The 57,671-nt window shown below is 70.5% G+C and carries 44 protein-coding genes (1 of these 44 running past the window's edge); 30 read left to right on the top strand and 14 right to left on the bottom strand.

Going from position 1 to position 57,671, the window contains the following annotated elements; translation table 11 throughout:
- A protein-coding gene (locus ACIRQ7_RS00220; RefSeq protein ID WP_401463581.1) for a GNAT family N-acetyltransferase crosses the window boundary here: on the top strand, positions 1-235 show its 3' portion. The gene continues 302 nt to the left of window position 1, outside the view; the window shows 235 of its 537 coding nt (coding positions 303-537); its start codon lies off the left edge, out of view; it ends in the stop codon at positions 233-235.
- 100 nt (positions 236-335) lie between these two features.
- Positions 336-2,045: a proline--tRNA ligase gene (locus ACIRQ7_RS00215; protein ID WP_404258776.1), complete on the top strand. Its 1,710-nt coding sequence runs from the start codon at positions 336-338 to the stop codon at positions 2,043-2,045.
- 71 nt (positions 2,046-2,116) lie between these two features.
- Here ACIRQ7_RS00215 and ACIRQ7_RS00210 read toward each other — a convergent pair whose 3' ends face one another.
- From ACIRQ7_RS00210 to ACIRQ7_RS00200, 3 genes are all read right to left on the bottom strand, one after another.
- Positions 2,117-3,028: an aminoglycoside phosphotransferase family protein gene (locus ACIRQ7_RS00210; protein ID WP_404258775.1), complete on the bottom strand. Its 912-nt coding sequence runs from the start codon at positions 3,026-3,028 to the stop codon at positions 2,117-2,119.
- Between the two features lie 49 nt (positions 3,029-3,077).
- Complete coding sequence (locus ACIRQ7_RS00205; RefSeq protein ID WP_404258773.1) at positions 3,078-3,557, bottom strand: DUF4439 domain-containing protein; 480 nt, start codon at positions 3,555-3,557, stop codon at positions 3,078-3,080.
- 655 nt (positions 3,558-4,212) lie between these two features.
- On the bottom strand, positions 4,213-4,755 hold the full coding sequence (locus ACIRQ7_RS00200) for a hypothetical protein (protein WP_404258771.1): 543 nt from the start codon (positions 4,753-4,755) through the stop codon (positions 4,213-4,215).
- Positions 4,756-4,874: 119 nt separating this feature from the next.
- On the opposite strand from ACIRQ7_RS00200, the gene rimP reads away from it, so the two are divergent.
- From rimP to ACIRQ7_RS00155, 9 genes are all read left to right on the top strand, one after another.
- Entirely contained in the window at positions 4,875-5,408 is a 534-nt protein-coding gene (gene rimP / locus ACIRQ7_RS00195; RefSeq protein WP_404258769.1) for a ribosome maturation factor RimP, read from the top strand.
- Between the two features lie 2 nt (positions 5,409-5,410).
- Positions 5,411-6,403, top strand: a complete 993-nt coding sequence (gene nusA / locus ACIRQ7_RS00190) for a transcription termination factor NusA (RefSeq protein WP_404258767.1) — start codon at positions 5,411-5,413, stop codon at positions 6,401-6,403.
- 124 nt (positions 6,404-6,527) lie between these two features.
- Positions 6,528-6,815, top strand: a complete 288-nt coding sequence (locus ACIRQ7_RS00185) for a YlxR family protein (protein ID WP_401463595.1) — start codon at positions 6,528-6,530, stop codon at positions 6,813-6,815.
- A 161-nt stretch (positions 6,816-6,976) separates the two neighbouring features.
- Positions 6,977-10,105, top strand: coding sequence for a translation initiation factor IF-2 (infB, locus tag ACIRQ7_RS00180; protein ID WP_404258766.1), 3,129 nt, complete (start codon positions 6,977-6,979; stop codon positions 10,103-10,105).
- Between the two features lie 150 nt (positions 10,106-10,255).
- Positions 10,256-10,549 (top strand): DUF503 domain-containing protein, encoded by a 294-nt coding sequence (locus ACIRQ7_RS00175; RefSeq protein ID WP_401463599.1) that lies wholly within the window; start codon positions 10,256-10,258, stop codon positions 10,547-10,549.
- Between the two features lie 72 nt (positions 10,550-10,621).
- A complete protein-coding gene (gene rbfA / locus ACIRQ7_RS00170; RefSeq protein ID WP_401463601.1) occupies positions 10,622-11,080 on the top strand; it encodes a 30S ribosome-binding factor RbfA in 459 nt (152 codons plus the stop codon).
- Positions 11,077-12,003: a tRNA pseudouridine(55) synthase TruB gene (truB, locus tag ACIRQ7_RS00165; protein WP_404258764.1), complete on the top strand. Its 927-nt coding sequence runs from the start codon at positions 11,077-11,079 to the stop codon at positions 12,001-12,003. The genes rbfA and truB overlap by 4 nt, the downstream gene beginning before the upstream one ends.
- Positions 12,004-12,356: 353 nt before the next feature.
- Positions 12,357-16,973, top strand: coding sequence for a hypothetical protein (locus ACIRQ7_RS00160; RefSeq protein ID WP_404258762.1), 4,617 nt, complete (start codon positions 12,357-12,359; stop codon positions 16,971-16,973).
- 195 nt (positions 16,974-17,168) lie between these two features.
- Positions 17,169-18,116: a bifunctional riboflavin kinase/FAD synthetase gene (locus ACIRQ7_RS00155; protein ID WP_404258760.1), complete on the top strand. Its 948-nt coding sequence runs from the start codon at positions 17,169-17,171 to the stop codon at positions 18,114-18,116.
- Positions 18,117-18,207: 91 nt separating this feature from the next.
- Here the strand turns inward: ACIRQ7_RS00155 and ACIRQ7_RS00150 are convergent, their stop codons facing one another.
- The 3 genes from ACIRQ7_RS00150 to eccE form a co-directional block, all read right to left on the bottom strand.
- On the bottom strand, positions 18,208-20,889 hold the full coding sequence (locus ACIRQ7_RS00150) for an SCO5717 family growth-regulating ATPase (RefSeq protein ID WP_404258758.1): 2,682 nt from the start codon (positions 20,887-20,889) through the stop codon (positions 18,208-18,210).
- 304 nt (positions 20,890-21,193) lie between these two features.
- The gene (locus ACIRQ7_RS00145; RefSeq protein WP_401463611.1) at positions 21,194-22,042 is read right to left on the bottom strand and encodes a hypothetical protein; all 849 of its coding nucleotides are present in this window, start codon (positions 22,040-22,042) and stop codon (positions 21,194-21,196) included.
- Positions 22,042-23,265 (bottom strand): type VII secretion protein EccE, encoded by a 1,224-nt coding sequence (gene eccE / locus ACIRQ7_RS00140; RefSeq protein WP_404258756.1) that lies wholly within the window; start codon positions 23,263-23,265, stop codon positions 22,042-22,044. The genes ACIRQ7_RS00145 and eccE overlap by 1 nt, the downstream gene beginning before the upstream one ends.
- 336 nt (positions 23,266-23,601) lie before the next feature.
- Between eccE and ACIRQ7_RS00135 the strand changes: the two genes are divergently transcribed.
- From ACIRQ7_RS00135 to ACIRQ7_RS00105, 7 genes are all read left to right on the top strand, one after another.
- Positions 23,602-25,248 (top strand): type VII secretion protein EccB, encoded by a 1,647-nt coding sequence (locus ACIRQ7_RS00135; RefSeq protein WP_404258754.1) that lies wholly within the window; start codon positions 23,602-23,604, stop codon positions 25,246-25,248.
- A 419-nt stretch (positions 25,249-25,667) separates the two neighbouring features.
- Positions 25,668-25,991, top strand: coding sequence for a WXG100 family type VII secretion target (locus tag ACIRQ7_RS00130; RefSeq protein WP_401463617.1), 324 nt, complete (start codon positions 25,668-25,670; stop codon positions 25,989-25,991).
- A 122-nt stretch (positions 25,992-26,113) separates the two neighbouring features.
- A complete protein-coding gene (locus tag ACIRQ7_RS00125) occupies positions 26,114-26,407 on the top strand; it encodes a WXG100 family type VII secretion target (protein ID WP_393895579.1) in 294 nt (97 codons plus the stop codon).
- Between the two features lie 311 nt (positions 26,408-26,718).
- On the top strand, positions 26,719-27,888 hold the full coding sequence (gene mycP, locus ACIRQ7_RS00120; protein WP_404258752.1) for a type VII secretion-associated serine protease mycosin: 1,170 nt from the start codon (positions 26,719-26,721) through the stop codon (positions 27,886-27,888).
- A gap of 2 nt (positions 27,889-27,890) precedes the next feature.
- Positions 27,891-28,205 (top strand): hypothetical protein, encoded by a 315-nt coding sequence (locus ACIRQ7_RS00115; RefSeq protein WP_401463622.1) that lies wholly within the window; start codon positions 27,891-27,893, stop codon positions 28,203-28,205.
- Between the two features lie 63 nt (positions 28,206-28,268).
- Positions 28,269-29,852 (top strand): hypothetical protein, encoded by a 1,584-nt coding sequence (locus ACIRQ7_RS00110; RefSeq protein ID WP_404258750.1) that lies wholly within the window; start codon positions 28,269-28,271, stop codon positions 29,850-29,852.
- 89 nt (positions 29,853-29,941) lie between these two features.
- Positions 29,942-31,285 (top strand): S8 family serine peptidase, encoded by a 1,344-nt coding sequence (locus ACIRQ7_RS00105; protein ID WP_404258748.1) that lies wholly within the window; start codon positions 29,942-29,944, stop codon positions 31,283-31,285.
- Between the two features lie 991 nt (positions 31,286-32,276).
- On the opposite strand, the gene ACIRQ7_RS00100 is transcribed toward ACIRQ7_RS00105, so the two are convergent.
- Positions 32,277-33,380 carry a PE-PGRS family protein gene (locus tag ACIRQ7_RS00100; protein ID WP_404258746.1) on the bottom strand — a complete coding sequence of 368 codons (1,104 nt, stop codon included), beginning with the start codon at positions 33,378-33,380 and terminating at the stop codon, positions 32,277-32,279.
- A 223-nt stretch (positions 33,381-33,603) separates the two neighbouring features.
- Positions 33,604-33,906 carry a hypothetical protein gene (locus ACIRQ7_RS00095; protein ID WP_401463630.1) on the bottom strand — a complete coding sequence of 101 codons (303 nt, stop codon included), beginning with the start codon at positions 33,904-33,906 and terminating at the stop codon, positions 33,604-33,606.
- A 571-nt stretch (positions 33,907-34,477) separates the two neighbouring features.
- Here ACIRQ7_RS00095 and ACIRQ7_RS00090 point away from each other — a divergent pair.
- Positions 34,478-34,831, top strand: a complete 354-nt coding sequence (locus tag ACIRQ7_RS00090) for a hypothetical protein (RefSeq protein ID WP_403666294.1) — start codon at positions 34,478-34,480, stop codon at positions 34,829-34,831.
- Between the two features lie 274 nt (positions 34,832-35,105).
- Here ACIRQ7_RS00090 and ACIRQ7_RS00085 read toward each other — a convergent pair whose 3' ends face one another.
- The 3 genes from ACIRQ7_RS00085 to ACIRQ7_RS00075 all read right to left on the bottom strand — a co-directional run bounded on the left by ACIRQ7_RS00085 (position 35,106) and on the right by ACIRQ7_RS00075 (position 39,552).
- The gene (locus tag ACIRQ7_RS00085; RefSeq protein WP_404258744.1) at positions 35,106-36,434 is read right to left on the bottom strand and encodes an SUKH-4 family immunity protein; all 1,329 of its coding nucleotides are present in this window, start codon (positions 36,432-36,434) and stop codon (positions 35,106-35,108) included.
- Entirely contained in the window at positions 36,431-38,632 is a 2,202-nt protein-coding gene (locus tag ACIRQ7_RS00080; RefSeq protein ID WP_404258743.1) for an ATP-binding protein, read from the bottom strand. The genes ACIRQ7_RS00085 and ACIRQ7_RS00080 overlap by 4 nt, the downstream gene beginning before the upstream one ends.
- Before the next feature lie 512 nt (positions 38,633-39,144).
- Positions 39,145-39,552: a hypothetical protein gene (locus ACIRQ7_RS00075; RefSeq protein WP_404258742.1), complete on the bottom strand. Its 408-nt coding sequence runs from the start codon at positions 39,550-39,552 to the stop codon at positions 39,145-39,147.
- A 237-nt stretch (positions 39,553-39,789) separates the two neighbouring features.
- Between ACIRQ7_RS00075 and ACIRQ7_RS00070 the strand changes: the two genes are divergently transcribed.
- Together ACIRQ7_RS00070 and ACIRQ7_RS00065 are read left to right on the top strand one after the other, a co-directional pair.
- Entirely contained in the window at positions 39,790-40,098 is a 309-nt protein-coding gene (locus ACIRQ7_RS00070; RefSeq protein ID WP_401463640.1) for a hypothetical protein, read from the top strand.
- A complete protein-coding gene (locus ACIRQ7_RS00065) occupies positions 40,095-40,835 on the top strand; it encodes a WXG100 family type VII secretion target (RefSeq protein ID WP_404258740.1) in 741 nt (246 codons plus the stop codon). Before ACIRQ7_RS00070 ends, ACIRQ7_RS00065 begins: the two co-directional genes overlap by 4 nt.
- Before the next feature lie 91 nt (positions 40,836-40,926).
- On the opposite strand, the gene eccCa is transcribed toward ACIRQ7_RS00065, so the two are convergent.
- Positions 40,927-44,886 (bottom strand): type VII secretion protein EccCa, encoded by a 3,960-nt coding sequence (eccCa, locus tag ACIRQ7_RS00060; protein ID WP_404258738.1) that lies wholly within the window; start codon positions 44,884-44,886, stop codon positions 40,927-40,929.
- 253 nt (positions 44,887-45,139) lie between these two features.
- Here eccCa and eccD point away from each other — a divergent pair, with 253 nt between their 5' ends.
- The 6 genes from eccD (at position 45,140) to ACIRQ7_RS00030 (ending at position 52,301) form a co-directional block, all read left to right on the top strand.
- Complete coding sequence (gene eccD / locus ACIRQ7_RS00055; protein WP_401463646.1) at positions 45,140-46,606, top strand: type VII secretion integral membrane protein EccD; 1,467 nt, start codon at positions 45,140-45,142, stop codon at positions 46,604-46,606.
- A 169-nt stretch (positions 46,607-46,775) separates the two neighbouring features.
- Positions 46,776-47,063 carry a 30S ribosomal protein S15 gene (gene rpsO / locus ACIRQ7_RS00050; RefSeq protein WP_030991941.1) on the top strand — a complete coding sequence of 96 codons (288 nt, stop codon included), beginning with the start codon at positions 46,776-46,778 and terminating at the stop codon, positions 47,061-47,063.
- A gap of 305 nt (positions 47,064-47,368) precedes the next feature.
- On the top strand, positions 47,369-49,591 hold the full coding sequence (locus ACIRQ7_RS00045; protein WP_401463649.1) for a polyribonucleotide nucleotidyltransferase: 2,223 nt from the start codon (positions 47,369-47,371) through the stop codon (positions 49,589-49,591).
- Complete coding sequence (locus tag ACIRQ7_RS00040) at positions 49,588-50,967, top strand: M16 family metallopeptidase (RefSeq protein WP_404258736.1); 1,380 nt, start codon at positions 49,588-49,590, stop codon at positions 50,965-50,967. The genes ACIRQ7_RS00045 and ACIRQ7_RS00040 overlap by 4 nt, the downstream gene beginning before the upstream one ends.
- Positions 50,968-51,081: 114 nt before the next feature.
- The gene (dapB, locus tag ACIRQ7_RS00035; RefSeq protein WP_401463653.1) at positions 51,082-51,834 is read left to right on the top strand and encodes a 4-hydroxy-tetrahydrodipicolinate reductase; all 753 of its coding nucleotides are present in this window, start codon (positions 51,082-51,084) and stop codon (positions 51,832-51,834) included.
- Positions 51,835-51,848: 14 nt separating this feature from the next.
- Entirely contained in the window at positions 51,849-52,301 is a 453-nt protein-coding gene (locus ACIRQ7_RS00030; RefSeq protein WP_403666276.1) for a hypothetical protein, read from the top strand.
- 42 nt (positions 52,302-52,343) lie between these two features.
- Here ACIRQ7_RS00030 and ACIRQ7_RS00025 read toward each other — a convergent pair whose 3' ends face one another.
- Together ACIRQ7_RS00025 and ACIRQ7_RS00020 are read right to left on the bottom strand one after the other, a co-directional pair.
- Positions 52,344-52,904: a PH domain-containing protein gene (locus ACIRQ7_RS00025; protein ID WP_404258735.1), complete on the bottom strand. Its 561-nt coding sequence runs from the start codon at positions 52,902-52,904 to the stop codon at positions 52,344-52,346.
- A gap of 102 nt (positions 52,905-53,006) precedes the next feature.
- Positions 53,007-53,246 (bottom strand): hypothetical protein, encoded by a 240-nt coding sequence (locus ACIRQ7_RS00020; RefSeq protein ID WP_401463659.1) that lies wholly within the window; start codon positions 53,244-53,246, stop codon positions 53,007-53,009.
- Positions 53,247-53,480: 234 nt separating this feature from the next.
- Here ACIRQ7_RS00020 and thyX point away from each other — a divergent pair, with 234 nt between their 5' ends.
- From thyX to ACIRQ7_RS00005, 3 genes are all read left to right on the top strand, one after another.
- Positions 53,481-54,257 carry an FAD-dependent thymidylate synthase gene (gene thyX / locus ACIRQ7_RS00015; RefSeq protein WP_401463661.1) on the top strand — a complete coding sequence of 259 codons (777 nt, stop codon included), beginning with the start codon at positions 53,481-53,483 and terminating at the stop codon, positions 54,255-54,257.
- Positions 54,258-54,453: 196 nt separating this feature from the next.
- Complete coding sequence (dapA, locus tag ACIRQ7_RS00010; protein ID WP_401463663.1) at positions 54,454-55,353, top strand: 4-hydroxy-tetrahydrodipicolinate synthase; 900 nt, start codon at positions 54,454-54,456, stop codon at positions 55,351-55,353.
- Positions 55,354-55,466: 113 nt separating this feature from the next.
- Complete coding sequence (locus ACIRQ7_RS00005) at positions 55,467-57,152, top strand: ribonuclease J (RefSeq protein WP_401463665.1); 1,686 nt, start codon at positions 55,467-55,469, stop codon at positions 57,150-57,152.
- Positions 57,153-57,671 lie beyond the last annotated feature (519 nt).

Below are 57,671 nucleotides of genomic sequence, written 5' to 3'. Positions count from 1 at the left end.
GCTGCACGTCCACCCCTCCTACCAGGGCCGCGGCATCGGCCGGAGCCTCATCACCCGCCTCACCGACAGCGCCGCCGAACCCCGCAGCATCCTCTCCGCCATCGACATCGAGAGCCCGGCCCGCGGCCTCTACCGCTCGCTGGGCTACCGCGACCTCGCCCGCCGCGTCCTGTTCCCCAGCGCCCCGACGCCGTACGCCGTGATGGGCGCACCGCTGCCGCTGCTGCGCTCCTGAGGCCACGGGGCCGTCCGCCGCGCAAGGAACGCATTTCCTTGTGCCACATCCCTGCGGCTAACCTCCTGGGAGTCATCGTTCTTACGCAGGAGAAACTCCCATGGCCAACGCCGCACAGGTCCAGCGCATGTCCCGCTTGATGATCAAGACGCTGCGCGACGACCCGGCCGACGCCGAGACCGCCAGCCACAAGCTGCTCGTGCGCGCCGGGTACGTCCGCCGTACCTCCGCCGGCATCTGGACCTGGCTGCCGCTGGGCAAGAAGGTCCTGGAGAACGTCTCCCGCATCGTCCGGGAAGAAATGGACGCCATCGGCGGCCAGGAAGTCCTCCTCCCGGCCCTGCTGCCCAAGGAGCCCTACGAGGCGAGCGGCCGCTGGGAGGAGTACGGCGACCTGCTCTTCCGCCTCAAGGACCGCAAGGGCACCGACTACCTCCTCGGCCCCACCCACGAGGAGATCTTCACCCTGACGGTCAAGGACCAGTGCACGTCCTACAAGGACCTGCCCGTGATCCTCTACCAGATCCAGACCAAGTACCGCGACGAGGCCCGCCCCCGCTCCGGCGTGCTGCGCGGCCGCGAGTTCCAGATGAAGGACTCGTACAGCTTCGACACCACCGACGAGGGCCTGGTCGAGTCCTACGCCCTGCACCGCGAGGCCTACACCAAGATCTTCGAGCGGCTCGGCCTGGACTACCGCATCGTCTCCGCCGTCTCCGGCGCGATGGGCGGCTCCGCCTCCGAGGAGTTCCTGGCGCCCGCCACGGCCGGCGAGGACACCTTCGTCGACTGCCCCGCCTGCGACTACGCCGCCAACACCGAGGCCGTCACCGCCAAGATCGCCCCGGCCGACGGCTCCGCGCACGGCCCCGTCGAGGAGCTGGACACCCCCGACACCCCGACCATCGAGACGCTCGCCGAGCACCTCGGCGTCCCGGCCTCGGCGACCCTGAAGAACCTCCTGGTCAAGGTCGACGGCGAGATCGTCGCCGTCGGTGTCCCCGGCGACCGCGAGGTCGACCTCGGCAAGCTCGGCGAGCACCTCGCCCCCGCCGCCGTCGAACTCGTCACCGCCGAGGACTTCACCGACCGCCCCGACCTGGTCCGGGGCTACGTCGGCCCGCAGGGCATGGCCGGCAAGTCCTTCCGCTTCATCGCCGACCCGCGCATCGCCCCCGGCACCGCCTGGATCACCGGCGCCAACAAGCCCGGCACCCACGCCAAGAACGTCGTCGCCGGACGGGACTTCGACGTCGACGACTACCTCGACGTGGTCGTCGTCGAGCCCGGTGACCCCTGCCCCAACTGCGGCACCGGACTGCGCATCGACCGCGCCATCGAGATCGGCCACATCTTCCAGCTCGGCCGCAAGTACGCGGACGCCTTCGAGCTGGACGTACTCGGCCAGAACGGCAAGCCCGCACGCGTCACCATGGGCTCCTACGGCATCGGCGTCTCCCGCGCGGTCGCCGCCCTCGCCGAGCAGACCCACGACGCCTCCGGCCTGTGCTGGCCCCGCGAGGTCGCCCCGGCCGATGTGCACGTCGTCGCTGCCGGCAAGGCCAAGCAGACCGAACTCGCCCTGGAGGTCGGCGACAAGCTCGGCGCCGCGGGCCTGCGGGTCCTCGTCGACGACCGTCCCGGCGTCTCGCCCGGCGTGAAGTTCACCGACGCCGAACTGCTCGGCGTCCCGACCATCGTCGTCGCCGGCCGCCGTGCCGCCGAGGGCGTCGTCGAGGTCAAGGACCGCCGCACCGGCGAGCGCGAGGAGCTGACGGTCGAGGAGGCCGTCGCCCGCCTCAGCGCGTAACACCCGCACGACGAAGGGCCGGCCGGGGTGCGACACCCCGCCGGCCCTTCGCGCGTATCTCCGGCCCCGCCCTACAGCCAGGCCGCGAACTCCAGCAGCAGCTCACCCCGCTGCCGGTCACCCACCGCCGACTCCCGCACACCCGCGTCCACCGCGCGGTACAGCGTCCAGTCGCGCAGCCGGTCCCGGTCCACCTCCAGCGAGTCCGCCAGCTTCGCCACCCGGCGGCGGGTCGCGGCCGCCGCCCCCGAACCGGCCACCAGATCCTCGAAACGGTCCAGCACCAGACCCGCCAGGTCGTACGCACGCTCGCCGACCACCGGCGCCGGCCCGATCGCCAGCCACGGGGACCGCTCGGCGGCCAGTACCTTTCCCTGCCGGAACGCCCCGTGCAGCAAGACCGCCTCCGTGCTCCCGGCCGGCAACGCCCGCCGCAGCTCCAGCGCCTCGTCCACCAACGGCCCGGCCGCCGCCACCAGCGCACCCGCCGTCCGCAGCGACTCCGCCGCCTCCTCGGTACGGCCCGACAACGTCTCGAAGGGATGCCCCTCACCGGGCTCGACCCACAGCCGCCGCGCCGTACCCGCCGCCTCCAGCAACGCCTTCGCCTCCGGCAGCGACCGCAGCGACACCGAGCCCTGCAACCGCTCCAACAGCAGCGCCCCACTCGCTTCGTCGGACCGCAGCAGCCGCACCGCACCCCAGCCGTCCCATACCCGCAGCGCCGCACCCTCGTGCGCGGAAACCCGCCCCGGCACCGGGAACTTCAGCGCCGCCGGCGACCCGTCCCGCTGCCGTACGAGCGCCAGCAGACTGCTGCGGCCACCCGGCGCGTGCACCCGCTCCAGCGTCAGCTCCCAGGCGTCCAGCCGCTGCTGAACCACTGCCGGCAGCGCGGCCAGCCAGACCCGTACGGGACTGTCCTGATCGCCGCTCAGCGAGCTCACCAACCGTTGCGGCAGTTCGATGGGTGCCGTTGCCATGCTTGAGCTGTCCCTTTCGTGGGGCGGTGGCCGTGGGGCGGCCGGTCGTTCAGAGCGCGTTCGCCGACGCGCTCGGGGAGCCGGACGGAGCGCCGGCCGTGGCCCGTTCCACGAGCCCAGGGAAGGCTACGCCGCTGCCCCGCCAGCGCACCGCCCGCACCGCCGCCGCCCGCAGCGCGGCCGCGGCCTCCTTGCGGCGGGCCGCACCGCCGGCCCGCACCAGGTCCGCGTAGACGGCGGCCAGCCGGTCCTCCAGCTCTGCCGCGAGCCGGGCCGCGGCGGCCGCGTCCGGTACCGGGAACGGCAGTTCATAGGCGGCGGCCGCGGCGTGCGGCTTTCCGCCGAGGTCGCGCACCGTGCGCCGCAGTGCGTCGCGCTGCGCCCGGTGGCCGTCGTACGCGGCCTGCGCCTCCTTGCGGTGGTCGCCCGCGACCCGCCCGCCGACCACGCCGTAGCCGTACACCGCCGCATGCTCGGCGGCCAGCGCCGCCTGCACCGCCGCCAGCTCGTCGCTCGTCTCAGCCGTCATTCGTCGTACGCCCTGTCCGTGGGTCGGGTGGGTTCGGTTGGTGGGTGGTGGGGCCGGGGGGGGGGGGGGGGGGGGGGGGGGGGGGGGGGGGGGGGGCGGGGGGGGGCCCGCCCCGGGGTGTCTCCTCGACGCATGTGCCCTCGGGTACGTGGAATGGGTGGGGCCGCGTCTGGCACCTGTCGCTGCGGGGACACCCCGGGGCGGCCCCCCTCCGGCCGTCCGCCGTCGCCGACTCTCCCGCCGTGCCCATGACCGTCCAGGGACACGAGAGACGTGCGCCGGGGCCGCTGCTCGCAGGTGCGGGCCCGGGGGGTGGGTCTGCGCGCGCCCCTGGGGCTGGGTGCCTGTGCGGCCCCAGGCGCTGCGTGTGTCTTGGTGTTGTGGTGACGGTCGTGGAGCGGTGAGGCGGTCGGGAGTGTACGTAGGGCCGGAGGGGCCGTACCGGGGAGTCCCCGCAGCGACAGGTGCCGGACGGGGGCCCACTTCTGCACGTAGCCGAGGGCACATGCGTCGAGGAGACGCCCCGGTGCGGACCCTCCGGCCCCCACCCACGCACCCCGGCCGAACCCCCGGCACAGGCCGCCCCAGGCACGCGGCCCGCACCCCGAGGGCCCGCCCCCGGGCAGCCCGCCCCGCGGCGGCCCGTACGCCACCGTCACGCCCCGCCCTCAGCCAGCAGATACGCGTGCGCCGCACCGGACGCCGCCACCGAGGCGAGCAGCCGGGCCACCTCCGGCGGGGCGTCAACCAGCGCCTTGGTCCGGGCGTCCGCGAGCTTGCGCTCCGCCTCGGCGAGCGACGCACGCGCCGCCTTCTCGTCCTTCGGCACCTCCGCCCCACCCGCCGCACGGTGCGCCGGACCGCCGGATCCCGCGCCACCTCCAGGAGCGGGGGCATCCGCGTCGTCGGCGAACGCCCGCACGTGCCGGGCGACTTCGGAGCGCAGCGGCCGCAGCCGGCCGGCGAGCGCCGGGTGCGCGCTCAGCGTCGCGTCGTAGCGGGCCAGCAGGGCCGTGCTGTCGTCCGCCGCCCCGGCGCGCAGCCGCTCGGTACCAAAGTCGCGGTCGGTCCGGCCGGGGCCGGAATCCTCGGAGCAGCCGACGAGCAGGGCCGCACCCCCGAGGGCGGCACCGGCCAGCAGGGTCCTTCTGCGTGTGAGGGCCACGTTCCACTTCCCGGGGTCTTCCGTAGTGATCACCGCAGGCGAGCGTATCCGTGACGGACCACGGAATCGTCAGTACCCCGCCGGAACCGATAGGCTTTGACCCGACACGCGACCAATCCCACAACAGCACACGCGGCCGAGGAGTCACCCGGATGAGCACGACCCAGAGCGAGAGGCTGCGCGGACTGCTTGAACCGCTCGTCGCCGCGCGAGACCTGGATCTGGAAGAGATCGAGGTGACACCCGCAGGCAAGCGGCGAGTGCTGAGGATCGTGGTCGATTCCGACGAGGGCGTCCAGCTGGACGAGTGCGCCGAGCTGAGCCGCGAGGCCTCCCAGGTCCTGGACGATGCCGATGTGATGGGCGGCCTCCCGTACACCCTTGAGGTCACCTCGCCCGGCGCCGACCGGCCGCTGACCGAGCTGCGGCACTACCGCCGCGCCGTCGGCCGCCTCATCAAGGCCCAACTCCACGAGGGGGGCGAGCTGGTGGCGCGCATCATCACCGTGGACGACGAGGGCCTGGACCTCGAAGTGCCGGGCGTCAAGGGCCGTAAGCCGACCGCCCGCCGGGTCGCGTTCGACGAGATCGCCAAGGCGCGGGTCGAGCTGGAATTCAACCGCAAGTCGGACAAGCCCGACGCGGAGCATGACGAGAAGATCGACGAGAACAAGGAGGAGGCGTAGCCGTGGATATCGACATGAGTGCCCTGCGGGGTTTGGTGCGGGAGAAGGAGATCTCGTTCGACCTGTTGGTCGAGGCGATCGAGTCGGCCCTCCTCATCGCCTACCACCGCACCGACGGCAGCCGCCGTCAGGCGCGGGTGGAGCTGGACCGCAGCACCGGTCATGTGACGGTGTGGGCCAAGGAGGACCCGGCGGACCTGGAGGAGGGCGCCGAGCCCCGCGCCTTCGACGACACCCCCTCCGGTTTCGGGCGGATCGCGGCGACCACTGCCAAGCAGGTCATCCTGCAGCGGCTGCGGGACGCCGAGGAGGAGATCACCTTCGGCGAGTTCGCCGGGCGTGAGGGCGATGTCATCACCGGCGTCGTCCAGCAGGGCAAGGACCCGAAGAACGTCCTGGTGGACATCGGCCCGATGGAGGCCATGCTGCCGGTGCAGGAGCAGGTCCCCGGTGAGGACTACACGCACGGCACCCGCCTGCGCTCGTACGTCGTCCGGGTGGCCAAGGGCGTGCGCGGCCCGTCGGTGACGCTGTCGCGTACGCACCCCAACCTGGTGAAGAAGCTGTTCGCGATGGAGGTCCCGGAGATCGCGGACGGGTCGGTGGAGATCTCGGCCATCGCCCGCGAGGCCGGTCACCGCACCAAGATCGCCGTACGTTCCACCCGCTCGGGGCTGAACGCCAAGGGCGCCTGCATCGGCCCGATGGGCGGCCGCGTGCGTGCCGTCATGGCCGAGCTGCACGGCGAGAAGATCGACATCGTGGACTGGTCGGACGACCCGGCCGACCTGGTGGCGAACGCCCTGTCGCCGGCCCGGGTCAGCAAGGTCGAGGTCGTGGACCTGGCGGCACGCTCCGCCCGGGTCACGGTGCCCGACTACCAGCTGTCGCTGGCCATCGGCAAGGAAGGGCAGAATGCCCGGCTCGCCGCCCGTCTCACGGGCTGGCGGATCGACATCCGTCCGGACACCGAGCAGCAGGCACCGCAGGACTGAACATCACGGCGGCTCCGCGGCCCACGGAAAAGAAGTGGTGCCGCGGCGGCCGGCCGGGAATTCTGAGAGCCGTTCGGGCCTTACCCCATCGGGGTGAGGTCGGCGCGGGGAGGTAGACTTAAGCGTGTCTGGCCGGACGCATGCCCGCGCATGCCCTGAGCGAACCTGTCTGGGATGCCGGGAGCGAGCGGCCAAGGGCGATTTGCTGCGCATCGTGGTGATCGAAGGTGAGTGCACCCCCGATCCTCGCGGTACGCTGCCCGGCCGGGGTGCTTATGTGCACCCCACACTGGTCTGCCTCGACCTGGCGGTTCGCCGCCGGTCATTCAACCGGGCCTACCGGGCCCGGGGACCGTTCGACGCGACGGCCTTGCGCCAGTTCGTCGAGCACACAGAGCAGCCCCTGCAATAACGCACAGCACGAAATGCACAGCGCACGGAAAACCGTGCGGCCAGGTACCTCGCGAGTCGGAAGTAGGTCGAGATTGCGATGAGCACTCGATGAGTACGCGATGAGTACGCCCATGAAGTAGCGACGGTCCGGTGGACAAACCCGGACCTAGAAGGAGCGAAGTGGCTAAGGTCCGGGTATACGAACTCGCCAAGGAGTTCGGCGTTGAGAGCAAGGTCGTCATGGCCAAGCTCCAAGAACTTGGTGAATTCGTCCGTTCGGCGTCCTCGACGATCGAGGCGCCGGTTGTTCGCAAGTTGACCGACGCTTTCCAGGCAGGCAGTGGCAACGGCCGCGCCTCTGGCAAGCCCGCGGCGCCGCGCAAGTCGGCCCCCGCAAAGCCGTCCCCGTCGCCGGCGCAGGCGGCACGTCCCGCTGCCCCGAAGCCGGGCGCGCCCAAGCCGGGCCCCGCGGCTCCGGCCCCGGCCGCCCCCGAGGCGCCGCAGGCGCCCGAGGCTCCGGAAGCCCCGAAGAGCACTCCCGCAGCCGGCCCGACGCCGGGTCCGCGCCCCGCGCCGGCCCCCAAGGCCGCTGCACCCAAGCCCGCTCCGGCCGCCCCCGCGCAGCCCGAGTTCCAGGCTCCGCCGTCCGCGCCGGCAGCTCCCGCCGCCGGTCAGTCGGCTCCCCGTCCCGGTGCCACCCCCGGCCCGCGTCCGGCCCGTCCGGCGCCCGCCCAGGGTGCTCAGGGCGGCCAGGGCCGCGGTAACGCTCCGCGTCCCGGTGGCGACCGTCAGGGCGGCCGCCCCGGCGGTGCCCGTCCGTCCGGTCCCCGTCCGGGCAACAACCCCTTCACGTCCGGCGGTTCCACGGGCATGGCCCGTCCGCAGGCCCCCCGTCCCGGTGGCGCCCCGCGTCCCGGTGGCCAGGGTGGTCCCGGTGGCCAGGGTGGTCCCGGCGGCGCTCCGCGTCCGCAGGGCGGCCAGGGCAGCCCCCGTCCGCAGGGTCAGGGCGGCGCCCGTCCGACCCCCGGTGGGATGCCCCGTCCGCAGGGTGCGGCTCCCGGTGGCGCTCCGCGTCCCGGCGGCGGTGGTAACCGTCCCAACCCGGGCATGATGCCGCAGCGTCCCGCTGCCGGCCCGCGTCCGGGCCCCGGCGGTGGCGGCGGTGGCCGTGGTCCCGCAGGTGCCGGCCGGCCCGGTGGCGGCGGCGGTCGTCCCGGTGGCGGCGGCGGTTTCGCCGGTCGTCCCGGTGGCGGTGGCGGCGGCGGTCGTCCGGGTGGCGGCGGCGGTTTCGCCGGTCGTCCGGGTGCTCCCGGTGGTGGCGGCGGCTTCGGCGGTCGTCCCGGCTTCGCCGGTCGTCCCGGCGGTCCCGGTGGCCGTGGTGGCACACAGGGTGCGTTCGGCCGTCCCGGCGGTCCGGCGCGTCGTGGCCGCAAGTCGAAGCGGCAGAGGCGTCAGGAGTACGAGGCCATGCAGGCCCCGTCGGTGGGCGGCATCATGCTGCCCCGTGGCAACGGTGCGACGGTTCGCCTGTCGCGCGGTGCCTCGCTGACGGACTTCGCCGAGAAGATCAACGCCAACCCGGCGTCGCTCGTCCAGGTCATGCTGAACCTGGGTGAGATGGTCACCGCGACCCAGTCGGTCACCGACGAGACCCTCCAGCTGCTCGCCGACGAGATGAACTACGTCGTCGAGATCGTCAGCCCGGAGGAGGAGGACCGCGAGCTTCTCGAGTCCTTCGACATCGACTTCGGTGAGAACGAGGGCGGCGAGGAAATGCTCGTCGCGCGTCCGCCGGTCGTGACCGTCATGGGTCACGTCGACCACGGTAAGACGCGACTGCTCGACGCGATCCGCAAGACGAACGTCATCGCGGGCGAGGCCGGCGGCATCACCCAGCACATCGGTGCCTACCAGGTCGCGACCGAGGTCAACGACGAAGAGCGTCGGATCACCTTCATCGACACCCCGGGTCACGAGGCGTTCACCGCCATGCGTGCCCGTGGTGCCAAGTCGACCGACATCGCGATCCTCGTGGTGGCGGCCAACGACGGTGTCATGCCGCAGACGATCGAGGCGCTGAACCACGCCAAGGCGGCCGACGTGCCGATCGTGGTCGCGGTCAACAAGATCGACGTCGAGGGCGCCGACCCGACCAAGGTGCGCGGTCAGCTCACCGAGTTCGGTCTGGTGGCCGAGGAGTACGGCGGCGACACCATGTTCGTCGACATCTCCGCTCGTGAGGGCCTGAACATCGAGCAGCTGCTCGAAGCCGTGGTCCTGACCGCGGACGCCTCGCTCGACCTGCGCGCCAACGCGGAGCAGGACGCGCAGGGCATCGCGATCGAGGCACACCTCGACCGCGGCCGCGGCGCCGTGGCCACCGTCCTCGTCCAGCGCGGCACGCTGCGCGTCGGCGAGACGATGGTCGTCGGTGACGCGTACGGCCGAGTCCGGGCGATGCTCGACGACAAGGGCAACCACGTCGAGGAAGCGGGTCCGTCGACCCCCGTCCTGGTCCTGGGTCTGACCAACGTCCCGGGTGCCGGCGACAACTTCCTGGTTGTCGACGAGGACCGTACGGCCCGTCAGATCGCCGAGAAGCGCGCGGCGCGCGAGCGCAACGCCGCCTTCGCCAAGCGCACCCGCCGGGTGTCCCTCGAGGACCTCGACAAGGTGCTCAAGGCCGGCGAGGTGCAGCAGCTCAACCTCATCATCAAGGGCGACGCGTCCGGTTCGGTGGAGGCTCTCGAGTCCTCGCTGCTCCAGCTCGACGTCGGCGAAGAGGTCGACATCCGGGTGCTGCACCGCGGCGTCGGTGCGGTCACCGAGTCCGACATCAACCTGGCGTCCGGCTCCGACGCGATCGTCATCGGCTTCAACGTGCGTGCCGAAGGCCGTGCCACGCAGATGGCCGACCGCGAGGGCGTCGACGTCCGGTACTACTCGGTCATCTACCAGGCGATCGAGGAGATCGAGGCGGCCCTGAAGGGCATGCTGAAGCCGGAGTACGAGGAGGTCGAGCTCGGTACCGCGGAGATCCGCGAGATCTTCCGCTCGTCCAAGCTCGGCAACATCGCAGGTGTGCTCATCCGCTCCGGCGAGGTCAAGCGCAACACCAAGGCCCGTCTGGTCCGCGATGGCAAGGTCATCGCGGAGGACCTCAACATCCAGGGTCTGCGCCGCTTCAAGGACGACGTCACCGAGATCCGCGAAGGCTTCGAGGGCGGTATCAACCTCGGAAACTTCAACGACATCAAGATCGACGACGTCATCGCGACGTACGAGATGCGCGAGAAGCCGCGCGGCTGATCACGTAGCGACTGACCGGGGCCGGTCGGCGGAGCGTAAACTCCGTCGATCGGCCCCGGCCGTTCCGTGTACGGTGCGAAGGACTCGTACCCTCCCAGCCGTCGCTGGGGGGTGACCCCAAGGCCCCACGGGTGGCTTGACCCGTTGTGCATGTATGTAGGGACACTGTCCTTTGACCTGCTTCTCGGCGACGTACGGTCGCTGAAGGAGAAGCGTTCCGTCGTCCGTCCGATCGTCGCCGAGCTGCACCGCAAGTACGCGGTGAGCGTCGCGGAGGTCGGGGACCAGGATCTGCACCGCCGGGCCACGATCGGTCTGGCGGCGGTTTCCGGGGACGCGGGGCATCTCACCGATGTCATGGACCGCTGCGAGCGCCTGGTCGCCGCACGGCCCGAAGTCGAGCTGCTGTCGGTACGACGGCGGCTGCACGGCGACGACGACTGATCCGGAAAAGGAAACCGGGCGGATCGTCGCCGGTGGAAGCACAATTGTGGAAGACAAGAAGGAGACGGACCAGTGGCCGACAATGCGCGGGCGAAGAAGCTGGCAGACCTCATCCGGGAGGTGGTCGCCCAGAAGCTGCAGCGCGGAATCAAGGACCCGCGGCTCGGTACGCACGTGACCATCACGGACACCCGGGTCACCGGCGACCTGCGGGAGGCCACGGTCTTCTACACGGTCTACGGCGACGACGAGGACCGTGCCAGCGCCGCTGCCGGACTGGAGAGCGCCAAGGGCATCCTGCGCTCCGCGGTCGGGGCGGCGGCGGGCACGAAGTTCACGCCGACCCTGGCGTTCGTCGCGGACGCGCTGCCGGAGAACGCCAAGACGATCGAGAACCTCCTCGACAAGGCGCGGGCGTCGGACGCCAAGGTGCGTGAGGTGTCCTCGGGCGCCGCGTACGCCGGCGAGGCCGACCCGTACCGCAAGCCGGGCGAGGACGACGAGGACGACGAGGGCGCAGCCGCAGAATGAAGCGTGAGAGCAACAAGCCGGGCGGACTTGTCATCGTCGACAAGCCGTCCGGCTTCACTTCGCACGACATCGTGGCGAAGATGCGAGGCATGGCCCGCACCCGCCGGGTCGGGCACGCGGGCACGCTCGACCCGATGGCCACGGGCGTCCTCGTCCTGGGCATCGAGCGGGCGACGAAGCTGCTCGGGCATCTGGCGCTGACGGAGAAGGAGTACGTCGGCACGATCCGGCTCGGGCAGTCGACGATCACCGACGACGCCGAGGGCGACCTCATCGCGTCCAAGGCGGCGCACGGCCTGGCGCGCGAGGACATCGACGCCGGTGTCGCCGAGCTGTCCGGCGCGATCATGCAGGTGCCGTCGAAGGTCAGCGCCATCAAGATCGACGGCAAGCGCTCGTACTCGCGGGTGCGCGACGGCGAGGACGTGGAGATCCCGGCCCGGCCGGTCACCATCTCCTCGTTCCTGGTGCACTCCGCCCACGAGTCGGAGGCCGAGGACGGCACGCCGGTGACGGACCTGCTGGTCTCCGTCGAGTGCTCGTCCGGCACGTACATCCGCGCGCTGGCCCGGGACCTCGGCGCCGGGCTCGGCGTCGGCGGCCATCTGACCGCGCTGCGCCGCACCCGGGTCGGCCCCTACAAGCTGGACCGGGCGCGCACGCTCGAACAGCTCCAGGCGGCGGTGGACGACACCGAGGGCGACGGCCTGCCGGTCATGCCGGTGGGGGAGGCGGCCGCGGCCGCCTTCACCCGCTGGGACGTCGCCGAGACGCAGGTGCGGCTGCTGCTGAACGGCGCACGGATCCCGATGCCGCGCTTCGACGCCGAGGGACCCGTCGCGGCCTTCGGGCCGGACGGCACGTTCCTGGCGCTGGTGGAGAACCAGGGCGGCAAGGCCAAGAGCCTGGCGGTGTTCGCCTGAGGCGGGCCGCACGACGGCCGTGGCCGGGCCCGGAGCGGGACATCGCTCCGGGCCCGGCCCTTGTCGTAGCGGCGGCGGGGCACAGGGCAGATAGGGCAGCGGGGCGGGGGCGGCTCGGTTCGGTGAAGGTGGTGGAACGCGGGCCGCTCGGACGGGCGCCGAGGGTCTGCTCCCGCGCTCCACCATCCCCCTCCCTCTGACTCTGTCCATCGCGCCCCGCCGATTCACTCATTTGGGCAGGCGCTCGGAGTGAATCAAGGCGTGGACGGGGGCGCGTTCGAGGAGATCGCTGTCCAGACGATCTTTGGCTGATTACCGTCGCACAGGACGGGGACCGGCGGGGAGGATCGGCGATGGCGTTGCTGGATGCCGATGCGGACAGGGCGCTGGTGCGCATCCGCGACCTGGCGGGCCGGCCGCGCGGCACAGGCTTTCTCGCGGACCACCACGGCACGGTGGTGACCAGCCACGAAGCGGTGGACGGGCTGGCGCGGCTGGTGCTGCAGCCCATGGGCGACGGCGGATTCGGGGACGCGTTCGGCGGTGCCGCGCCACCTGGCGCCGAGCGGGTCCAGCTGGTCGACGCCGCTGCCGTCACCCCCTTTCCGGAGGCCGATCTCGCCCTCGTACGCACCGAAGGGCTCGGGTTTCCGCTGCTCTCGCCACTGCCCATCGCCGCGGCCCGGCCGGAGGCAGGCGCAGGGGTACGGCTCCGGGCGGACGGCTGGCTCGACGGCACGGTCGTCGGCGTCGGCCGGGGCGTGACGTACACCGCGACCGATCTCTTCCATCTCCTCGACGAAACCGTGGAGTTGGCGCTCTGCGCCGACGGCCGGGAGGCGTTGCGGCTGGGCGGTCAGGCGGCCGGCGGGCCGGTGCTGGACGCGCGGACGGGCGCGGTGCTGGCCGTCTTGGGCACGTCCCTGCACACCGGCCGACGGGCCGGTGGCTTCGCCGTTCCGCTGCGCGCGGTGGCCGCGGCGGACCCGCGGGGCGCGCTGGCCGAACTCCTGGACCGTAATGCCGCGACCGTCCCCGCCTTCGGGACCGAGCTGAATCTTGCGGGCGTGCTCCAGCTCACCGCGATGTCCGTGGGGTCCGCGGCGCGGCCCCGGCTGTGGCGCGAACCGGTCGAACGGCCCGAGGTGGTGCGGGAGTTCGCGCGCTTCGGCGGGCCGGGGGAGGGGGAGGGAGAAGGGCCGGCCGGGGCCGGGGGTGTGCGGAGGGAGCCGGCGTCGGTGCTGGGGCTCGTGGGGTTCCCGGGGACGGGGCGCAGCACGGAGCTGGCCGCCCTTGCCGCCCGCCGCGCCCAGGGCGAGGCGCCTGCCCCGACCCTCTGGCTGCGCGGCGCGGACCTGCGGTCCGGTGACGACGGCGTACGCCCGGCGGTTGCCCGTGCGCTGCGCTCCGCCGGGCGGAGCGTCGCCGCGTCCGGCCGGACGGCAGGGGATGCCACGGACGCCACCCCCGACGGTGTGGCGCGGCTGGCCGAAGCGGCGGGGCGACCGCTGTATCTGCTGCTGGACGGGCCGGAGGAGATGCCGCCCGCGCTGGCGCGCGACCTCGCCGCCTGGACCGGGGCGACGGCCCGGTGGCTGCGGGCGGCCGGTGCCCGGCTCGTCGTCGCCTGCCGCCCGGAGTACTGGGAACGGGCCGGAGCGCTCTTTCCGCCCGGTCTGCTGCATCACCCGCAGGACCCCGGGCATCCGCACGACCGGTGGCTGACGCCGGGTGCGGGAGGTCCGTCGGACGGTGTGGGGGCCGGGGCGCCGCCCGCCTGCGTACGGCTCGGCGACCTTCCGGACGCGCAGGCGGAGCGCGCCCGTGCCCGTTACGGCCTGACCATCGGCGCGCAGGCCGCGGCGGACGCCTGTCATCCGCTGGCGCTGCGCCTGCTCGCGGAGGTCCGGGCGGCCCTCCCCAAGGGCGCGGCGGACGCCCTCGGCCAGGAGGAGGGGGAGGATGACGGGCCGGATGCCACCGGGTCGCCCGACCGGCACGACATCTTCGGCGCCTATCTGGACCTGGTCTGTCTGCGTATCGCCGTCCGGATCGCCGCCGCGCACCGCCCGGAGCTGCGCGGCGCCGCCGTGCGACGGCTCGCGGCCCGGGTCGCGGGGCAGGTGCACGAGGCGGCCCGCCGCTGTCTCGGCCCCGGTCAGGGCGAGCTGGACCGCCACTCCTTCGAGGAGGTCTTCCCCGCGGGGCCGGGCTGGGCCTCCGCGGTGCTCACCGAAGGACTGCTGGTCCCGGCCGGCACCGGATACCGCTTCGCCCACGAGGAGTTCGCGGAGTGGCTGCAGGGCGCCCGCCTCGACCTCGACGCGGCGCTGTTCGTCCTGGTGCACGGCCGGAAGGAGCGGACGGTGGACGGCGGGGGGAGTGGGTGGCTGCCGTCGCTCGGCGCCGGGTGGTCGGGCACCCCGTCGACGCTCCCGCCGGCCGGTTTGTCGGGTGTCGCCGACGACGCCCTGGCCGAGGCGCTCACGGGGGCGCTCATGGATGAGGCAGTGGCGGCGGGCGGTACTGGGGAGCAGGTCAGAGGGTCGGGCGGAGCGCCCTTCGGAGCGCCGGTTACCGCGGCCCTCCCTGTGCCGGGGTTTCGCATCGGGCCGGTCGTGCAGGCGCTGCTGCTCCTCGCGCGGCGCGAGGGAACGGTCCAACTGACGCGCAGGCTGGCGGAGTTGGTGTCGGCGGCGACGGTGCCCGCGCCGGCCCCGGCGGCGTACGAGGACGACCGGTGGTGGGCCTCGCGGCTCCTCGGTGAGGTGCTGCTCCGCGTGCCCGATGCGACGCCGTACACCGGAGTGCTGCGGCTGCTCGCCGACCGGATCACGGAACGGTCCGTCGATCTGGGCGGGTTCGAGCGCACCGGCCTGGACTCGTTCGGGCCGGGGTTCTGGCGGCGGCTGCCGCTGTCCGACGCGTGCCGGATGGACCTGTTGCGCCGTCTGCTGCCGGCGGACGGCCCCCGGACCGTGACGGCTTCACCGCGGCCCGACAGGCCGGGACCCGGGCACCGCGAGTCCCCGCGCCTGAGCGGCCGGATCCACCCGCCCCGCACCTCCCCCGAAGCGAAGCCGAAGGCGGCCGAGCGGGCCGCGGGGGGCTTGGAGGCCGCGGGGGCCCCGGGGGCGCCCAGGGCGTTGCCGTCCGGCGCGGCGGGCCGTCCCTCTGGCGCCTCCGCGGTCGGCTCCGATGCGCCGGGCCCGCCGTTCCCCGGCGCGTCCACCGGCCCGTCGTCCGCTCCCGGGCCGTCATCCGCCCCCGGCCCGTCCGCGCCGCGCAGCGGACGGCGCGCCCGCCCGTTCGCGCAGCCGCCGCAGGTACGCGTCCACACGGCTGACGGGTCCCGGCCGGAGCCCGCGTCCGGGTACGCATCCACGCGCCCGGCGGAGCCCTCGCAGCCGGCGCCCCCGTCGCGGCCGTCACAGTCATCGGGCCCTTTGGAGCCGTCGTCGTCGCCCCCGGCCCCTGCCGCCGTGGGCGCCGCCGAGCCGGCGCGGGTCAGCTCGCGGGCGCCGGATTCCGCGCCCGGCGCCGGGGACGTACCTGCCCCCGAACCCACCGCATCCACCACTCCCGCCCCCGTCCAGCAGGCCGGTGCGCGACCCCGGTCCATGCGGTTTCTGGACACCGCGGCGGAGCTGTTGCGGGCGGATCCTGAGCGGGTGCAGCCGCTGCTGTGCGCCTGGTTCGACGACACCCGCCCCCTCCAGCTCGCCGCCCCCACCGCCGACCGCCCGCCCCGTACCGACCGTCCCGCAGGCGCCGCGCCCCGCGGGATCACCGTCGCGTCCGCCGCACAGGCCCTGCTGCACACCCATCGCCGGCAGGCCCTGGACGACCTCACCGACGCGCTGATCGACACCGCGCACCCGAAGGCGGTGGAGCTGCTGGAGGCGCTCGCCGAGGACGAGCCGTCGGCGGTGTGCCGGGCCGCGGACCGGTGGGCGCGCGACGGGAGTCCCCAGCGCCGTGCCGCCGCCGCGCCCAACGGCCTGCGCGTCGCTCCGTACGCCACCGGCGACGCCGACCGGGCCCTGCTGCGGCAGGCCGCCCTCACCCTCCTCTCCCGCACCGCCGACGGAGATCTGCACGGCCCCGCGCTCGCCCTGCTGATCGGGGATCCGACCGCCCGGTCACCGTTCCTGGACCGGGCGCTGGCCCGCTTCCTCGCGGGCGACCCGGGGTTGCCGCCGGAGGCGTTCGCCGCCGCACTGGTGACGCACCCGGAGACCGTGCTCGGGGCCTTCCGGACCCGGCTGCTCGGAGGTGACAGCCCGGAGGCGGTGTCCGCGCTGCTCCGCGTGCTCGCCGATGCCGGCGGCCCGGAGTCACCGTCCGTGCCGGCCGAGCCGACCTCTCTCGCCGCCCGCGCCGCCGAAGTCGTTCGCGCGTACGCCGAGCACTGGCCGGACGACGCCGCGCGGCCGGTCGCCGAATTCGTCGACCGGCGGCTCGCGCAGGGTGCCGGGGCCCGTACGGTGCTCCGCCCGCTCGTCGTGGAGCTGCTGACCCGGCACCCGGCGCCGGTGCGGTGCGCGCTGGCGCCCGTGCTGGCCGACGCCGGGTGCGAGGGGTCGGCGCCGTTGCGCCGCGAGCTGCTGGACGTGTTGCTGGCGAGCGAGGAGTACGACGCGCCGCGGCCCGCACACGGCGGCAGGACCTCGCACGGCGGCCCGTCCGGCCAGGAGACGCGGGTGCTGGAAGCGGTGTTGCGGGCGGCCGCGGAAGGCGCCGGACGGCGGCCGGAGGACCGTACCCGGGAGCTGGTGCACCGCACGGGCATGCTGCTGGTCCGCACACCCGAGGGGGCCGCCCTCTTCGACCGGCGCCTGGTGGAGCTGGGACAGGAGGTGCCGGGCTTCGCGCGCCGGGTGCGGGAGTGGGTGGCGGCGCAGCCGGGGGAGTGGGCCGCGGTGGTGGGGCCCGGCGCCCGCGCCACCCTCGCGGGATGCGGCATCTGACCTGCCGCGGCCGGTCTGCTGCCCGCGTCCCCGCCGCTTCCCCGGACAGATGGCCCGCGCAACGGAAGCGAGGCCACCCTTCGCGCGAAGCTTCACTCCCGGCATGGCAGTCTTAGACCTGCGTCATGCCGACCCGGCGTGGTGAACGGTATGGACAGTGTGGACAGACAAGAGTTCGGGCGAGGAGCGGGCACAGTGCAGCGCTGGCGTGGCTTGGAGGACATCCCCGAGGGCTGGGGACGCAGCGTCGTCACCATCGGCTCGTACGACGGTGTGCACCGCGGTCACCAATTGATCATCGGCAAGGCGGTGGCCCGCGCCCGCGAGCTGGGAATCCCCGCCGTGGTCGTCACCTTCGACCCGCACCCGAGCGAGGTCGTCCGCCCCGGCACCCACCCGCCGCTGCTCGCCCCGCACCACCGGCGCGCGGAACTGATGGCCGAGCTGGGCGTGGACGCGGTGCTGATCCTCCCCTTCACCAAGGAATTCTCGAAGCTGGCGCCGGCCGACTTCGTGGTCAAGGTGCTGGCCGACAAGCTGCACGCACAGCTCGTCGTCGAGGGCCCCAACTTCCGCTTCGGGCACAAGGCCACCGGCAATGTCGACACGCTCGCCGAGCTCGGCGGCACCTACGGCTACACCGTCGAGGTCATCGACCTCTACGAACGCGGGGCGGCGGGCGGCGGCGAGCCGTTCTCCTCCACGCTCACCCGCCGCCTGGTCGCGGACGGCGACGTGGCCGGGGCGATGGAGGTCCTGGGACGGCCGCACCGCGTCGAGGGCATCGTCGTCCGGGGCGCGCAGCGCGGACGCGAACTGGGCTTCCCCACGGCCAACGTGGAGACCCTGCCGCACACCGCGATCCCGGCGGACGGCGTGTACGCGGGATTGCTGCACGTCGAGGGCGAGGCGATGCCGGCGGCCATCTCGGTCGGCACCAACCCGCAGTTCGACGGCAAGGCGCGCACGGTCGAGGCATACGCCATCGACCGGATCGGCCTCGATCTGTACGGGCTGCACGTCGCCGTGGACTTCCTCGCGTACATCCGCGGCCAGGAGAAGTTCGACACGCTCGACGCCCTGCTGGAGCGGATGGCCATCGATGTGAAGCAGGCCCGCGGGCTGATCGCCGCCGCCACCTGAGCGGCCGCGGCGGGGAGTTGACCAACGGGGCAGGGCCCGGCACTTTCGTGCCGGGCCCTGCCCCGTTTGCGTGCGGACCGCCGTCAGCCGCTCACTGCGGAGGCGGCTGCTGCTGCCAGCCCGGTGCGAGCCCTGGCTGCTCCGGTGCGTCCGGCGCCGGATGCTGCGGGGCGTCGGGAGCGGGCTGTTGCTGCTGCCAGTGGGCCGGCGGCTGCTGCGGCTGCTGGGTCCAGCCGCCCTGCTGGGGCGGATAGCCGGTCGGCTGCTGCTGGGGCTGCTGCTGCGGCGGCTGTCCCTGGCCCTGCTGCGGGGCGTACTGCTGCTGGGCGTACGGATCGCCCATCGGCTGCTGCCCCATCTGCTGGGCGTTCGGGTCGCCCCAGCCCTGCGCCTGCTGCGCCCGCGCGAAGTCCTCGGCCACCAGGGCGGAGAGGTTGAAGTACGCCTCGCGGGTCTTGGGCCGCATCATGTCGAGGTCGACCTCGGCACCGGCGGCGAGATGCTCGTCGAAGGGGACGACGACCACACCACGGCAGCGGGTCTCGAAGTGCGACACGATGTCGTCGATCTTGATCATCTTGCCGGTCTCGCGGACACCCGAGATGACGGTGATACCGCGCTGCACCAGGTCGGCGTAGCCGTGTGCGGACAGCCAGTCCAGGGTGGTGCTGGCACTGCTCGCGCCGTCCACGGAGGGCGTGGAGATGATGATCAACTGGTCGGCGAGGTCGAGGACTCCGCGCATCGCGCTGTAGAGCAGACCCGTACCCGAGTCGGTGAGGATGATCGGGTACTGCTTGCCGAGGATGTCGATCGCGCGCCGGTAGTCGTCGTCGTTGAAGGTCGTCGAGACGGCCGGGTCGACGTCGTTGGCGAGGATCTCCAGACCGGAGGGGGCCTGCGAGGTGAACCGGCGGATGTCCATGTAGCTGTGCAGATGCGGGATCGCGTGCACCAGGTCACGGATGGTCGCGCCGGTCTCGCGGCGGACCCGTCGGCCGAGCGTGCCGGCGTCAGGGTTCGCGTCGATCGCCAGGATCTTGTCCTGCCGCTCGGACGCGAGCGTGGAGCCCAGCGCGGTGGTCGTCGTGGTCTTGCCGACGCCGCCCTTGAGGCTGATCACCGCGATGCGGTAGCAGGACATCACCGGAGTCCGGATGAGCTGGAGCTTCTGCTGGCGCTCCGCCTCTTCCTTCTTCGCACCCAGCTTGAACTTGGAGGGCTGGGCGTTGGCGCCCGGCTTCCGCTTCTTGGGCTGATTGCGCAGCAGTCGGTCGGACGTCAGCTCGACGGCGGCGCTGTAGCCGAGCGGCGCGCCGGGAGCGGCACGCTGCTGGGGCTGCTGCTGGCCGGGCTGGGAGTACGTCGCGTAGTTCGCCGCGGCGTTCGGGTCGCCCTGCTGCCCGGGGAGCGGCTGGTGCGGGGCCTGCGGCGCCTGTTGGGCGTGCTGCGCCTGCTGTGCCTGGGCATGCTGTGCCTGCTGAGCGGCCTGCTGTGCGGCCGCCTGCTGGGCCTGTGCGGCCTGTTGTGCCTGCGCGGCCTGCTGGGCCGCCTGCTGCTGGTCGTATCCGCCCTGCCGGCCCTGCTGCGGGTAGCCCTGGGCGCCGGCCTGCGGATAGCCGTAACCGGCCTGCTGCGCGGCCGCGTTGGGGTGCTGCGGGGCCTGCTGCGGCTGCCCCTGCTGGGGGTAGCCGTAACCGGGCTGGGGGTAGCCGTAGCCGGGCTGCTGTTGCTGTTGTGGCTGTTGCTGCTGCGCGGCCGCCGCGTGCTGCTGCTGTTGCGGATAACCGCCCTGCTGCTGCGCCGCCTGCGGGTGCTGTCCCTGCTGGGGGTAGCCGGCCTGCGGGTGCGGGGCGGGAGCCTGCGGCTGGCCCTGCTGCGGCTGCTGTGGCACGGGCTGTTGCTGCGGCTGGGCCTGCTGCGGCTGGGCCTGGGCGGCGCGGGGGTCCGCGGGCGCGAACTCCGGCGGCAGCGGCGGCAACGCACCCTGCTGGGGCGCGGCTTGCTGCCCGACGCCCGGGGCGCCGGCCCAGGGAGCCCCCTGCTGGGGAGCGCCCTGCTGAGGAGCGCCCTGCTGCGGCGCGGCCTGCGGTGCCTGCTGCGGCTGAGGCTGCTGCTGGGCCTGGACGGGCGGTGCGGCCTGCGGGGCGACCGGAGCTGCGGCCTCGGGCGCGGGCGCCTCGGGGGCCGGAGCGGGGCTCGCGGCAGCGGGACCGGCCGCTTCCGGCTGCGGAGCAGCGGCCTCCGGCTCGGCCGAGGGCGTCGCCGGCTCGTCGTCCTCGTCGTCATCCCACAGGGAGGCCGACGGGTCGACACCACTGCCCGCACGCACATTGGCCGCGGCGGCATCGGCATCCGCGGCCGGGCCGGCGGGCGCCTCAGCGGCGGCGACCGGCTGTGCCGGGGGAGTGGCGGCCGGAGCCGCGCCGCCCGCGTCCTGGGGGCGCAGCGTCGGGAACCCGGGCGGCGCCGCCTCGGCGGGCGCGGGGGCGGAGGGGCCGGGGGCGCCTTGCTGAGGTACTCCCGGAGCGCCCTGAGGGGGGCCCTGGAGAGGCTGGCCCGTCGGGGGAGGCGCAACGGGTGGGGTGGCGGGGGAAGACGCAGGAGGGGCAGCAGGGGAGGCCGCGGCACCCGCGCCGCCTCCACTGGTGTCGTTGCTCGCATACCAGGCCGGCGCGGCAAAGTCGATCTTGAACTCGCCGGTCAGGTCGAACTCGGACTGGTCGTCGTCAGGATCGTTCCCGTCCGGGCGGAAAGCCTCCTGCTCGTTCACTGTGCCTCCTGGTGTACTGCAACGCACCTGAACGGCAGGACCGGATACAGGCGGATCGATCGGATGTAGCGGAAGTCGGAACACACCACCCGGGGTTGTGCCAACACTAACTGTCTCCATCCCCGTGTCGGCGGCCGGTGCGGGTGCTCTGGCGGCTCTCCGCACAGCCTAATCAAGAGTCGGCCCATAACGGCAGTCGGTGTCATGTTGCTTGTCGTCTTCCGGCCCGGTCGGCACACCTACGGGCGCACCCGTGGATGCGCCCGTAGGAAATGCCCGCGGCCGACCGGCCGGCAGGTGAAGGTCAGTCCATCCGGCGCGGGCCGCCGAGCAGGTTGGTCTCCGCCTCGGTGGGCTGGGTCATGACGAACTGGTGGCCGTCCCGCGAACACCACAGCATGGCGTTGTCGCTGAGCGTCGGCAGCACCGCGCCGACCTGCTCCGGCAGTCGCATGATCCGCGTCACGACCTCCGCCTCCTCGGGCGAGAGCCGCTGCAGACCGACCAGATCGGCCCGCCCCAGCATCTGCGGCGAGCGCGGCCCGAGGAAGGGCAGCACGGTCAGCACCGACTGCCAGGGGCCCGGGGCGAGCTGATTGCGCGGCGGCCGCGCACCCATGTCGCGGATGACGAGCACCGGGCTGGAAACCGACGGTCCCTGCGGCGCGATCTGGCGCACCTCATGGATCGACACACACTGCTGCCCGCCGCCCGCTGCCTGCGCCATCTGACTCCAGGCGTGCGGCCGGGCGGTCTCCACCGCGACGCGGGCGCCGGTGGCGACCGTGCGCAGCGCCAGCACCTGCGCCATCCACATGCTGCCGACCAGCGCGATCTCGACCGGCGCCGGCCGCAGCATGCTCAGCACGGCCGGCTGGTTCTGCGGGTCGATGCCGATGATCACGCCGTCGTCGCCGACCGGCAGGGTCAGCGCACCGAGCGACTCGGCGGTCAGTACATGCGGGCTGCGCCGCGGGCCGCGCAGCCCGAAGCCGGGCTTCGGCCGCGGGCCGGTCGGACCCGACTCCTCCTCGTCCGGGCGCGGCTGGTGCGAGAGCCGACGGCCGCTGCCGGATTCCGGCCCCCCGATCGGGGGGTTGCGCCAGCCGTTGCCGCTGACGTTGACACGGGGCTGATAGGTGGGAGTGGCCATCAGCGGGTACCTCCGAGGGGAAGCGTGGCCAGCACGCCGGGCAGCTGTTCCCGGTCGAGCCGTACGAGCCCGACCTTCACCGAACCGGAACGGCGCTCCAGCTCGTTCTGGGCGGCCGAGAGTTCGTTCTCACTGCGGGTCGACAGACGGACGTAGCCGGAGATGGCCGGGGCGCGGCCGCCGCCGTGCGTGGCGGTCAGGGAGAAGGTGCTGGCCATCGCCGCGGTGCTGGTCAGCAGCTGGGTGACGGCAGCCAACGGCGCGCCGCCCTGGCCCAGTTGGGGCCACCGGCCGATCCAGTAGGTCGAGTGCCAGCGGTCGTCGCAGCGCCAGGCGCGGGACGTCTCCTGGGTGCGGCGGGCGGCCCGGCCGTCCCGTCCCATCGCGCCGTTGGCGGCCCGCGGGCTGACACAGACCGCGGTACCGATCGCGGCCACGACCTCGCGCTCGGCGAGCACCCGGGCGCGCACGCCGTGGGCGGTGAGCCGGCTGACGAGTTGGTCGGCGGCGCGCAGCAGCGAACGCTGGGCACCGTCCATCCCGCCGCCGCGCGCCTCGATCGCCTCCGCGCACAGCTCGGGGTCGAGCTTGAGCGCGATCCACGTCAACTGCAGGGCGGGCGTCTGGGCCTGGGCCTGGAGCGGGGCGTACGAGCGGGCGGCCACGGCCTGTTCGGGCAGGTGCGGCGCCGGCGCGGGCTGGGTGTACTGCACGAACTGCACCGATTCGAGGTGGATGTCCTCGATGTCGAGCGCGGTGTGCAGCACGTTCAGCGGGAGCATGTGGCTGCCGCGCTGCGGGCGCAGCGGCTCGTCACGGGCGTCCACCTGCACGATGGCCGTCAGGAACGTGCCGTCGCCGACGAATCCGATGGTGCGCTGCTCGGCGTCGGTGTACTCGTAGGTCCGCAGCGCCGGATCGCACTCCACCACCGGCGCGAACGCGGGGTCGACGCCCTGCGTCGCGGCCGCCGCCGAACTGCCGTTCTTGCCGCGGCGCTTCATGGCCCTGACGGTCGTGATCCACTCCGGAAGCGGAATCTTACGCCGCCGGCCGAGCGCGAAGATGACGAGCACCGCCGCCACGACGACGGCGGCGGTCAGCGCGGCCGGATGGATCGACCATCCCACCAGCACCAGCGCCAGGGCGATTTCGATAATCGCCAGCTGCTGTACGCGAACACCGCCGATGTTTCCGGCCTGTTGCCGCAACCGCGGCGCCACCGGACCGGAAGGGCGGGGGGCAGAACCCTGGCCGCCATTTCCTCTATTGCCCGAAGCTGTACCGTTTTGGCCCGCGTATTGCGGTGCAGCGGAAGGCTGTTGCTGCTGTTGCCGCCCATTGCGGCGTCGAGCCCTGGTGGCGCTGGACATCCCCCGGCCTGCTCCTCTACTGGTGGTGTGGCCTCTGGGCGTATGGGCCGCCGCTGAGACTGGTGCGTTGGAAGGTGGCACCCGTACCGTACGGGTCGATCGACACACGGCATAGTAGAGGGCGCTACGGCGTGAGTGCCGGGTGCGGTCGATGGTGGATCCGACAGGCGGGGAGAGAAAGCAACAATGGCATCACGTCGGGACGAGCTGAATGCGTATTCGTTCGCACGAAAGCGAACGAATGCCGCATTCCTTAAGCCGCTGCCGAACGGCTCGATCGAGAGTGCGCCGAAGCCGCTGAAGGCGGTGTTGCCGAGTGTGCTGGTGGGGGTTCTGATCCTGGTGGGATTCGGGGCATGCGGCATTCTCAAGCCCGTTGCACCCCAGGGGTGGGACGAGGTGGGGAAGAACGTCATCGTCGGTGGCGAATCCACCACGCGGTATGTCGTCCTGAACAGCAAGGACGCAAACGGCAAAAACCAGAAACTGCTCCACCCCGTACTGAACCTCGCCTCGGCCAAATTGCTCCTCGACCCGAAGTACCAGGTCGTCAAGGTCAAGGAATCCGAGCTGGACGGCAAGCTCGCGCACGGCCCGGCCGTCGGCATTCCGTACGCGCCCGACCGCCTGCCCAGCGCGCCCGAGGCCAACAAGCCCAAGACCTGGGCGGTCTGCAACCGCCCCGGCAGCGGCACCAAGAGCAAGCCGCAGCAGGCGGTGTTCGTCCTGGGCGGCAAGGACAAGCAGCTCGTCGAGGACAAGGGCAAGCTCGACCTGCACCAGGCGCTGTATGTGCGCGACCCCGACGGCGCCTACTGGCTCGTCGATCAGTACGGCGTCGCCTTCCCGTTCAGTTCGAAGCCCAACGCGCTGAAGGTCGCCAAGAATGCGCCTCAGGGTGACACCAGCCAGATCCGGAACGTCATCTTCGGCGAGGCCGAGGCGCAGGACGTCACCGAGGACTGGATGAACACCGTCATCAAGAGCCCGATTCCGATCAGCATGCTGACCTTCCCCGGAATGGCGGGCAAGCAGCGGTCGGACAACGGGGTTCCGGCCAGGCTGAACAAGATCGGCACGGTCGTCCAGAACAGCTCCGGCGAGAAGTACGCGGTGACGCCGGAGGGCGTCCTGAAGGTGTCGAACTTCGTCGCCAAGATCCTCATGACCGGACAGAACGCGACGGACCTGGGCCACACCGACGACGAGCTGCAGGCCACGACGCTGCCCACCACCGACATCCATCCGGTGCCCAGTGAGGGCAGCTCCAAGGCCAAGGAGTGGCTCGGCACCATCCCCAGTACCGAGATCCCGATGCCCTGGCCGACGGAGGTCGTGGACCAGGCCAACGACTTCTCCAAGGGGTCACAGACCGGCGGTCTGACCTCGCCCGCCAAGAACGGCGTGTCCTGCAGCGTCTACCAGGGCACCAACACGGACACCCCGGACGGCACCGGCAAGCTCCTCGGATACCCCAACGGCGTGCCCAACATGGGGACCTGGATCGGCCAGGACTACCCGGCCAAGATCGCGTCCGGCTCCTCCGCGTACGTCACGCCCGGCAGCGGCCTGCTCTACCAGCAGGTGGGCACCGGCGCCCAGAAGGACGGCAGCCTCTTCCTCGTCACCGACACCGGTCTGCGCTACCACGTGCCGAAGGGCAACGACAACAGCGACAAGGCCGGCAGCGACAAGGAGGAGCGCGACCAGGCGCAGCTCCACCTCGGCTACAAGGGCGCGCACCCGCCGGCGATCCTGAACGCCTGGTCCAGCCTGCTCTCGGCGGGCCCGTCCCTGGACGTCCACGACGCCGAGAAGCCGCAGACGCAGTGATCGCAGCCGCGGGCCCGGTGACCTGCGCCAATGGCGCGGCGACCGGTGCCCATGGCGCGGTGATCTGAAAACGAGCCCGAAGGCGGGCCCGTTCACGAGGCCGTGCCGGCACCCGAATCCGGGTCCCGGCACGGCCTCGGTCGTATCACCCGCCGCGGCCCGCTGTGATCTTCGCCGCCCCGCCATCGAATTCCTTCTGCTGACCGATAGCGTCAGATCTGCCCGATTACGCCGAACAACGTGCTTCTAACGGCCAGTTGACAATGTTGTGATCCCGTCACAAGAACCCTCCCGCTGTTGGGAACAGGCGTATGGAGTGGTTAAAGTGGGCCAAGGCGTCAGCAGGAGGCGCCAACCGCGCGGGTGCCTGAGCCGGTGCAGTGCGGTTCGAGGTACGAGTCTCATGGGGGACGTTGACTATGGCTGGTCAGCAGTACACAACCACCGAAGAGGAGATGGTCGCGTTCAGCGGCAAGATCTCTTCGGTCAACCAGTCGATCCAGGGCGAGATCTCTCGCCTGAACACGGTCGTCGACACCATTACGTCCGGGTGGAAGGGTCAGGCGGCCTCCTCGTACAACCAGCTGCAGTCGCAGGTGAATGAGGACGCCAACCGTCTCAACCAGCTGCTGGCCGAGATCAAGGAAGCGATCGACTCGACCACGAAGAACTACTCTGCCTCCGAAGAGGAGCAGGCCCAGTCGATCTCGCACGTCTCCGCGTCGGCATCTCCGTTCGGATGATGAGGCCGCGTCGCTCGCCGCGACGCAACGGCCCAGTCGCCGCAGCACGGGCCGGCAGGCAACGCCGCCGGGCTCGCTGCGGTGCGATTCGACCAGGCTTTATCAACTCCTGAGGAGACACCATGTCAGGCCAGATCCTCGTCAATTTTGCGACGATCTCGCAGGCCAGTTCCGACGTGCGCGGTACTGCCAACAACATCCGCCAGCAGCTCGATGACCTCGAGGCCGGCGTCAAGAAGATCGCCGCGAGCTGGGAAGGTTCCGCGCAGGAGGGCTACCAGGCCCGCCAGCGCGAGTGGGACCAGCGCGCCGCTTCTCTGCACTCGACGCTTGAGGCCATCGCCAAGGCGCTGGACCAGGCCGCTCAGAACTACCAGAGCACCGAAAGCAAGAACGCCGGTATCTGGGCGGGCTGACCTCGCGTCAGGTACGGATGACAAACGGCTGAGCAGCCCCGACGGCTCGCACAGTGGTCAATGAGGGCGAGCGCGCTGCATCAGTGCGCTCGCCCTTCTGCCGTCCGGACACCCGTCGCGCATTCCGCCCGAATGTCGCGATATCTCCCCAGTCTTCACTGCTTCAACACCCTCAGCAGCACCCCTCGTTCCCGCCCCATCCGCCACACATGGAGAGCAGACAACCCGTGGGATCTCGCGCCATTGGTCACCGAACCGGTCACCGCCGACGAGCGGCGGGCGCACTGGCTACGGCTGCCTGCGCCGTCGGCATGTCCTGGGCGACCGCAGCGCCGGCGACCGCGGACGAGAACGTGCCACTCAACGCCGGTGAGTGCAAGTTCAACACGAACAACATCGAAGAGACCCCGTGGTCCCTGCAGCGCATCCTGACGAACCAGTTGTGGGAGTACGGCCAGGGTGAGGGCGTCCGGGTAGGCGTCATCGACACCGGCGTCGACGTGGACAACAAGCAGCTCAGCGGCGCCATCGGCAAGGGCGGTGGCACCCTCGTCGGTGGCAAGCCGACCCAGGACGAGGTCGGTCACGGCACCAAGGTCGCCGGCATCATCGCCGCCCGCAAGATCCCCGGATCGGGCTTCTTCGGTCTCGCTCCCGCAGCGAAGATCGTTCCGTACAAGCAGACGACGGAAGAGAAGGCCGGCACCGCCGAAAGCCTCGCCAAGGCCATCAATAAGGCGGTCGCCGCCGACGTCAAGATCCTCAACATCTCCCAGGGGACCGACGCCGACCCGAGCAAGCTGGGCCCGTTGAAGGCCTCCATCCTGAACGCCGCCGCGAACGGCACCCTGATCATCGCCTCCGCAGGCAACGGTGGCGCCGACGGCAAGCAGAAGAACACCTACCCTGCCGCGTTCGAGGAGTACGAGAACGTCCTCGCGGTGGCCGCCTCCGACCGCAACAACGAGCGCGCGCCCTTCTCCCAGTCCGGCAAGTTCGTCGGCATCGCCGCGCCGGGCGTGGACATGGTCTCCACGGTCCCCGACGGCGGCAACTGCGTCGACCAGGGCACCAGCTTCTCCGCACCGTACGTCGCCGGAGCCGCGGCCCTCCTCAAGCAGAAGCACCCGGACTGGAAGCCCCAGGAACTCATCTGGCACCTCGAGGAGACGGCGGAACGCGTCCGCGCGGGCCGCGACAACTACATCGGCTGGGGCGTCGTTGACCCGGTGGCAGCCCTCAACGACGACAACAAGCCGACGGGCCCGCCGCAGCCCGACAAGCCCGGCAACTCGGCCGCAAGCATCAAGGTCCAAGCGGTCGCCGTCCCCATCGGTGAAACCACCGAGGACCGACGCGCCCGCATCTCCATCTACATCCTCGGCGGCGGACTCCTGGCCGTCGGCGTGGTCGTAGGCTCCGCCATCGCACTCCGCGACTGGCGACGTAAAACTGGTTTCAGCAGGAACGGGGAGGCTTAATCATGGGTGGCAAAGAGGAGTACGGCGTTGACCTGGACGCCTTGGATCAGGTCGTCAAGGAGCTGAACCAGGTCCTGAAGGACATGGGGACGTCGAAGAGCACGGCGAAGAACAGCACTTACCTGGCCAAGGGCACTCTGGGAAAGGGATTCTCGGAGGAGAGCGAACTCTACGGCGCGCATCAGAACATGAAGCAGGAGATCGAAAATCTAATCGACCTGGTGGAGAGCCTTCTCGACAAGTTCGGCAAGAAGTCTTCCAAGGTCAGGGGCGCGTACCAGGATGCAGAAGCCGATAACTCCGTAAGCATGAAGTGACTTCGGCAGGCGGATCGAAGTGACAGTACAGAGAACGTTCGATGAGGGAGTGGGGGACGGAAGATGACATCGGATAACAGTGGCTTCAAGGCGGCGGAGGTCAAGCCGCCGGCCAACACGGGTGGCCCAGCGGCTCCCGACACGGGCGGCGTCGCATCCAGCCGCCCACAGTTCACGAACCTGAGGCTCAATCAGGTGAAGGACATGGTGTCGGGTGCTAACCCGGGCGAAGTGCACAACGTTGCCGAGGGCTGGAACAAAGTCCGCGTCTCTCTCGTCGGAGAGGACTGGAACAGCGGCATCAAGAAGCACTTCGATGATGCCGTGACGAAGGTCCTGCAGTCCTGGCACGGCCACTCCGCAGAGCAGTTCGCGGTGGCGGCACAGAAGATCAGCGAGAACTTCGCCAATCTCGCACCGTACCCGCACAACGCGAGTCACGTCATGAAGCAGATCGGCGACAACCTCCAGAAGGTCAAGACGGCGGTCGAGTCCGTCGAGGAGCCGAGCTGGCTGGAGAGCAAGGCTGACCGCCTGGCGGACCTCGCCGGCTCTGGGTCGGGCAAGGCCGGGATCATCCTCGGCCCCGTTGGCGGCGCGGCCGCAAAGATGCTTGGAGCGGGTGACGGGCGCGACGATTCGGGCCTGAATGCCGACTTGCAGAACCCGAACACAAGCATCTACGACGCCATGGCCAAGAACCGGGGCAACCTGTCGCTCGACCGCGAACGCGAGCTGCAAGCCGCCCATTACATGGAGCAGTTGGCTACCACGTATCGGGCGGGGACGAAGGCCATGGCCAGCCCTCGGGTCGAAGACGATCGAATCAAGCCTCCGGAGCAGCCCACAGATGGTGGTGGAGCTCTTCCGGTAATTGCGCCGTTCGGCCCGAAGCCCTCCTCCCCTAATCCGGGAGGAGGCGGGGGAAAGGTTCCAGGGCTGACCGGATCTGGGATTGCGACGCCTCCTTCTATGGAAGCGCCGCGCCCCAACGGTATCGACGGTGGCATTGGCAGTATCCCCAAGTCTCCCGCGCCCAACGTGGGTACTGGCCTTGACAGCCTCGGGGGTGGCGGTGGCGGCCTTGGAGGCGGCGGAAGCGCGCTCAGTGGAGGAGGCGCCGGTGGCGGTGGCCTCGGCGCAGGTGGCCTTGGTGCAGGCGGTGGGGCAGGCTCTGGCGCAGGCGGTGGTTCGGCTTCGGGCATCGGTGGAGGCATCGGTGGCGGTATGGCCGGCGGTGTGGCCGGCCGAGGTGGTGGCGCCGGAGCCGGAGCGGGCGCGCGAGGCGGCCGGGCGGGCATGCCGGGAATGGGCGGCGGTGCTGGCGGCGGAAAGGGAGCTGGCGCAAAGGGCGCTGGAGGGGGACGCGGCGCACTCGCCCGCCAAAAGGGCGGCGTTGTCGGTGGCAAGGGTGGCAAGCTGGGCGGCGCCGGTCAAGGCGGTTCCGGTCTGCACCGAAGCAGCGGTGGTACGCAGAAGGGTGCGACGGGCGGCCGCCGTCCCGCCGGAATGAGCGGAGCTCCGGGAGCTCACGGCGGCAAGGGCAAGGACAACAAGGGCGAGAATGGGCAGCGCCCTGACTACCTCGTTGAGGACGAGGAGACCTGGACGTCGGAGCGTAATGTAGCGCCCAAGGTCATCGAGTAGGGACCGTCAACCAAGATCGAGTGTTCGGCTTGAAGCGGGCCCGCAGTCTTCGGGCTGCGGGCCCGCTTTGCTACGGAGAGGTGTACGGCATGGGCTTCACGCGGACGCTGCGTGCAGTGGGCGGCGCGGCGGTGGCGGGAGCACTGCTCTTCGGTGCCGCCCCGATCGCATTGGCAGATCAGAATAGGGACGATCAGTGGCCCCTCAAACAATTTGATGCAGAGAGCGTATGGAAGGAGTCCACAGGCAAAGGGGTCACGGTTGCGGTAATCGATGACCCTGTGGATGGCAGTCACCCGGATTTGAAGGGCAGCGTTCTTCCTGGGAAGAATTTCGTGGACGGCGGGACGGCTGATCACGAGACAGGAGCGAACCATGGAACTGGAATGGCGTCGCTCATTGCGGGGCACGGCCATGGGCCAGGGAAAGCTGATGGCGTTATGGGGCTGGCGCCGGACGCCAAAATTCTCCCCGTCGGCACGCCAGAAGTCGGGGTCGGAGTTCAAAACACTGGTCTAGCCGACTGGATCAAGTATGCGGTCAACCAAAAGGCCTCGATCATCAATTTGTCGATCGCGCCCATGGGGCTAACTGCCGAAGACAGGTTGGCGATTGGGTATGCCGCGCAAAAAGATGTCTTGGTCGTAGCGGGTGCCGGAAACAGCGGTTCTAATCTGTCAGCTTTGGCTGCTACCCCTGGAGTGGTCTCCGTAGGGGCTGTGGACAAGGCTGGCAAGGTGTGGAAGAAGTCCAACTCGGGTAGCCAAATGATGCTTTCGGCACCTGGCGTAGAGATTACGTCTGCTTCCCCAAAGGGGCAGTATCACCTGGCCGACGGGACATCTGACTCCACCGCCTACGTATCCGCAGCCGCTGCCCTCTTGCGTTCCAAGTTCCCTGATCTGACGGCTGGACAGATCGCAAACCGTCTCGTCAAGACGGCAGGGCTCCCGTCCGACAAAGCCGGCCTCAAGCTCCCCGACCCGCACTACGGTTACGGGTTCATTCGTCCGTACAGTGCGTTGACGAAGGATGTTCCTGCCGGTTCGAAGAACGGCCCCTTGAAGATGCCCAAGGCCCTGCCGTCTGCCGGTGCCGACGGCTCGCCCGCACCCGGTGCCCCCGGGAACGGAGCAGACCAGGCGAGCGATGAGTCGGACAGCGGGCTCGGAACCGGTGCCATCATCGGGATCGCGGTGGGTGTTCTCGTCGTGATCGGGATTGTTGTTCTCGTCGTGGTCCGGCAGAAGAAGAACGGCCGTAACGGTCCGCCCCCTGGTGGTCCGGGGGGCTTTGGTGGTCCTGGATTCGCGCCGCAGCAGCCTGGCCCGTACCAGCAGCCCGGCCCGTATCAGCAGCCGGGTCCGTATCAGCAGCAGCCCGGCGCTCCGGCCTTCCCGCCGGCTCCGCCTACGCAGCCTCCGGGCCGGTAAGGGCTTGGTGAGCAGCCCGCGTCTCAGTTGGAATTGAGCCTGTGACGCACGCAGGCAGGCTTCTGACTCGGGCGGTCGCGAGGGGTGTGCCCCGGTCCATGGGGGCCAGGCCGGCGCTCGGCTCGCGATAGGGAATCGACGTGAATGACTTGGGTCCGCAGTCTTCTGACTGCGGACCCAAGTGTGTTCAGGCGGGAGAATTACGGCATGCGATCCATGGGTGTCATGCGTCAGGCGGACGGTGCGTGGGGAACGCGGTGCGCGGTGATGGCGGGGGCGTCCGAATTCCGCTCCGCGGGGCAGGGAGCTGTCTGTGCGCGCCCCCACAGACGCTGAGGATTCTTCGCCTGTTGGGGGGTTGGGCGAAGGTGAAGGGGCCGCCCAGTCCTGCGTAATCCTCCTGCTCCTCCCTGCTCCTCTGCAGCATGATCTGTTCCCCTGTGGCCCGCTTGACAGCCGATTCACCGAGAAGGCAGGGCAGCGCAGACGGATTCCTCAATGAGGAAGCTGGCGCGCCTCCTCGGGTAACGACTCCGGTGCGGCTTCGTCGAGTACAGCCTCGCGAAACGGTGCCTGGGTCTGGGCGCGTGCCACGGCACTCCGGCTCAGGGCGGTCGATGCCCTCTGTTCCGTTCCGCTCCGTATCGAGATCACGGTTGCGTGCCCCGAGGGGCAGATCGAGAGCAAGTGCGGAATTGACTCGACCGACCGTCGAGGCGGTAGTTCCGGCTGGTGTGGTCTGCCGTTGGATGGAGCTGGGTTCGCCCCTGCGGTGGCGCGTATGACAGTGGACTGAGGCGGGCTGCGGGCTGCGGGCTGCGAGAAGCGTCGACGCAATTCGCGACGCAATTCGCGGCGGAATGCACGAGGGAATCGATGAGGGCCGCCGCAGGCCGAGTGGTCAGCCTGCAGCGGCCCTGGGGAATCCTGGCCGGGGGCGCGTCGGTCACCCTCGGGTGGGGCGAGGTGAGGGTTCAGGCATCGCGCTGGCTCAGCCGAAGACCGACCGGACGTGGTCCGTGACGGCCGCGCGGCCCTCGTCGGTGACGTCCTGGTGGCGGGTGGCGGCGCCGCCGGTGCGGGCGTCGACGTGGCGTTGGGCGGCGTCCAGGCCGCGGTTGGTGTGGTGTTCCGCCTGGTTGGCGGCGTCTTCCTTGGCGCGGTCGATGTAGGTGTTGGGGTCCGCCAGGCTGGTGACGCCGTCCACGTAGTTGTTGACCGTTTCCTTGGCGCCGTCCTTGACATCCTGGACGTATTCGCCGGCCTTTTCCTTGCCGATGTCGGCGGTTTCGCCCCAGTCGATTCCGTCGCGCGCGCCGAAGTGGTTTTCGATGCCCTGTTCGGCGACGTTGCCGGCCATCTCCGTGCCGGCTTCCACGGCCTTGTCCTTGGCCCCGTTGACCACGGTGTCCATGACGAATTCCTTGGCGCCGTCCTTCGCGGCGGTGACGACCTTTTCCTTGACCTCGTCCTTGACCGTCGTCTTGATGTAGTCCACGGCCAGCTTGCGGGCTTCCTTGGACACTGCCTTCTTGACCAGGTCCTTGGTCATCTTCTTGATGGCGTCCATCGTGGCGTGTTCCATCGCCTTGGTGGCCGCCTGCATGACTTCGCGCTTGAGCTGGTCGAGAATCCGGCGGATGATCAGCCGGGCCGCTTGCGTCGCGCCGGCCGCGCCGAGTTCGGACAGGCCAAGGGTGAAGGGGGCGGCCGCCTGGGCGGCGATGAGTTCGACGGCGGTGATGATGAGCTGGACAATGACCGCGATCTTTGCCGCGATCACGGCGAGCGCGGCCGCGTCGAAGGCGAGGGCGATCACCTCGGCGGCCATGGCGGCGTCGCGGAGGTAATTGTCGCCGCCTCCCGCGCTGCCGTTGAAGGTGCCCCACTCCTTGGAGAAGCCTTCGACGGCCTCGCCCGAGTTCGCGGAGGTGACTTCATTGGCCGCCATCGAGCCATGGGAGTTCGCCTGATTCACGGCCTCGGCGAAGTTGCGCCAGACCGTCGCGCATTCGAAGAGTTTGTCCTCGTCGGCGTCCGGCCATGAGAAGCCGAGAAGGTCGAGGACCCAGGAGACCCCTTCCGGCAGCTGCATAGACACAGTGATCGTCCCCCGTACGGTGGTAGCCGAGTAATCAAGTAGTGCTGAAGAGACAGGTAGTGCTGAGTAGGCACGTGGTGCTGAGGAAGCACGTAGCGCTGAGTGGGCAAGAAGTGCTGAGTGAGCACGTCATGCCGAGTGGGATGCGTGGTGTGGTGAGGGTGCCGCGTGAGAGGGACGGGCGCGGCCGTCAACCTCAGGTGGGCGGGTGTGCGCCTCAGATTTGCGGGCGGCCGACGGCGCTGATGGCGTGGATGCCCTGCTCGTCGGACTCGGCGTAGTGCTTCGCCATGGCGCTGAGCTTGTCGCCGATGTCTTCGAGGCGTTCGCCGAGGGAGTCCATCGAGTCGAACATGCCCTTCGCGATGGGCTCGTAGATCGTCAGGAAGATGTCGCCGAAGTCGCAGCCCTCGAAGGCCTTTTGCACGACATCGCCGTCCAGGTCCCCCCGCAGTTTCTTCGCTGCGCTGGTGAAGTCGGTGCCGATGTTGACGAAGGAGTCGCCCTGCGTCCTCAGCACGTCTGGATCGACGTCAAATGCCTTGCCTGCCACTTTTGCCCCCGTGTTTGCTGTTGTGCAGAGCGTGTTCGTCGCGCCCAATGATCCCACATTAGGCGGCCTGGGTGTGGCCACGTCAAGGCGGGAGCATGGCGGCTTGTTGGGGTCGAGTGGGGCCCAACTGGACCTTCATTGTGGAGAGTTGGGATGGTCTGGTGTGGAGAATGGGTGGACATCTCGAAGGTGGGCGGGGCTTCGCGCGGGTGCGGTAAATGGACCTTCACGGGTTCCTGTGTCGCTGGCCGATGGGGGAGATGTGTTGTCCTCAGGCAGCCTCCCGCAGTTTCCCGCAGTTTCCCGCAGTTTCCCGCAGTTTCCCGCAGTTTCCCGCAGTTTCCCGCCGTTTCCTTCCGTTTCCTGCCGTCTCCGGTCATCCCCGGCCCCGTCCGCGGCCGCCCCCTGCAGCGGTTCGCCGGGTGTCGCGCCGCACCTATTCGACCGGTGAACAGCCCCAGCCTTTGAGGTGGTTGGGGGCGTGGTCCGGTGGATCGGCACGCGTGGCCGATCATTCGTTCCCGTATCATTTCCGCTCATGGATGACGCACCCGTGGCGGGTATAGACAGCGACACTTCCGAGAGGAGTGTCGACGACGGCGCTTCCGAGTCCGTGGAGCCCCTTCCCGGGAATCGTACGAAGCTGACGCCTCGTCAGGCGCGGCGGATTCGCATCATTCTGGCCTCGGTGCTCATGGCCGCGATGGCGGTGGTGCTCGTGGTGCGGCTGGCGAGCCGTACGTCGGTGCTGGTGGTGGGGGTGTACGGGGCCGCGCTGGTGCTCTGCGGCGTGGTGATCGAGCTCAGCCGGAACGGGCGTACGCGGCTGGGCACCTGGCTGCTGGGCGTCGGGCTGGTGGCGGCGCTGGCGGCCGACCGACTGCTGCCCTGATCGGTCCGGGCCACAGGCAGAACCGCTGCCCATGGCTCTGATCGGTCCGGGCCACAGGCAGAACCGTCACCCATGGCCCTGATCGGTCCGGGCCAGGCAGGACCGCCGAAGGCGCCCTGACGGCACGGGCGTATCCGTGTCCCCAGGTGTTCCACCGGGCTCGCCTCTCTCACCACACCCGCCCCGGAATCTCACCGCCCTTGTGGGCGGCGGAGTTCCGGGGCGGGTGCTGTGCGAGCTGGGGCGGGTGCCGTGCGAGCCGGGCCGGTGCCGCTCAGTACAGGCCGTGCCACATCTGCTCGAGGACCAGGGACCACCAGTTGCCGGGCTCGTCCAGGGACCAGGAGTCGATCGCCGCGAGCTGTTCCTGGAAGGCGGCGACCGCCGCTCCCGCCGCGAGCGGATCCATGCCCTGCATCTGCGTCCGTGTGGTCGTCAGGAGGGCCAGCGAGCGCAGGTAGGCGGAGAGGGTGCGGTTGACGAACCGGCCGCCGCCGTGGGACGGCTGGACCGCCCAGACGGTGCCGATCAGGCCCTGGTTCGACTCGGGTGCGGTGCACTGCACGGCGAGCGCGTAGAGGCCGTCCGTGCCGATGCGGACGTAGCCGGCGAGGGTCTCCAGCGTCGGTTCCTCGGCCTGGGTCCCGGTCTCCCGCAGATGCGTGGCCATGTCGGTGAAGAGGCCGCCGGCCGGCGGCTCGGCGAGCTGGTCGGCGGTGAAGAAGTACGGGACACGGGCGGGCAGTCCGGCCCACGTCAGCGTCGCCCTGGCGGCTTCCGGCAGCTGGGTCGCCGTGATGTCGTCGACGTCCGGGCGCACCGTGCCCTGCGGTCCGAAGACCTCGGTGAGGAGCTTGCCGAGGGCCACATCGCGCATCGGCGGTGCGGCCGGGACCTCCTGCGGCACCGGCACCCGGTGCGGCGTCGGCGGCGCCGGGCGGCCCGCGATCCGGTGCATCTGCTCGACGTGCCGCAGCAGGCCCGCGACGCCCTCGGCGCGCTCCTCGGGCAGCATGCCGTAGCCCTCGGTGCAGGAGAACGAGGCGTTAGGGAAGGCCCGGAAGACGAAGTCACCGGAGTAGCCGCCGGGGAGCAGTGCGGGGCGCAGGTCGGTGTGCACCGCCTGGACGTCCTCGCCGCGTACGCCGAGCCGCACCAGCTCGTCGCGCAGCTGGTATTCGACCGGGGGCGCTCCGGGGGACGAGACGCGGGCGACGCTGGTCTCCTCGCCGGTGGCCGGGTCGTGGTAGGTGGCGACGGCCGTATTGCCGGGGCCGGTGGCCGGCGGCTGGGACTCGGCGGCCGCGGGCGCGCCGGCGGCGCCGTGCTTCTGCTGGTACATCCGGACGACCTCGTCGACGGGGACGGACGGCCAGACGGTCAGCTCGCCGGAGCCGCGGTCGACGACGCCGCAGGCGGCGCCGATCTCGGCGGGCGGCCGGCGCCGGCCGGTCTCGGGGTCGACCTCGGGGGGCGGCGGTACGGCCCACACCACCCATCCCAGGTCGAATTCCTGCATCGCCACCTCGCGCGCCGGGCCCTGGTGGCCCTCGGGGTTGAGCCAGCGGGCGGCAGTGCTCTGTGCCTGCTCCTGGGTGATCACGCGTGGTCTCCTTCGAGGCCGGTGGAAGCGTCGTCGTCAGTGGTGCGGGCGACCTGGGCCGGCACGGTGGGGGTGACCGCCGCGGGGACGGGCACGAGGATCTGCCGGGCGGTCACGCCGCGTGCGTCCGCGACGACGAGGATGCCGTCCGGCGAGATGTCGGCGCCGATGAGCGGGGTGTCGGTGACCAGGGCGGCCAGCACCTCCTGGCTCTCCCGGGCCCAGACCCGCAGATGGTCGGCGCCGCGGCTGAGCCCGTACGGCGCCGCCGCCCGCTCCGCCTCCGACGGGCGCATTACCTGCGCCGGATCGGCGTCGAGGGTGCCGGGCCGCAGCAGATCGTGGACGAGGAAGGCCATGCCGCCGTCCGGGGCGGCGGTACCGTCCGCAGCCTCCGCGGGGGCGACCGTGCGCGCACCGGGGGTGCCTTCGGGCACGAGGACGGCGGCGACGGGACGTGGGGCGGGGAGGGCTGCCGTATCCCCGTCCTGGCCCTCGGCCGGAGCCGGGGAGGCGTCGTCGGCGCGGGCGCCGGGGACGGAACCGACCGTCACGCCCTGGACGCCCGCGACCGGCACGCTCCAGAGCGTGCGCCACGGCAGCGGCAGATCGAGGCCGTGGAGCGCCTCCGCGTACGGCGTCAGCCCGTCCTCGACGAACGCCGTCTCCAGCAGCGCCGCCCGCATCACGGCCGACGCCTGGGAGCGGGTCAGCAGCGGAGCGGTCCGCAGGTACGTACGGCCGGGCGGACCGACCTGGTCGAGGGGGACGGCCTCGATGGCGGCCCGCAGGGACACCGGGTCGGCGTGCGCGAACAGGCCAGGGTCGGTCATCAGCCGGGGGAGCAGACCGGCATCGAGGGTGTGCGCCGCGAGATGGTCGCGGATGTACGGGTCGGCCCGGGACCAGTCCTGGTCCGGCACGGCCTCCAGCAGCGACATGGCGATCTCGGTCTGCGCGGCACGGGCGTCCGGCAGGCCGGCCCGGATCTCCGCGGCGATACCGTGGTGCACCAGGCGCAGCAGCGTACGGGCGCCGCCGCCCCCGCCCTCGGGGGCACCGGCCTCCGCGTCCTGCCGGGTGTCCTCGCCCGCGTCCGCGTCGTCCGCGTCCTCGACCGGCTCGATGAAGGGCGCGACGAGCAGCATGCCGTCGGCGAACTCCTGGCTCATGTCACGGCCCGCGACCGCGCTCGCCAGCATGCTCATCAGGTGGACGGGCAGCCCCCGGCCCTCGGCGAACGCCAGTGGCGCCAACAGGAGGCGCAGCGTCTGCGGATCGGCGCCCAGCCGGCGGGCATGCAGATCGAGCGCCTCGCCCACGTCGGCCGGCAGCTGGGACTCGTCCGTGGGGTCGAAGCCCTCCGGCTGCATGAGCAGTGACTGCACGGCGAGTTGGACCGTCAGCCGGCTGCCACCGGCACGCCGGGCCATCGCCTCGGCGAGCGCGCGGAGGGCGGCCGGGTCGGCGAGGTGGGCGAGCTGCGGCATGCCGGACGCCACGTCCAGCGCGGTCTCGGCGTGCAGCACCAGGCCCTCGGGGTCGGCCCATTGGGGGGCGTCGAGGTCGATGATCTGTGCTTGCCCGTGGGGCAGCGAACCCGCCAGTTCGACGGCCAGTTCGCGGGGCACCTCCGCGAGCAGATGCACCGTCTCCGTGGCGGCGAGCGGCATGAGCACGTCCCGTACGAGTCGGGCGGGCTCGCCGGCCGCGCGTACCGGTCCGGCCTTGTCGACGTCCGGCACCACCACGGCCACCGGCTCGTCGAGGGCGGCGAGTTCGCCGAAGATGTCCTCCGAGCGGCGGGCACCCAGCTCGAAGTGGTCGGCCAGCACCCAGAGCAGCTGCGCCGCGGTGAGCCCTTCGGCGCTCGGCACGGCGGGCGCCGGGAGATCCGGAGGTACGGTCGCCGGGTCCAGGTCGTCCAGCGGCAGCTGCTTGCGGTACTCGGGGTCGCACAGCATCAGGAAGCCGGTGATCAGGCGGCTGCGCCCGCTGCCGGGGCTTCCGGTGAGCACGATGACGCGCGGCGCACCGGGCCAGCGCATGCGCCAGGCCGCGAGCGCGCGAAGCGCGGCCGTGCGCCCGCCGATGAACGGATGCGGGGCGTATCCGGCCGTGTCCGTGTGCCCCTCGCCCGCCGGGGCGTCCGGTACTCCGCCGGTGCCCTCGCCCGGTCCTTCGCCTGCGGCGCTCATGACTGCTTCGTCCCCCATGAAATCCCGCCCTCCGCTGTCGTGGATTACTGCGTCCACCTGGACGATCCTATGATCCGGCGCGGGTCTGCGGGACCGTCGGGGCCCGGCTGTTCCGGAACCGGAACACGGGGGCGGTGACAGGACGGCGGGCGGGCGATCCCCGTAGGCGATCCCGGGGGCCGCTACGGACCCCGCAGATCTCCCAGGTGCCCGCAGATCTCCCAGGGGTCTCCGCGCATCTCCCAGGGGTCCCCTGCGGATCTCCCGCCCCGCCGCCCCGTTTCCTGAACTTTGTGCCGAGGGGTCCTGGTTTCCCCTTCGACTGCTCCCGCTTACGCTCTCGCTCCGGAAATCATGAGCGATATCCTGGCCCGACGGATATGCGACGCAGATCCGGATGTACACATAGGCCGGTTACGTACACCGATCCCGATACCGATACCGATCCCGATACCGATTCCGAGACCGATACGGATACCGGGAGCCGCAGAAGACTGACCCCGTCGGCCCGCTCAGCCGCGGTGGCCGCCGCCGCGGCCGGAGCGGCGCGGGGCCGTGACGATGTTGCCCGAGGGGCCGTCCCGCTCCGCGCGCTCCTTGTCCTCCTTCTCGTCTTCCTTCTTCTGCCAGGCGGCGAACTGCTCGCGCGAGGCCTCGCGTTCGGCCTGCGTCTGGTTCTCCGCCGCCCGCCGGATCTCGTTCATCCGGTCACCCAGGGCGTCCATGTAGCGCGGGGTCTCGATGGCGTCCTTCATGCCGATCCGCCCCGAGAGCACCTCCCGGGCCATCTCCTGGAGCTTGCCGCCGACGTTGGGGTTGTCCGACAGCGTCTTGAGCGCCTTCCGCAGCCGGTGCGCCTGCTCCTCGTCCTGCGCGACGTCCATCAGGTCCTGGTCCTGGATTTCCCGCTCATTGCTCATGTTTGCCCCCTTGTGCGTGGTGGCACAGCAACCGCGTGTGCTGCACCGGCGTCCTGAGTGTAATGACGGGTATGAAGCGGACGTCAAGGCGGGGTTGTCGGCAATGCCGGGTATTGATCCCTCTGCATTCCGCGCTCTGTTGTCCGCCCGCTTCGCACGTGGCTTCGAGCCCATTGACGGTGTGCTAGACCTGTGGCCGTGTTCGGCAGTAGCTGCCATTCAATTCGGGGAGAAATGATGTCCGACGAGGTCCGGATCAGTACCGAGGAGCTGCACAAGCTCGGTGCGTCCTTCGAGATATCCGCGGAAGATCTGGGCCGGCAGCTGGCCGCATTCAGAAGACGGGCCGATGCCGAGGCGCTGCGCGACGGTTTCGGCAGCCAGGAGGCCGCCCGCCCCTACCAGGAGCTCTACGAACAGGCCGAACGCGCCCTGGGACAGCTCCAGCAGCGGCTCACCGAGGTCGGCGCCGGCATCAAGGAGACCGTCGCGAACACCCGGGCAGCCGAGGAAGAGCTCGTCGAGATGATGCGGAGCGTCAAATGACCGAGCGACGCAACCCCGAGGCCCTGCACGAAGCGGCGGCAGGCTGGCGGGACATGGGCAAGCACCTCGACTCCCTCGTCAGCGGCCTGGACCGGCAGGTCGGCAGCGCGGCCGCGGCCAACTGGCACGGTCCCGCGGGCGAGGCGTTCGCCGCCGACTGGCACCGCCTGAAGCGGTCCGTCGACGACTCGCTGCCCGCCTTCGAGCTGGCCGCGGCGGACCTGGAGACCGCCGCGGCGCAGCCCGCCGACCACAGCGGTGAGGGCGGCACCGACCACGCCGCGCAGCCCGCGGACACCTCCTCCGGCGGCTCGCAGTCCTCCGGCATGAACATGGGATACGGCTTCATGGCCCTCGGTCAGCTCGCCGCCTCCATGGGCGGCGCGTTCGGCAAGCGGGGCGGCGGGGGCGGCCAGGGGCAGCGGCCGACCCTGACCCATCAGTGGGAGACGTCCGGGGCGCCGCAGGGCGCCGACCCGTTCGGACCGCCGGCCCCCGACGAGGCGAAGACGCGCGGCGGCGAGGGCATCGCCAAGGGCGTACGGAGCACACCGGCCGCCCCCGAGCCGCGCGCGGCCGGCGGCAGCGCCCCGAACGCCGCGCAGGGCACCAAGGCCGCGCCCGCCGCGTCCTCCCCCCGGGCGGCGGAGCCGTCGGGCGGCGGGACGCCCCCGGCCGACGAGGCCCCCTCCGGCCGGCCGGGGCCGGACAGCAACCAGCACGGCGCCTTCGGCTGAACCACCCGCCGACGGCACCCGTCCCGCACCGCGAACGGCGGTGGGGCGCCCCTCCGAAGAGGGACGCCCCACCGCCGTTGTGCGTATCCGGTCAGGAGCTGCTCGGCGGCAGCCAGCCCGTCTGGACGAGCTGCGCGCCACGCTTACGCGTGATGAACGTCGCCCGGCCGGGGGTCAGGTTCTGCCCCTTGACGTTGCCCATCAGCGGACCCTCGCCCGGGTCGGCGGACAGGATCAGGCCCTGCGCACCCAGTTCCTTGGTGCGCTGCATGACCGGCTCGAACGAGGACCGTCCGGCACCCGACGAGCTGCGCGCCAGGATCAGCCGCAGACCGAGGTCACGCGCGAACGGCAGGTACTCCAGCAGCGGCTGCAGCGGGTTGCCGCTGCTGGTCGCCACCAGGTCGTAGTCGTCGACGACGACGAACGCGTCCGGCAGGTCGTACCAACTGCGGTTGCGCAGCTGCTCCGGCGTGACGTCCGGACCGGGCATCCGCCGGCCGAGCGAACCCGCCAGACCGGTGATGACCTCCTGCAACTGCGGTCCCGCTGCGCAGTACTTGTACATGTGGCTTTCCGGGACCTCGCCGAGCAGCGCACGACGGTAGTCGGAGACCACCAGCAGTGCCTTGTCCGAGGCGTACCGCTCGGCGATCTGCTTCGTCAGCAGGCGCAGCAGCGACGACTTGCCCGATTCGCTCTCGCCGTAGATGACCAGCAGCGGGTCGGTCTCGAAGTCGATGAACGCCGGCGACAGCGTCGTCTCGTCGACACCGATCGCGATGCCGTGCTCGGGGTAGTCGTTGCCCTTGGGCAGCTCGTTGACGTTGAGCAGCGTCGGCAGCATCCGCACCTTGGGGGCGGGCTCGCCCTGCCAGTGCTCGTTGACGGTCGCCACCAGGTTCGCCATGCCGTCGCTGAGCGACTCCGGGTCGCTGATCCCGTCCAGCCGCGGCATCGCCGCGAGGAAGTCCAGCTTCTCGGGGGACATACCGCGACCGGGCTTGCCCATCGGGACGTTCTCCGCGCGCTTGCGGTCGAACTCCGACTCCATCGGGTCACCCAGGCGCAGCTCGACGCGGTTGAGGAGCTGGTCGCGCAGGGCGGGCCGCACCTCGGTGTAACGCGAGCCACCGATGATCAGGTGGACACCGAAACCGAGACCCCGGCCGGCGATGTCCAGGATCACCGGGTCGAGCTGCTCGTAGTCGGTCTTGAAGGTGCCCCAGCCGTCGATGATGAGGAAGACGTCTCCCCACTTCTCGTCGGGGAAGGCACCCGCCGCCCGCCGCTGGCGGTAGGTGGCGATGGAGTCGATGTTGTTCTGCCGGAAGAACTCCTCGCGCTCGTTGAGGATGCCGACGACCTCGGCGACCGTACGGCGCACCTTCTCGGCGTCCAGACGCGAGGCGACACCGCCGATGTGCGGCAGGCCCTCCATGGCGAGCATGCCGCCACCGCCGAAGTCGAGGCAGTAGAACTGCACTTCCTGCGGGGTGTGGGTGAGCGAGAACGCCGCGATCGCGGACCGGATCAGCGTGGACTTACCGGACTGCGGACCACCCACGACGAGGCCGTGACCGGCACCTGCGGAGAAGTCCAGGTACATCACGTCACGCCGCTGCTCGAACGGCTTGTCCACGAGCGCGACGGGCACCACGAGCTTGCCCAGCGCGGTGTAGTCCGGCGCGTGCACACCCCGTTCGGGGGTGACGGCGAGGGTCGGCAGCAGCTGGTTGACGGTCGGCGACTCGTCCAGCGGCGGCAGCCACACCTGGTGGGCCGGCGGGCCCTGGCCCTGCATGCGCTGGACGATGACGTCCAGCACGGTGTCGGCGAGCGCGTCGTCCTGCCGCTCGGCCTCCGGCTCGTCCTGGACGACCGGCTCCTCGATGATCTGCTCGACGACGGGCGACGCCGTGAACGGCACCGGCAGCCGGTTGGTGCGGCTGCCACCGCCACCGCCGCCGCCACCGGGACCGTGGTAGGCACCGGAGACGTACGCGGCCTTGAACTGGACCATCGTCTCGGTGTCGTACTTGAGGATGCCGGAACCGGGAACGTTCGGCAGGTGGTAGGCGTCCGGCACACCGATCGCGGTACGCGACTCGGCGGCGGAGAACGTCCGCAGACCCAGCCGGTAGGACAGGAAGGTGTCCAGACCGCGCAGCTTGCCCTCTTCCAGACGCTGCGAGGCGAGCAGCATGTGCACACCCATGGACCGGCCGATACGGCCGATCTGGATGAACATGTCGATGAAGTCGGGCTTGGCGGTGAGCAGCTCGGAGAACTCGTCGAGCACCATCACCAGCGACGGCAGCGGGTCCAGCGGAGCGCCCGCGGCGCGCGCCTTCTCGTAGTCGGTGATGTTGGCGTAGTTGCCCGCCGAGCGCAGCAGCTCCTGGCGGCGCTGGAGTTCACCGGTGATCGAGTCACGCATGCGGTCGATCAGGCTGATGTCCTCACCGAGGTTGGTGATGACCGCAGCGACGTGCGGCATCTCCGACATACCGGTGAAGGTCGCGCCACCCTTGAAGTCCGCGAGGATGAAGTTGAGGGTCTCGGAGGAGTGCGTCACCGCGAGGGCGAGCACCAGGGTGCGCAGCACCTCGGACTTACCCGAACCGGTCGCACCGACACACAGGCCGTGCGGGCCCATGCCCTCCTGCGAGGCCTCCTTGATGTCGAGCATGACGGGCTGGCCGTCCTTGTCGACACCGATCGGCACCCGCAGCCGCTCGTGCAGCGTCCGCGGCCGCCAGGTGCGCTGGACGTCGACGGAACCCGCGTCACCGATGTTCATCAGGTCGGTGAAGTCCAGGTTGGACAGCAGCGGCTCCTCGCCGTCCGCGCCCGAACCGGCCCGCAGCGGGGCCAGCTGACGCGCCAGCGCCTCGGCCTCCGGGATCGACAGGGTGTCGCAGACACCCTGGTAGACCGCGCCGCTTGCCGACTCCAGCACCAGCTTGTTCGGCCACACCTGCACGGCCAGGCCACCGCGGATCTCGTCCAGGTCGCCCGGCACGATCTCCAGGATCGTGACGCCCTGCAGACCCTCCGCACCGGCGATCACCGAGTCCATCGGCACCTCGCCGGCGTCCAGCACCACCACCACGTGCGGGGTGTCGGTCACCGGAGTGCCCTGCGGGTTGAACCGCCCGCGGCCGTCCAGCTCGTCCGCCAGCATCTCCTCGATCTCACCGAGGTCGCCGACCACCAGACGACGGGTACCGGCACCGTCCACGGTCTTGTCCTGGACCTGCGGCAGCCACTTCGTCCACTCCCACTCCGCCTGCGCACCGGGCGCGGCGACGACCGCCACCACCAGGTCCTCGGGCGAGTGCAGCGTGCACAGCTGCGCGACGATGGCACGCGAGGCGCCGTACACCGTGTCCGGGTCACCGGAGACCGTCAGGTGGTAGAAGGCGCGCAGCGAGACCGCCAGCGGCAGATCGTCCAAGCTGCCGTGCTTGTCCAGGAATTCCTTCATCGCGTGCGCGGTGAGCGGCTCCAGCTCGTCGACCGGAGCGGTCTCGGGAGCCTTCAGGGGAGTGGCCAACTGCTGCGGCCCCAGCCCCAGTCGCACCTGCGCGAAGTCCGGGTCGGTCGCCCTGCGCTCCCACACCCGCTTGCCCTCGGCCACGATCGACCACAGCTGGCCCGGGTCGGGGTGCGTGAAGAGCTGCGCATCGCGCTGCTTGCGTGCGGTACGCCGTACCTCTTTCCGCTTCTGCGTAAGGTACTTGAGGTAGTCCTGGCGCTCCTGAAGCATTTGTCCGGAAGGCCCCTGGCGGGCCTTGACGATCTGTACGATCGCCATCGCCAGGGTGGACACCACCATGACGCCGCCCATGATCTTCATGAACGGTTGGTTGCCCATGAAGAGGAAGCCCGCCGATGAAGCCATGCCCATCATGGGCATCAGGCTCATCAGAATGTTGTCCCCTTCGCCTTCCCTGGGGAGTTCCGGAGGCGCCTCGAGAGTCACCTCCTCGGAGGGAACTTCAGGTGGCAGCGCGCGGGGCGGGCGCTTGACGATGACAACGCTCACCGAGGCATCAGTCCTTCATGCATCTCGCAGTCTCGGACCGCCCCCGTTGGTTTGACGGTCCCCCGAACCAAGTCCTTGGCTCGACGCAGGCGTTGATCCTACTGTTAAACGTCAAGTGCCGGGGTGGGTGGGGCAGCCGTCGAATCGGACGGTACGCTGACGCACCGCGAGCGTGCCGAAGCCCTGTAGTGACGGCTCCATATATACGGCGCGCGACGCGACAAAACGCCCAACGGATAGGGGGAACCGCCAGGTGAGCACGACCACAGGCACCGGCTTTTGCCGGGTCACAGTCGCTGCGCCGGACGCACGGATCGATGTGGCTCTGCCGGAAGACGTCGCGCTGGTCGACATCTACCCGGAGATCCTGCGGCTCTCCGGACAGTCCCAGGCGGAAGGCGCCCCGACCGGCTACCACCTGGTGCGCCGCGACGGCACCGTACTTGACGCCGGGCAGTCCCTCGCGCAGCAGCAGATCCTCGACGGCGACCTCCTGCTGCTGAAGCCGTTCGCGGAGTCGCTGCCGCTCCCGGTCTTCGACGACGTCTCGGACGCCGTCGCCTCCGCGGTCAAGCGCAACCGCAGCCGCTGGAGCGACGACCTCATGAACTTCGTCGGCCTCACCGCCGGCGTGCTGCTGCTCGTCATGATGGCGTTCGCGCTGTGGTTCTCGAACCCCGTCGACCGCGACATGCACCGGCTGCCCGGCATCATCGCCGGCGTCGTCGGCATCGTCCTCGTCGCCCTGGCCGGTGTCCGCGCCCGGGTCTACGAGGACCACGGCTCCTCCATCGCGCTGGGCCTGGCCGCGCTGCCGCATCTGCTGCTCGCCGGCTCCGGCATCTTCCCCGTCGAGGAAGGCTCCGGCCCCGGCCGGCTGCACCTGCTCGTCGGCTGCGTGACGGTCCTGATCGCCTCCGTACTCCTGGTGGTCCTGCTCCCGCGCGGTGACGCGCCGTTCGTGGCGGCCGCCTTCTTGTCCGCCATCGGCACCCTCGCGGTCTTCGCGGCGATCCTCACCGGCGCCGCACCCCGCGAGGTCGCCGCGGTCACCGCCGCCGTCTCCATCGCCCTGGTCGCCTGGCTGCCCGGACTCTCCGCACGCTTCGCCCGGCTCCCCATCGGCTACAAATCCCCCGACCAGATCGCCAAGGGGTACGACGGCGAGCGCGGCGAGACCGAGTCCGTCGACTTCCTCAAGATCGGCAATCAGGCCCGCCGCGGTCACGAGCTGCTGCTCGGCCTCGTCGCCGGCTGCGCCGCCCTCGTCGTCGGCTCGGCCGGTGTGGTCCTGGGCTTCTCCGACAACGGCTGGGCCCAGCTGATGGCGCTGGCCGCGGGCATCACGATCATGCTCCGCGCCCGGCTCTTCGACTACACCGCGCAGGTCGCCTGCCTGACCATCGCCGGCATCCTCACGATCGTCCTGCTCATCCTGGGCATCGCGCTGCACCCGCCGATGGACATCTTCGTCGAGCTCGGCAAGTTCAACGACTCCGGTCCGCTGAACATCCGCACCGTCTGGTTCTCCAGCAGCATCGCGGCTGGCGCCGCCCTGCTGGTCGGTGTGGGCCTGGTCGTCCCGCGCAAGGGCGTCACCCCCTTCTGGGGCCGGATCTTCGACATCTTCGACGGTCTGGTCCTGCTGTCCCTGGTCCCACTGTGCCTGGCGGTCCTGGACGTCTACAGCACCGTGCGCGGCCTCACCGGTACCGAGTAGCGAGCGCCCGCCCGGCCCCTCTATTCCGGTGTTTTCCGGCCCCCCGACCACCCGGTCGGGGGGCCGTTTCCAGCTGGTACGCTGTGTGACGGCCCGGTCGAGTCATCAAAGATTCCCTGTGAAGCAAATCCAGGGGCGCTCGAGGGCCAAGACCACTGAGGAGTGCCGCGTGTCGCTCGACGCCGCAACGAAGAAGCAGATCATGACCGAGTTCGCCACCAAGGAAGGTGACACCGGTTCCCCCGAGGTCCAGGTCGCGATGCTTTCCCGCCGCATCTCGGACCTGACCGAGCACCTCAAGACCCACAAGCACGACCACCACTCCCGCCGTGGTCTGCTGCTGCTGGTCGGCCAGCGTCGCCGCCTGCTGCAGTACCTGGCCAAGAAGGACATCACGCGCTTCCGTGCGCTGGTCGAGCGCCTGGGCATCCGCCGCGGCGCGGCGGGCGCCAAGTAAGCCCAGCATGATGCCGCAGAGGGAGCGGTTCCCACCGGGGGCCGCTCCCTTTGCCGTACGCACCTGACACTTCCCCCGCCCCGAGGTGGACGGAAGCTTTGTAGTCTGGTGCCATATCGCAAAAGCGAACGCGGTAGGAGCGCCTCCTGGCCGCCGGTCCTCGGTAGTGGCCCCCGGACGATCCATGGACAGCGTCCATGCGTCATCACTCCGGGTGCTTCGATCGAAGACCGGCCCGCACGGCGCTCCACCGAAGACGGTCCCCTGCCACACGGGCAGCGGACGCAGACGAGGAGATATCCCTGGTGGAGAACGAGACCCACTACGCCGAGGCCGTTATCGACAACGGTTCCTTCGGCACCCGCACCATCCGCTTCGAGACGGGCCGCCTGGCCAAGCAGGCCGCCGGCTCCGCCGTGGCGTACCTGGACGACGACACCATGGTGCTGTCGGCCACCACCGCTTCGAAGAAGCCCAAGGACCAGCTCGACTTCTTCCCCCTGACGGTGGACGTCGAGGAGCGGATGTACGCAGCCGGAAAGATCCCCGGCTCCTTCTTCCGTCGTGAGGGCCGGCCCTCCGAGGACGCGATCCTCACCTGCCGCCTGATCGACCGGCCGCTGCGCCCCTCCTTCAAGAAGGGCCTGCGCAACGAGATCCAGATCGTCGAGACGATCATGGCGCTCAACCCCGACCACCTCTACGACGTGGTCGCGATCAACGCCGCCTCCTGCTCCACGCAGCTGGCCGGCCTGCCGTTCTCCGGCCCGATCGGCGGCACCCGTGTCGCCCTGATCAACGGCCAGTGGGTCGCCTTCCCGACCCACACCGAGCTGGAGAACGCCGTCTTCGACATGGTCGTCGCCGGCCGCGTCCTCCCGGACGGCGACGTCGCGATCATGATGGTCGAGGCCGAGGCCACCGAGAAGACCATCCAGCTGGTCAAGGACGGCGCCGAGGCCCCGACCGAAGAGGTCGTCGCCGCCGGTCTGGACGCCGCCAAGCCCTTCATCAAGGTGCTGTGCAAGGCCCAGTCGGACCTCGCCGCCAAGGCCGCCAAGCCCACCGGTGAGTTCCCGGTCTTCCTCGACTACCAGGACGACGTCCTGGAGGCGCTCACCGCCGCCGTCAAGGGCGAGCTCGCCAAGGCGCTCACCATCGCCGGCAAGCAGGAGCGCGAAGCCGAGCTGGACCGCATCAAGGAGATCGCCGCCGACAAGCTGCTCCCGCAGTTCGAGGGCCGCGAGAAGGAGATCTCCGGTGCCTACCGCGCGCTGACCAAGAAGCTGGTCCGCGAGCGCGTCATCAAGGACAAGGTCCGCATCGACGGCCGTGGCGTGACGGACATCCGTACGCTCGCCGCCGAGGTCGAGGCCATCCCGCGCGTGCACGGCTCGGCGCTGTTCGAGCGTGGCGAGACCCAGATCCTGGGCGTCACCACCCTCAACATGCTCCGTATGGAGCAGCAGCTGGACACCCTTTCCCCGGTGACCCGCAAGCGCTACATGCACAACTACAACTTCCCGCCGTACTCCGTCGGTGAGACCGGCCGCGTGGGCTCGCCCAAGCGCCGCGAGATCGGCCACGGCGCGCTCGCCGAGCGCGCCATCGTGCCGGTCCTGCCGACCCGCGAGGAGTTCCCCTACGCGATCCGCCAGGTCTCCGAGGCGCTGGGCTCCAACGGCTCGACGTCCATGGGCTCGGTCTGCGCCTCGACCATGTCGCTGCTGAACGCCGGTGTGCCCCTCAAGGCCCCGGTCGCCGGTATCGCCATGGGCCTGATCTCCCAGGAGATCGACGGCCAGACCCACTACGTCGCCCTCACCGACATCCTCGGTGCGGAGGACGCCTTCGGTGACATGGACTTCAAGGTCGCCGGCACCAAGCAGTTCGTCACCGCGCTGCAGCTCGACACCAAGCTCGACGGCATCCCCGCCTCGGTCCTGGCCGCCGCGCTGAAGCAGGCCCGCGACGCCCGCCTCCACATCCTCGATGTGATGAACGAGGCCATCGACGTCCCGGACGAGATGTCCCCCAACGCCCCGCGGATCATCACCGTCAAGATCCCCGTGGACAAGATCGGTGAGGTCATCGGCCCCAAGGGCAAGATGATCAACCAGATCCAGGAGGACACCGGCGCCGACATCACGATCGAGGACGACGGCACCATCTACATCGGTGCCGCCGACGGCCCGGCCGCCGAGGCCGCCCGCGCCACGATCAACGGCATCGCCAACCCGACCATGCCGGAGGTCGGCGAGCGCTACCTGGGCACGGTCGTCAAGACGACCACCTTCGGTGCGTTCGTGTCCCTGCTCCCCGGCAAGGACGGCCTGCTGCACATCTCGCAGATCCGCAAGCTCGCCGGTGGCAAGCGCGTGGAGAACGTCGAGGACGTGCTCGCGGTCGGCGCCAAGGTGCAGGTCGAGATCGCCGAGATCGACCAGCGCGGCAAGCTCTCCCTGATCCCCGTGATCGAGGGCGAAGACGCCGAAGGCGACGACAAGAAGGACGACGCCGCCAAGTGACGTCCCGTACGCACGCGACGACGGCCCGCACCTCTTCGGAGGGGCGGGCCGTCGCCCGTACCCAAACGCTTCTCAAGGGCACCGCGGGCGCAGGCACGGTCCGCCGGACGACCCTTCCCAGCGGTCTGCGCATCGTCACCGAGACCCTGCCGTCCGTACGCTCCGTCACCTTCGGGATCTGGGCGAACGTCGGCTCGCGCGATGAGACCCCGTCCCTCAACGGCGCCACCCACTACCTGGAGCACCTGCTCTTCAAGGGCACCGAGCGGCGCAGCGCACTGGACATCTCCGCCGCGATCGACGCGGTCGGCGGCGAGATGAACGCCTTCACCGCGAAGGAGTACACCTGCTACTACGCGCGGGTGCTGGACGCCGATCTGCCGCTCGCCATAGACGTGGTGTGCGACATGCTCACCGGCTCCCTCATCGAGCCCGAGGACGTCGACGCGGAGCGCGGTGTCATCCTCGAAGAGATCGCGATGACCGAGGACGACCCGGGCGACTGCGTGCACGACCTGTTCGCGCACACCATGCTCGGCGACACCCCGCTCGGCCGCCCGGTCCTGGGCAGCGTCGACACGGTCAACGCCCTCACCCCCGAGCGCATCCGCCGCTTCTACAAGAAGCACTACGACCCGACCCACCTCGTCGTCACCGCGGCGGGCAACGTCGACCACGCCAAGGTCGTCCGCCTGGTCCGCCGCGCCTTCGAGCGGGCCGGAGCCCCCCAGCATCCCGACGCCACCCCGATGGCCCCGCGGGCCGGTGCCCGCACCATCCGGGCCGGCGGCCGCGTCGACCTGCTCAACCGCAAGACCGAGCAGGCCCACGTCATCCTCGGCATGCCCGGCATGGCCCGTACGGACGACCGGCGCTGGGCGATGGGCGTGCTGAACACCGCGCTCGGCGGCGGCATGAGCTCCCGGCTCTTCCAGGAGGTCCGCGAGAAGCGCGGCCTGGCCTACAGCGTGTACTCCTACACCTCGGGCTTCGCCGACTGCGGACTGTTCGGCGTCTACGCGGGCTGCCGTCCCAACCAGGTGCACGACGTGCTCAAGATCTGCCGCGACGAACTCGACAAGGTGGCGTCCGACGGCCTCACCGACGACGAGATCCGCCGGGCGATCGGCCAGCTGCGCGGATCCACCGTCCTCGGACTGGAGGACACCGGCGCGCTGATGCACCGCCTCGGCAAGAGCGAACTGTGCTGGGGCGAGCAGATGTCCGTCGACGAGATGCTCGCCCGGATCGCGGCCGTCACCCCCGACGAGGTGCGTGAGGTGGCCCGCGACGTACTCGGCGCCCGCCCCTCGCTGTCCGTCATCGGTCCCCTGAAGGACCGGCAGGCCGCCCGCCTGGACGACGCCATCGCCTAGGTCTGCCGGGTGGATCAGGCCGGGCTCGCCGGGCCTGATCCACCCGACGGGCCCGGGGCGGGTGTCCCAGGGCGGCACCGACCCGCCGCATCACCGAAAAGAGAGCTGGAAACGATGAGCAAGCTGCGCGTGGCCGTACTCGGCGCCCATGGGCGCATCGGCTCCGAGGCCGTACGAGCCGTCGAGGCCGCCGAGGACATGGAGCTGGTGGCCGGACTCGGCCGCGGCGACAAACTGGAGACGCTGGTCGAGGCCGGCGCCCAGGTCGTCGTCGAGCTGACCAACCCCGGCGCCGTGATGGGCAACCTCGACTTCTGCCTGCGGCACGGCATCCACGCCGTCGTCGGGACGACCGGCTGGAGCGACGAGCGCCTGGAGCAGCTGCGTACCTGGCTCGCCGCCTCCCCGGAGGCGGGCGTGCTCATCGCCCCCAATTTCTCCATCGGCGCGGTGCTGACCATGCGGTTCGCCCAGCAGGCGGCCCGCTTCTTCGAGTCGGCGGAGATCATCGAGCTGCACCACCCCAACAAGGCGGACGCCCCGTCCGGCACGGCGGCCCGCACCGCCCAACTGGTCGCCAAGGCCCGCGAGGACGCCGGCTGCGCCCCGCAGCCGGACGCCACCAGCACCGCGCTGGACGGCGCCCGCGGCGCGGACGTCGACGGCATCCCCGTGCACTCCGTTCGGCTGCGCGGTCTGCTGGCCCATCAGGAGGTGCTGCTCGGCGGGGTGGGGGAGACCCTCACCATCCGCCATGACTCCCTCCACCACAGCAGCTTCATGCCGGGCATCCTGCTCGGCGCGCGCCGCGTGGTGACCACTCCCGGCCTGACCGTGGGCCTGGAGAACTTCCTCGACCTGGGCTGACGGGCTGAATCACCGTGCGCGCAAAGATCACCTACTTCGTCCTCGCGGCGGTCCTGGTCGTCTACTTCGTCCTCGTCGGCAGCCGCGGCATCCTGCTCATCGAGCAGGGCACCCTGCTGACCGGCGCCTTCGGAGTGGCCGTCCTGGTCCTGCCGTTCATCGGCCTCTGGTTCCTCTGGCACACCACCCAGTTCGCCCGCAAGGCCGGCATCCTCTCGCGCGAGCTGGAGTCCGAGGGGGGCCTGCCGGTCGACGAACTGCGGCGCACCCCCGGCGGCCGCATCGACCGCGACTCCGCCGACGAGGTCTTCGCCAAGCGGCAGGCGGAGACGGAGGACGCACCCGGCGACTGGCGTACCTGGTTCCGGCTCGCGGTCGCCTACCACGACGCCCGGGACACCCCGCGCGCCCGCAAGGCCATGCAGCGCGCCATCTCCCTGCACGACAACGAGCCCGTACGGACCTGAATCCGTACGGGCCCGGGGGACCGGCCCTGGGCGGGGCAGACCCTACGCGGGGCGGTACTCCGCCGCCCACGCCTCCAGGACATCCGAGGCCCGCTCGAACGCCTCCGGGCGGGACAGGAAGTCGCCGTTGCGGTCCGTCACCAGGACGCGCAGCGGTTCCCCCTCGACCCGGTGCACGATCAGCGCCTGGCCCTGCACCGTCCGCGGCAGCCCCAGCCAGCGCACCGGCTGCTGGAGGGTACGGACCGAGGCGATGGCGCTCCACGGCTCGGTCGTCGTCCGCAGCAGTCCCACCTGCCGCAGGCCGCTCGCGCTGACCCACACGCCCACGCGCAGCAGGCGCACGGCAAGAATGATCACGAGCACGCCCACGACCACACAGGCCACGGCCCCGGGCACCGAGCCGGCCAGCGCGATGATCATCGCGGAGAGCAGCACGAACGAGGCAAGCAGCAAAAGCACCGCCGCCGTCCCCACGCGCCACGGTCCGGGGCGGTAGGGACGGCGCCAGTGATCGGGCTCGTCATGCGGCAGCGCGAGGGAATCGGCTGCACTGTTGTCGACATCGAGGTCGCGGTCGGCCGTCAGGAAGGGCAGGGGCACGGCTGATCCTCACTCATGGGCACGCTGACGAAAGCTGTGACCGGTGAGGCTATCGGGACTGACGGAGCGGAACCACTCAGCGGCGCGCCCCGTCCGGCCCCATCAGCGATGTGCCGCCTCGGACTGATGCGTCCGGCTGGTGCCGGAGCTGTCCTGCTGAAGTGCCGGAACACCGAACAGCAGGGCACCGGCAAGGCCGCCCACGACTGTCAGGGTGATCAGGGACTGGCCCAGGCGCTGCGTTCGCGATGTGCGTTCTCGGGGCGGGGGTGTGACATTGCTGCGGAACCGGTCTGCCTCGGCGACAAAGGCGAACGGGACGGGCTCTCGCCGGCGGAACATGAGCGGGCTCTCCTAGGAACCTCGAGGTGGGCACTGTCACAGGGTTAGACGAATCTGGCGTCCGTTTGGTGCCCGTTTCCAGCAACTTCTGTGAAAAATATCAACCGGCTCTCCGCCCTCCGTCACCGGGGGTCCGTTTCCTCCGCTGATGCCGCGTCATACGGCATTTCCCGGCCTGTCAGTGGCGGGCCGTAGGCTGGGCGCCGCACGAGGATCGAACGGAAGGAACCGCCGGTGTCCCACACCCCCGCCGAGAGCACTGAGAGCGCCGCGAGCAGTACGCCCGCCGACAGTGCAGCCGCCCGCTTCCGCAGCGAGGTGACGGTCGAGCTGGTCAAGCACAGCGCAGCCGACAGCGACGTCCTGTGGGCGGCCCGCGTCTCCACGGCCGGCGAGCAGTCCCTGGAGGAGCTCCAGAAGGACCCCGAGCGCTCCAAGGGCCTGATCAACTACCTCATGCGGGACCGGCACGGCAGCCCGTTCGAGCACAACTCCATGACCTTCTTCATCAGTGCCCCGATCTTCGTCTTCCGCGAGTTCATGCGGCACCGCGTCGGCTGGTCGTACAACGAGGAATCCGGCCGCTACCGCCAGCTGGAGCCGGTTTTCTACGTCCCCGGTGAGTCCCGCAAGCTCGTCCAGCAGGGCCGCCCCGGCAAGTACGAATTCGTCGAGGGCACCCAGGCCCAGTACGAGCTCACCGGCCGCGTCATGGAGGACACCTACCGCCGCGCGTACGACGCATACCAGGAGATGCTCGCCGCCGGCGTGGCCCGCGAGGTCGCCCGCGCGGTGCTCCCGGTCGGCCTGTTCTCCTCGATGTACGCGACGTGCAACGCCCGCTCCCTGATGCACTTCCTGGGCCTGCGCACCCAGCACGAGCTCGCGGCCACCCCCTCCTTCCCGCAGCGCGAGATCGAGATGGTCGGCGAGCAGATGGAGGCGCGCTGGGCCGAGCTGATGCCGCTCACTTACGGCGCATTCAATGCGAACGGCCGCGTGGCGCCGTAAGCGCAGGCGGCGGGCCGGAAGCGGGGGCGCCGAGCACAGACGTGCGATGTGTCCGGATTGCGGCATTTTGAGAAGTTCATCTACGCTGAACAAACGGACCCGGCACTGCTTGAACCCCCGAGCAGGCAGTGCCGGAGTCCATATCCTTGCTCCCCAGAGGCGCATCCCGCGGTGAGCTACGAGTAGCGTGGGACCCATGGCTCCGACTTCCACTCCGCAGACCCCCTTCGGGCGGGTGCTGACCGCCATGATCACGCCGTTCACGGCGGATGGCGCCCTCGACCTCGACGGCGCGCAGCGGCTCGCCGCCCACCTGGTCGACGCCGGCAATGACGGCCTCGTCGTCAACGGCACCACCGGTGAGTCCCCGACCACCGGCGACGCTGAGAAAGCCCAGCTCGTCCGCGCTGTGGTCGACGCCGTCGGAGACCGCGCCTTTGTCGTCGCCGGAGCCGGCACCAACGACACCCGCCACAGCCTGGAGCTGGCCCGCGCCGCCCAGGACGCCGGCGCCCACGGCCTGCTCGCGGTGACCCCGTACTACAGCAAGCCGCCGCAGGAGGGTCTGCTGCGGCACTTCACGGCCATCGCGGACGCCACCGAGCTGCCCGTCATGCTCTACGACATTCCCGGCCGCAGCGGTGTCCCGATCAACACCGAGACCATGGTGCGACTCGCCGAACACCCGCGGATCGTCGCCAACAAGGACGCCAAGGGCGACCTCGGACGCGCGAGCTGGGCCATCGCCCGCTCCGACCTGGCCTGGTACAGCGGCGACGACATGCTCAACCTCCCGCTGCTCTCGGTCGGCGCCATCGGCTTCGTCTCGGTCGTCGGCCACGTCGTCACCCCCGAGCTGCGCGCCATGCTGGACGCCCACCTCGCGGGCGACGTCACCAAGGCCACCGAGATCCACCAGAAGCTGCTCCCCGTCTTCACCGGCATGTTCCGCACCCAGGGCGTCATCACCACCAAGGCCGCACTCGGACTGCAGGGCCTGCCCGCCGGCCCGCTGCGACTGCCGCTGGTGGACCTCTCCCCGGAGGAGACGGAGCAGCTCACGCGGGATCTTGCCGCCGGCGGGGTACAGCTCTAATCACAGACTTCACAACTGAACATGGACAAACAACCGCCACACAGCAAGTGCACGAATGTCATGCGCGCCACGTGCCTCGACGGCAGCGTGGCGCGCGTGGTGAGGAGAGTCTTTTGAGTCATCCGCATCCCGAGCTCGGCCGTCCGCCGAAGCTCCCCAAGGGCGGCCTGCGGGTCACCCCCCTCGGCGGCCTGGGTGAAATCGGCCGCAACATGACGGTCTTCGAGTACGGCGGCCGGTTGCTGATCGTCGACTGCGGAGTGCTTTTCCCTGAGGAGGAGCAGCCCGGAATCGACCTGATCCTGCCGGACTTCACGTCCATCAGGGACCGGCTCGACGACATCGACGGCATCGTGCTCACGCACGGCCACGAAGACCACATCGGTGGTGTCCCGTATCTCCTCCGCGAGAAGCCGGACATCCCGCTCATCGGCTCCAAGCTGACCCTCGCCCTGATCGAGGCCAAGCTCCAGGAGCACCGCATCCGCCCGTACACCCTGGAGGTCAAGGAGGGGCACACCGAGAAGATCGGTCCCTTCGACTGCCAGTTCGTGGCGGTCAACCACTCCATCCCGGACGCCCTCGCGGTCGCCATCCGCACCCCCGCGGGCATGGTCGTGCACACCGGCGACTTCAAGATGGACCAGCTCCCGCTGGACCGGCGCCTGACCGACCTCCCGGCGTTCGCCAAGCTCGGCGAGGAGGGCATCGACCTCCTCCTCTCCGACTCCACGAACGCCGAGGTCCCCGGCTTCGTGCCGCCCGAGCGGGATATCTCGAACGTCCTGCGCACGGTGTTCGCGAACGCCCAGAAGCGCATCATCGTGGCCAGCTTCGCCAGCCACGTGCACCGCATCCAGCAGATCCTCGACGCGGCACACGAATACGGCCGCAGGGTCGCCTTCGTCGGCCGTTCGATGGTCCGCAACATGGGCATCGCCCGTGAACTGGGCTATCTGAAGGTGCCCGCCGGCCTGGTCGTCGACGTCAAGACCCTCGACGACCTCCCGGACGACGAGGTCGTGCTGGTCTGCACGGGTTCCCAGGGCGAGCCGATGGCCGCCCTGTCCCGGATGGCCAACCGCGACCACCAGATCCGGATCGTCCCCGGCGACACCGTGATCCTGGCGTCCTCCCTCATCCCGGGCAACGAGAACGCGGTGTACCGCGTGATCAACGGCCTGACGCGGTGGGGCGCGGACGTCGTCCACAAGGGCAACGCCAAGGTCCATGTCTCGGGCCACGCCTCGGCCGGCGAGCTGCTGTACTTCTACAACATCTGCAAGCCGAAGAACCTCATGCCGGTGCACGGCGAATGGCGCCACCTGCGGGCCAACGCCGAACTGGGCGCCCTGACCGGTGTACCCAAGGACCGCATCGTGATCGCCGAGGACGGCGTCGTCGTCGACCTGGTCAAGGGCGTCGCGAAGATCGTCGGCAAGGTCCAGGCGGGCTATGTCTACGTCGATGGCCTCTCGGTCGGCGATGTCACCGAGACCCATCTCAAGGACCGCCGCATCCTCGGCGACGAAGGCATCATCTCGGTCTTCGTGGTCGTGGACAGCACCACCGGAAAGATCGTCGGCGGACCGCATCTGCAGGCCCGCGGTTCGGGCATCGATGATTCGGCGCTGACGGCCGTGATCCCCAAGATCGACGAGGCCCTGGCCAAGTCGGCCCAGGACGGCGTCGCCGAGCCGCACCAGCTCCAGCAGCTGGTCCGTCGCTCGGTCGGCAAGTGGGTGTCGGACAACTACCGCCGCCGCCCGATGATCCTCCCCGTGGTCGTCGAGGTCTGACGCACCGCGTCGTACTCACGTACACCAGCGGAGCGGGGCGCCCGGATTTGCATCCGGGCGCCCCGCTCCAGTACGTTTACGGCTCCGCCTGAACGGGAAGCACCGCACGCCTGCGCGTACGACGGCCTTCCTGAAGGGGGCGGAATTCCGGCCCAGAGCAATCTGATAAAGTCGGTATCAGCCGAAAGGCAAAACCCCTCCGACGGGTAATCGGAACTGAATTCGAGCCGGAAACGGACCGAATCGGATCTGATAGAGTCGGAAAGGCCGGAAAGCGAAAGCAAGAAGGCCAACCCCGCTCCTGCAGGGGGCCGGATACGGAAACGGATCTGGTACGGTGGGAAAAGCGAAAAGGCCGAAAGGCCGGATCGCACCGGCGAAAATCAGGACCGCGAGGATCTGATAGAGTCGGAAACGCAAGACCGAAGGGAAGCGCCCGGAGAGCCTGGTGAAACAGGCACAAAGGAAGCGTCCGTTCCTTGAGAACTCAACAGCGTGCCAAAAGTCAACGCCAAATGT

Source organism: Streptomyces sp. NPDC101393 (assembly GCF_044767385.1).
Classification (GTDB): Bacteria; Actinomycetota; Actinomycetes; order Streptomycetales; family Streptomycetaceae; genus Streptomyces.
Note: the sequence above shows the minus strand (reverse complement) of the source record. Positions and strands in the feature narration are given on the sequence as shown.

Bases quoted from the DNA above. Each gene is read 5' to 3' on its own strand.
- ACIRQ7_RS00215 (WP_404258776.1), top strand. From the start codon at position 336: ATGGCCAACGCCGCACAGGTCCAGCGCATGTCCCGCTTGATGATCAAG.
- ACIRQ7_RS00210 (WP_404258775.1), bottom strand. From the start codon at position 3,028: ATGGCAACGGCACCCATCGAACTGCCGCAACGGTTGGTGAGCTCGCTG.
- ACIRQ7_RS00205 (WP_404258773.1), bottom strand. From the start codon at position 3,557: ATGACGGCTGAGACGAGCGACGAGCTGGCGGCGGTGCAGGCGGCGCTG.
- rimP (WP_404258769.1), top strand. From the start codon at position 4,875: ATGAGCACGACCCAGAGCGAGAGGCTGCGCGGACTGCTTGAACCGCTC.
- ACIRQ7_RS00175 (WP_401463599.1), top strand. From the start codon at position 10,256: ATGTATGTAGGGACACTGTCCTTTGACCTGCTTCTCGGCGACGTACGG.
- truB (WP_404258764.1), top strand. From the start codon at position 11,077: ATGAAGCGTGAGAGCAACAAGCCGGGCGGACTTGTCATCGTCGACAAG.
- ACIRQ7_RS00160 (WP_404258762.1), top strand. From the start codon at position 12,357: ATGGCGTTGCTGGATGCCGATGCGGACAGGGCGCTGGTGCGCATCCGC.
- ACIRQ7_RS00145 (WP_401463611.1), bottom strand. From the start codon at position 22,042: ATGGCCACTCCCACCTATCAGCCCCGTGTCAACGTCAGCGGCAACGGC.
- ACIRQ7_RS00135 (WP_404258754.1), top strand. From the start codon at position 23,602: ATGGCATCACGTCGGGACGAGCTGAATGCGTATTCGTTCGCACGAAAG.
- ACIRQ7_RS00130 (WP_401463617.1), top strand. From the start codon at position 25,668: ATGGCTGGTCAGCAGTACACAACCACCGAAGAGGAGATGGTCGCGTTC.
- ACIRQ7_RS00125 (WP_393895579.1), top strand. From the start codon at position 26,114: ATGTCAGGCCAGATCCTCGTCAATTTTGCGACGATCTCGCAGGCCAGT.
- mycP (WP_404258752.1), top strand. From the start codon at position 26,719: ATGTCCTGGGCGACCGCAGCGCCGGCGACCGCGGACGAGAACGTGCCA.
- ACIRQ7_RS00115 (WP_401463622.1), top strand. From the start codon at position 27,891: ATGGGTGGCAAAGAGGAGTACGGCGTTGACCTGGACGCCTTGGATCAG.
- ACIRQ7_RS00110 (WP_404258750.1), top strand. From the start codon at position 28,269: ATGACATCGGATAACAGTGGCTTCAAGGCGGCGGAGGTCAAGCCGCCG.
- ACIRQ7_RS00105 (WP_404258748.1), top strand. From the start codon at position 29,942: ATGGGCTTCACGCGGACGCTGCGTGCAGTGGGCGGCGCGGCGGTGGCG.
- ACIRQ7_RS00100 (WP_404258746.1), bottom strand. From the start codon at position 33,380: ATGCAGCTGCCGGAAGGGGTCTCCTGGGTCCTCGACCTTCTCGGCTTC.
- ACIRQ7_RS00090 (WP_403666294.1), top strand. From the start codon at position 34,478: ATGGATGACGCACCCGTGGCGGGTATAGACAGCGACACTTCCGAGAGG.
- ACIRQ7_RS00080 (WP_404258743.1), bottom strand. From the start codon at position 38,632: ATGAGCGCCGCAGGCGAAGGACCGGGCGAGGGCACCGGCGGAGTACCG.
- ACIRQ7_RS00075 (WP_404258742.1), bottom strand. From the start codon at position 39,552: ATGAGCAATGAGCGGGAAATCCAGGACCAGGACCTGATGGACGTCGCG.
- ACIRQ7_RS00070 (WP_401463640.1), top strand. From the start codon at position 39,790: ATGTCCGACGAGGTCCGGATCAGTACCGAGGAGCTGCACAAGCTCGGT.
- ACIRQ7_RS00065 (WP_404258740.1), top strand. From the start codon at position 40,095: ATGACCGAGCGACGCAACCCCGAGGCCCTGCACGAAGCGGCGGCAGGC.
- dapB (WP_401463653.1), top strand. From the start codon at position 51,082: ATGAGCAAGCTGCGCGTGGCCGTACTCGGCGCCCATGGGCGCATCGGC.
- ACIRQ7_RS00020 (WP_401463659.1), bottom strand. From the start codon at position 53,246: ATGTTCCGCCGGCGAGAGCCCGTCCCGTTCGCCTTTGTCGCCGAGGCA.
- dapA (WP_401463663.1), top strand. From the start codon at position 54,454: ATGGCTCCGACTTCCACTCCGCAGACCCCCTTCGGGCGGGTGCTGACC.